This window comes from Streptomyces sp. SLBN-31, assembly GCF_006715395.1.
Lineage (GTDB): Bacteria > Actinomycetota > Actinomycetes > Streptomycetales > Streptomycetaceae > Streptomyces.
Genome location: NZ_VFNC01000001.1, coordinates 4,135,020 through 4,192,690 on the forward strand (window position 1 = coordinate 4,135,020; position 57,671 = coordinate 4,192,690).

Genomic DNA, 57,671 nt, shown 5'->3' on the forward strand with positions numbered 1-57,671 from the left:
CGTCGTCGGCGGGCACGGGATGGGGGATCCCGAAGAAGACCGCCATCAGCAGGCGGGCCACGGCCTGCGGGGACAGTCCGCCCGCGCTCCCGTCGTCGGCCTGCGTCTGCGCGACGGCACGGGCCAGCAGCAGGCAGATCCGCTCCACCAGCCCGTCATCGTCGCGGTCCAGGGAGGGGACCTCCACGGCGAGCCGCAACGCGGACCGGGCCCGCGCGTCCTGGCGCAGGTGCCGGGTGAGGTCCAGGACGGTCTCGCGCAGCGTGTCGACGGCCGGCGGTCCCGGCCGGCCGGCCCGCGCCGCACGCAGGCTCAGCTCGGCCCCGGCCTCCTCGACCAGCGCCGCCGCCAGCTCCTCCTTGGAGGAGAAGTGACCGTACAGCGCGCCCTTGGTCATGCCGGTGCGCTTGACCACATCGAGCAGCGTCGTGCCCATGTAGCCGTACGCGGCGAACTCCTCGGCCGCCGCGTCGAGCACCTGCGCCCGTGTGCGCACTGCACGCTTTTGAACCATGCCGAGCCTCCACCCGAATAAAAACCTTTAGAAAGGTATGTTCTGTGGCGCCGCACCGCCGACCGCATTGACCTGACCTTATCCAGGTGTCACCGGAGCGCGGCGATATCCCGCCACGGCCGCGCTCCGCCCCGGCCCGGCCACTCCAGGGCCGGGGCCGGGGCGGAGCGCGAAGGCCGCCACCTGCGTCCCTTCCGGGCGGCGGTGCGCTGCGCGGGCACGGCGGCGGACTCCCGCAGGGCCCGCGCACCGCGCGGCTCCTGTGGAAGGCAACGCACCGTCACCTCCCGGGGCGCCCGGGTTTCTACGGGATCAGACCCAGATGCCGCAGGTCCGCCACGTACTTCTCGACCAGCGGCCGGGACAGGTGCGGGATGTCCCGCTCGGTGCCGAGGCCGGCGGTGCGCACCGCCGCGCGGAACCGCTCGGCGGGCAGTGCCGACGTCGTGCGGGGGGTGAGCGGCTCCCGCCAGGCGGCCATCAGCGGCAGCAGGGAGTACGGGCGCTGCGCCTGCGGCAGCCCGTGCAGCGCGGCCTCGAACTGCTCGCGCCAGCGCTGGTGGCCGCCGACCCGGCGGACGGTAATTCCGCTGTCGATGAGCCAGTCGACCATGGTGTCCAGCGAGATGCCGTCGTCGTGCGGGTTGACCACGTTGAACGTCCGGAATTCGGCGTTCCGGTAGCCCAGGGTGGCCACGGCGGCGGCGACGAAGTCCCCCGGCAGCCCGTCGTAGTGGGCCCGCGGCCGGCGTCCGTCCTGCGCGCCGCCGTAGAACGACGCGGGTGCGATGCCCGTGGCGATCAGGCTCAGCAGCAGGCGGGTGAAGGTGTCCGGCACGTTGAGCTGCCCGGCGTAGCGGGCGTGCGCCAGGATCATGCCGCAGCGGAACACGGTCACCGGCAGTCCGCACAGGTCGTGGGCCTCGCGCAGCAGCACCTCGCCGGCCCACTTGCTGGTGGCGTAGCCGCCCGCCTGCCGGTCGTCGATCGCGCGCTGCGGGTTGCCGGTCCTGATGTCGGTGTCCTCGTCCGCGGTGGCGGTGCCGTGGGCGGCCAGGGCCACGGTGGACACGTACACGACCGGCTTGAGCCGGGTGGTCAGGGCGGCGCGGACGACCTCGGCGGTGCCGGCCACGTTGGGTTCGAACAGCTCCCGGTACGGCAGCACGTGGTTGACCAGCGCGGCCGGGTGCACGATGAGGTCCACCGTGGCGGTCAGCTCCTGCCAGTCCCGCTCGCCCAGGCCCAGGCACGGCGCACCGATGTCGCCGGCCAGCACGCGCAGCGCGCCGTCGGCCGTCAGTTCGGCGAAGCGGCTCTTGAGCGCGGTGTCCCCGCTGTCCAGGGCCTCCTCCAGACGCCGCCGGGCGGCGCCGTCGTCGGCGGCACGCACCAGGCAGACCAGCGTGCCGCCCACCGGGGCCAGGCGCTCGAGCCATTCCAGGCACAGCAGGCGGCCGAGGTAGCCGTTGGCCCCGGTGAGCAGCACCGTGCGCGGCTCGCCTTCCGGCCGGGGCAGCGCCGTGCTCGCGGTGAGGGTCTCGGCGTCGATGAACTTGTCCAGAGTGAGGTCCTCGGCCCGCACCGAGGTGGCGTGCTCGCCGTGGACGGCGGCGAAGGTGGCCCGCCGCGTCCGGCCGGCGCCGCGCAGCCGCTCCACGCGGGCGGCGATCTCGCCCAGCGTGTTGGCCGGTCCCAGGACGGTTCCGACCGAGACCTCGACGCCGAAGACCTCCCGCAGCAGGTTCGCGAACGACAGCGCCGACAGCGAGTCGCCGCCCAGGTCGGTGAAGCGCTGCCCGGGGTCCGGCTCGACGTCGAGCCCCGGCAGCAGCGCCTGCGCGGCGCGGGCGACCGTCTGGGCCACCGGGCGGTCGTGGTCCTGCCACACCGCGCGCAGCTCCGCGGCCTGACCCGCGGCGAGTTCGGCGTAGCGCTGTTCGAGGCGTTCGCCGTAGCGCTCCTTCAGCCGCGGGCGCAGCTGTTTGGTCGAGTCGGTCAGCAGACCGTTGTCCTGGCTGAACGGCACGGTCTCGACGATCAGGTCGCGCGGCACCTCGTACGGCGCCAAACCGGCCTGCGCGGCGACGCTGTGCAGCGACCGGACGAGTGCCGCCTTCAGCGCCGCCTCGTCGCCGGCCTGCGCGATCGCCTCGGGGGTGGGCACCACCACGGCGAGCAGGTAGGCGCGGGAGCTGTTGCCGTACACGAAGACCTGCCGCACCAGCGGGCTGGCGACGAGCGCCGCCTCCACCTTGGACAGGGCGACGAACTCGCCCTGGGAGAGCTTGAGGACGTTCTTGCGCCGGTCGACGTAGACCAGTTCGCCGGGGGCGGTCTCGGCCATGATGTCGCCGGTGCGGTAGTAGCCGTCCTGGTCGAACACCTCGGCGGTGTCCTCGGGGCGCCGGTAGTAGCCGGGGGTGATCAGGGCGGTCTTCACCAGCAGTTCGCCGCGCGGATGGGGCAAGTCGGCCGTGGAGTAGCCCAGTTCCGGTACGTCCACGAGCTTGTAGTCGAGCACCGGGGGGCTCTGCACGCGGTGGTCCAGCATGACCAGGCCGGTCTCGGTGGTGCCGTAGCTGTTCACCAGCGGGACGTCGAGGGCGTCGCGGAGGAAGGCGGCCAGCTCCGGGGCGAGCGGGGCGGACCCGCAAGGAGCGTGGATGACCCGCCCGCCCAGCACGTGGTCGCGCAGGTACGCGATCACCTCGGCGTGGTCGGCGTCGTGCAACTCGCCGTGTGCCGCGCGCTGGTTGAGCTGGGCGTGGTAGCTCTCGAAGAGCAGTTCGCACACCCGCGGCACCATGGCGATCTCGGTCGGCCGGATCAGCGCCAGGTCCTCCAGGAGGGTGGACAGGTCGCTGTGGGCCACGAAGTGCGCGGTGCCGCCGGTGGCCAGCGTCTTGATCACCAGCCTCCTGGCGACCAGGTGGCTCTGCGGCAGGAAGTTGGCGGTGATCAACGGGTACTGGTGGTCGGCCCCCGCGGGCGGGCGCCACATCAGGGACACCGTCGACTCCGGGAACATCACGCCCTTGGGCGTGCCGGTGCTGCCCGAGGTGTAGATCAGGGCCGACAGCGCGCCGTCCGCGCTGTCGTCCGGCGGCAGTTCGGGCACCGGCGGCAGCGAGCCCGCGCGGCCGACCACCTCGGACAGCAGCTCCAGCGACATCGGGGCGTCCGCCGCGGCCAGCAGCCGCTCGGCGTCCGCCAGCGCCTGCCGGTGCTCGGCGAGCTCGGGGTGGTGGTCGAAGACGAGGATGCGGCGTACGTGGCTCTGCCCGTCCAGCGCCTCGAGCACGGTCGCCAGCCGGTCGGTGCTGGTGGCGAAGACGCGGGGGGCGGCCTCCGCCACCAGGTGGCGGATGTGGTCGACCGAGGCGTTGGTGTGCAGGGGCACGGCGACCGCCCCGACCTGACCGCACGCCAGGTCGACCGTGGTGTAGTCGGTGCCGGCGAAGCCCAGGATCGCGACGAAGTCGCCTTCGCGCAGCGGGTGGTGCGGGTGGTGGTACCAGTCCGCGGCGACCGCGCTCAGCCGGGACCACAGCTCGCCGTAGGAGATGGTGTCGAACCGGGGCAGCAGGCGCGCGGTGACGCGGCCGTCCACGCTGACGTACTGCCTGGCGCGCTCGCCGAGCGCGGGCCGGTCGGCGTACGCCGCAAGGGTGCGCCTGACGATCTCGGACAGCCGCGGCCCGCGCCCGGCCCTCTCCTCGAAGACGCCGGCCACCGGCATGCTGTCGGCGAGTTCCGGCTCGGCCCGGAACAATTCGGCAATACGCTCCTTCCGGGTTTTCCCCGCGGAAGCGCGCACAGTGGTGCCTGGTGAATCATTACCCATGACCACGCCTTTCTTGACCGCGAATTCTTTCCGGCGCATGAGCCCGGCTGAAAGCCGAAGAAGACCGTCACGGGCCGGGCCGGCGCATGGGAGCAGAAGGCTCCGGTGGCCAAGGCGCGGTCAGCTTAGCGCGCACAGAGAAAAAGGCGCCAGGTTGTCGCGGGGTGGTGGCGGGGTGGTGGGGGGAGAGGTGGGTAATCGCCCGGCGACGCCGTTCTGAATTGCTCCCGTGCGGGTGGGCGCGATTGTCGAGGAAATCGCCACGCCCCGCGCCTCGTGTCCGCGTCCCGTGTTCCGCGTCCCGGGCCGGGCTCGATCCGGGTCCGTGTCCACGCCTCGGGTCCGCGGCCGCGTCCCGGGTCCGGGTCCACGCCCCGCGCCTCGTGTCCGCGTCCCGTGTTCCGCGTCCCGGGCCGGGCTCGATCCGGGTCCGGGTCCACGCCTCGGGTCCGCGGCCGCGTCCGCGTCCCGGGTCCGTGTCCACGCCTCGGGTCCGCGGCCGCGTCCCGGGTCCGCGTCCACGCCTCGGGTCCGCGGCCACATCCCGGGTCCGCATCCGCGTCCCGTGTCCGGAGCCGGGTTCGATCCGGGCCCGCGTCGTGTCCCGCGTCCGTGTCTGCGCACCGCGCCCCGAGTCCTGGTCCGCGCCCCGCGTCCCGCATCCGAGTCCTGGTCCGCGCCCCGCGTCGGGGGCTGGGTTCGATCCGGGCCCGCGTCGCGTCCCGCGTCCGTGTCTGCGCACCGCGCCCCGAGTCCGGGTTCGCGCCCCGCGTCCCGCATCCGCATCCGATTCCCAGTCCGCGCCCCGCGTCAGGGGCCGGGTTCGGTTCGGATCCGGGTCCGTGTTCGGGATCCGCGTCCGCGACCGTGCGCGCGCCTCACCGCACGCGGGGGCCCCGGGCTGCGCCGCCCCCGGCGGCCGTTGCACGGCTCCCCTCGACGCGGTGCGGCCCCGTGGTCTCTGCCCGCCGGCACGGCCCGCTCCCTGTCTGCACGCTGGTACGGCTGGCCCCCGGTCCGTCCGCCGGCACGGCCCGCCCCCGTCGCTCGGCGGTGTGCAACCGGGGATTTCCCCGGTTGCACACCGCGCAGGGGGTGGCGCGGAGCGCTGTAAAAGATACCTTGGCGAAGGTATTCTTGTGGTGGGTCCGTCGGAGTGCGCACAGACTCTGCGGCCCCTGACCGGCAGCGGCAGGTGTGGCTGAGGAGTGGTCGAACGTGGCAGACAGCGAAGCAGTGCTCCAGCAACGGGACGCGCGCGTTCACCCGCCGGATCCCGTGGACGCCGAGGCGCCCTACGCCGGACCGGACGCCGGCACAGAAACGGAATGGATACCGATCGCGGACCTGGATCTGTCCTGTTCGCCGCGCTCCGCGGGGGAGAGCGGCGAGCACATACGGGTCCTGGCGGAATCGCAGGCCGAGCTGCCGCCCATCGTCGTGCAGCGCGGCACCAACCGGGTCATCGACGGCGTGCACCGGGTCCGCGCAGCCCGGTTACGGGGGCAACAGACCATCCGGGCGCGCTGGTTCGACGGCGACGACGCGAGCGCCTTCGTCCTGGCGGTCCGGCTGAACGTACGGCACGGACTGCCGCTGTCGCTGGCCGACCGGAAGGCGGCGGGCACCCGCATCCTGTGCGAGCAGGAAGGCTGGTCCAACCGCGCCATAGCGTCGGCCGTCGGGCTCTCGCCCAAGACGATCGCCGCCCTGCGCGAGGCGATCGGCCGGCCCGGCGGGCAGACCAGGCTCGGCAGGGACGGCCGCGTGCGGCCCGTCAGCACCGCCGCCGGGCGCGAGCGCGCCAGGCAGATGCTCCTGCGCGAACCCGCCTCCTCCCTGCGGGCGGTGAGCGCGGTCGCCGGCGTGTCCCCGGGCACCGTCCGCGACGTACGCGACCAGCTCCACCGCGAGACCAGGGCCGTGATCCCCGATCAGCGCCGCCGCGAGACCAGGGCGGCCGTGCCCCCCGATCAGCGCCGTCTGCCGCCCGCGCGCCACACGGAGACCGGGCGCGCACAGGCCGCGTCCTCGGGGCAGGGCAAGCTCGACCGGTCCACCGCGCTGCTGCGCTCCCTGCGCACCGATCCCTCCCTGCGCTTCAACCAGTCCGGCCGGCTGCTGCTGAGCATCCTCGCGGTGGCCGCCATCGACCCGCAGGCGCAGGAGGGACTCGTCCTGGACCTGCCCGACCACTGTCTCGACTTCGTCGCCGAACTCGCGCAGGCCAGCGTGCAGGCGTGGCAGGACCTTGCCGCGCGCGTGTCGCAGCGCCGGGCGCAGCCGCCCGGGCAGAAGTAGCCCGCGTCAAACACATAAAAGCGAGAAAAATGCGGGGCTTGACGGGCCGGTGAATTCCTTGGTTTGGTCGTTGAGGCAACACCGGAAACACCGCAGAAAAACTTCCGCAGAAAGCGCGCCGAATGCGCACCGGACAACTGATCTGGTCATCTGGGTTTGGGACGGGGTGTTGATAAAAATGACCGATGCATACGGCTGGACCGGAAAGGATCGCCGGGTTCAGCGAATTGTCCACTCGGCTTCCGGGACGACGTTCCTGGTTCCGCTCGACCACTCGCTGGCCGACGGCCCGGTGGCATCCGCCGCCGGATTCACGAAACTCGTCGAGGAAATGGCCGCCAACGAGGTCGACGGGATCATCGTCCACAAGGGGCGCGTGAGGTTCCTGCCGGCCGAGGCGCTCGGCCGGATGGCGCTGATCGTCCACCTCAACGGCAGCACCCAGCACGCGCCGGACAAGGACGCCAAGATCCTGGTGGGCGCCGTGGAAGAGGCGGTCGCCCTGGGCGCCGACGGCGTCAGCGTGCACATCAACCTCGGGTCGGACACCGAGGCCGCCCAGCTCACCGACCTCGGCGCGGTCGCCGGCCAGTGCGCACGCTACGGGCTGCCGCTGCTGGCGATGGTCTATCCGCGCGGCCCCCGCATCACCGACCCCAGGGACCCGGTCCTGCTGGCCCACGCCGCGAACGTCGCCGCCGACCTCGGCGCCGACATCGTCAAGCTGCCCTACACCGGCTCGCCCCTGACGATGCGCGAGGTCGTCGCGGCCAGTCCGATCCCGGTCGTCACCGCCGGCGGCGGCGTCCTGGAGGACACCGGCACGTTCCTCGACCTCATCGACAGCACGATGGAGTCCGGCGTGCTCGGCGTCGCCGTCGGACGCAACGTCTTCCAGGCGGCGGACCCGGGCGGACTGGCCCGCTCGGTGGCCCGCCGCGTCCACGCCGGACCCCGCTCGCTCGAGGACCTGGCCGTCCTGCGCCAGGAACTGTCCGAGGCGACCGTCTGACCCGCACCCCCCGGCCGTCCCCCTCCGGGCCGGCCACCCCCCACCGCACATCGTGACGACCCGTCACCGACAGCCAGGCGCGACCCCGACAGCCAAGCCACCCACAATCAAAGGTGCGAACATGAAATCCGCTTGGATCGACCTCCGCGGCACCGCTTCCGAACTGGCCACCGCCATCGTCGAGGAAAGCACCCACATCGGCATCGAGACCGTGGTGCTGGACGACCCCGAACTGGCCGGCAAGGTCCCGCCGAACGTGCAGAAGGCCGCCGTGGTCACCGGGGAGACCCCCACCACCCTGATCGACCAGCTCGTCGAGGTGGTCGACATCCTCATCGCCGACCACAGCATCGCCGAGAAGTTCGAGGGACTGCGTCCCGGCCTGCGCTCCGGTGTCCTGGTCAAGGTGCTGGACGAGCAGACCCTCGACCTCGCCTGCCGGATCGCCAACGAGGCCGACCTGACCCTGGTGGAGTTCCGCCAGGACCCCAGCAAGATCCCGCTGGAGATCCTGCTCGCCGCGGCCGACAAGGCCAAGGGTTCCATCGTCACCGTCGTCGAGGACGTCGAGGACGCGGCCACCACCCTCGGTGTGCTGGAGCGCGGCTCGGACGCGGTGCTCCTGGCCCCCAAGCGGGTCGGCGAGGCCACCGAGCTGATGCAGGTCACCCGGGGCGAGGCCGCCTCCCTGGAGATGGAGGAGCTGGAGATCGTCCAGCTCACCCACCTCGGCCTGGGCGACCGCGTCTGCGTCGACACCTGCTCCCACCTGCGGCCCAACGAGGGCATCCTGGTCGGCTCCTACTCCACCGGCCTGGTCCTCGTCAGCAGCGAGACCCACCCGCTGCCGTACATGCCCACCCGCCCGTTCCGGGTGAACGCCGCCGCCCTGTCCTCCTACACCCTCACGCCCGGCAACCGCACCCAGTACCTGTCCGAGCTGCACTGCGGGTCGGAGATCCTGGCCGTCAGCACCGACGGCAGCGTGCGCACCGTGGTCGTGGGCCGGATCAAGATGGAGTCCCGCCCCATGCTGCGCATCGAGGCCCGCACCCGCAGCGGCCAGCTCGTGGACATGGTCGGCCAGGACGACTGGCACGTGCGGGCGCTCGGCCCCGGCGGCAGCGTGCACAACTTCACCGAGCTGCGGCCCGGCGACGTCATCCTCGGCCACACCATGACCGACCAGCGCCACGTCGGCTACGCGATCCGGGAGTTCCTCCACGAGCAGTGAAAGCCCGCGCCGCTCACGTGACCGCCCGCGGGATGCGGCGGTCACCGCGGCGCCGGGGCCACGTCCTTTACGTCCCACGGATTTGACGGAAGAGAGTGCGTGAGATGGCGCTCATAGTGCAGAAATACGGCGGAACGTCGGTCGCCACACCTGACAAGGTCATCGAAGCTGCACGGCAGATCCGGGCGGCGCGCGAGGACGGCAACCAGGTCGTCGTGGTCGTGTCCGCCATGGGCGGGGCCACCGACGAACTGCTGCGCCTGGCCTCCGCGGTGACCGCCCGCCCCGATCCACGCGAACTGGACGCCCTGCTGTGCACGGGCGAGGCCGCCTCCGCCGGACTGCTCTCGCTGGCGCTGAACCACCAGGGTGTCGCGAGCCGTTCGTTCAGCGGTCCCGAGGCGGGCATCCGCACCGACCACCGCCACGGCCGGGCCACGATCGTGGAGGTGGACCCGCGCCGGCTGCGCGAGGAGCTGGCCCGCGGAGCCGTACCCGTCGTCGCGGGCTTCCAGGGCGAGTCGATCGCCACCGGGGCCCGCACCACCCTGGGCCGCGGCGGCTCCGACACCACCGGAGTCGCCCTGGCCGCCGCACTCGGCGCGGACCACTGCGAGATCGTCACCGACGTCGCCGGCGTCTACACCGCCGACCCCCGCACGGTCGCCGGCGCCCGCCGCCACACCTCCCTGCTGTACGAGGAGATGGCCGAACTGGCCGTCAGCGGCGCCAAGGTGCTCGCCTCCGACTCGGTCGACTACGCGCGCACCCACGGCGTCGATTTGAAGGTGCGCTCCAACAGTGCCGCGATCGGCCCGCAGACCTGGGTCGGCGACGGCCGGCGCGCCGCCGGGGCGGCGGCGGGGGAGTTCTGGACGCCCGCGGGCCGCCTGCGCGGAATCGCCGGGGTCGCCGGGCGCTCCGGCCTGGTGCGCTGCGTGCTGCGGCGCATCACCTCCGACCACGTCCTGCGCCTGCTCGGCGAACTGGTCGAGCGCGAGACCGAGGTCGAGCTGCGCCGCTACGGCAACCTCGGCACCGAGGACGCCGGCGACATCGCGCTCACGCTGCCCGAGGACAGCGTGGAGGAGATGCGGGAACTGCTCGCCGACACCGACCGCGGCATCCGCCTCGACGAGGCGCACTGGACGTCGAACCTGGCCCGGCTGTCCGTCGTCGGCCTGGGCATCGGCCGCCAGCCCCACGCACCGCTGCGGCTGCTGGAAGCCCTGCGCTCGGTCGGCGCCGCCCGCACCGACCTCCACGTCACCTCCAACCGGCTCAGCGTGCTGACCGGCCGCAGCGACCTGGCCGCGGCCACCCAGATCGTCCACGACACCTTCCTGTCCGAGCCGGTGACGCCCCTGGTCCACCCGGCGGACGCCGACCACACCCGCCCTGCCTGGCCGCTGGCCGCCGAGCCGGGCCGGCTCGACGTCGCGATGCCCGCCCTGGCCGCCGCCGAGTGACCTTGGCCCCCCACACCACGAGGGAGAACACCGATGTCCGTCATCCCACTCGACCCCGGCCGTCCGGGCGGGCCGACCCCGCGCGGCCTGGCCGGCGGGCCGGGGCCGGAGGGCCTTCGATGACCGCCACGCCGACCTTCGACCCCACCTCCGACGAGCAACTGGCCGACCCCTACCCCCTCTACGCGCAGCTGCGCGCGCAGTGCCCGGTGCTCCACGACTCCGGCCGGGACATCTGGATCCTCACCCGCCACGAGGACGTGGCCCGCGTCGTCCACGACCCCGAGACCTTCTCCTCCGAGAGCGCGGTACGGATCACCGCGGGACCCGAGTCCGACGAGGTCAAGCAGGTCCTGGCCGAAGGCTGGGCGCTGACGCCGAACCTGACCGAGAGCGACGGCGAGGAGCACACCCGGCTGCGCGTGGCCGTCAACCGCGTCTTCACACCGCGGCGCGTGGCGGCCCTGGAGCCCTTCATCCGGGACACCGCCGAGGAGCTGATCGACCGGTTCGCCGCCGACGGCCGGACCGACATCATCGAGGGCTACGCCTGGCCCCTGCCACTGATCGTCATGGCCCGGATCCTGGGCATGCCTCCGAAGGACGTGCCGCTGCTGCGGCAGTGGAGCTCCAACTGGCTGAAGCTGTCCGTCGGCACCGGCGAGCCGGCCGAACGCGCCGAGTGGGCCCGCGACGTCGTCACCATGCAGCACTACGTGATGGGCCTGCTGCAGGACACCGACCGGGCCGGCCAGGACTCGCTGGTCTCCTCGCTGGCGCAGTACGGCGCCGAGCACGGGCTCGACGACGTGGAACTGATGCGCATCGTGATGAACCTGATCATCGCCGGGCACGTCACGGTCACCCGCGCCATCGGCAACGGCCTGGTCACCCTGCTGGAGAACCCCGGCCAGCTCGCCGCCCTGCGCGCGGGCCAGGCCTCCGCCGAGGCGATGGTCGAGGAGATCCTGCGCTTCGAGTCCCCCGTGCAGGGCCTGTTCCGCACCGTGACGCGCGCGACGGAACTGGGCGGCAGGCACCTCGTGCCCGGCGACCGCGTGATGGTCCACTGGGGCTCCGCCAACCGGGACGGCTGCGTCTTCGACAACCCGGACGAGTTCTCACTCACCGGCAGGCCCCGCCGGCACCAGATGGCCTTCGGCCGCGGCGTCCACGCCTGCCTCGGCGCCTCCCTGGCCCGGCTGCAGCTGCGCGTCGCCATCCCGCTGCTCTTCGACCGCCTCCCCGGGCTGCGCCTGGGCCCCGCCGGCTCCCGCACCCGCGAACGCCTCGTCATCGCCCGCGGATTCGAGGAACTGCACCTGCACTGGAACGTCCCGCCGCTGCGAGAGGCCGCATCATGACCGCACCAGCGCTCGGCCCGCGTCGCGCCGCCGGCCGGCCCGGGACCCTGTAGGCGGCCGCCATGACCTACGACGTGATCGTGGTCGGCGGCGGATCCGCCGGCTGCGTCCTGGCCAACCGGCTCAGTGCCGACCCGCGGCGCTCGGTCCTGCTGCTGGAGGCGGGCCCCGACTTCGCCACCACCGACGACACACCCGCCGGCATCAAGGACGCCACCTACGCCCCGTACACCTACGACTGGGGTTACCGCTCCGTCCCGGACGCCTTCGGCAACGAGGTGCCCGTGCCGCGGGGCCGCGTCATCGGCGGCAGCTCGGCCGTCAACGTCTGCGTCGCCATGCGGGCCCGCCCCGCCGACCACGACGCGTGGGCCACCCAGGCCGGCCCGGCCTGGGGCTATGCGCGGATGCTCCCCCTCTACCAGCGGATGGAGCACTACCCCTACGGCGAGGAGAAGTACCACGGCCTGCACGGCCCCTACCGCATGACGCTGCCCGCCCCCCAGGACCTCGGCCCCCACGCCGTCGCCGCCCAGCAGGCCGGTGCACGCCTGGGGCACCCGGAGGTCGCCGACTTCAACGCGCCCGGTGTACCGGGATTCGCCCGCACCCCCCTCAGCGCGGCCGACGGCATCCGGCTGAGCACCGCCATCGGCTACCTCAACCCCGTGCGCGAGAGGCCCAACCTGCAGGTGCGCGGCGACACGCTGGTCGACCGGGTGCTGTTCCACGGCACCCGGGCCCAGGGGGTACGGCTGGACACCGGGGAGGAGATCCCCGCCCGGCACGTCGTGCTCAGCGCCGGCGCCTACAACTCGCCCGCCATCGCCCTGCGTTCGGGCATCGGCGACCGCGGCGAGCTGACGGCGCTCGGCATCGACGTGGTGGCCGACCTGCCCGGGGTGGGACGCAACCTCACCGAGCACCCCGCCTACTGGAACGTCCACGCGGCCAAGCCGCCCCAGACCCAGGCCCGCTCGGTGTTCGGCAGCGTCCTCAGCGTCGCCACCGGGCCGCACGAGCCCGACTTCGACGTCCAGATCCTGCCCTCGGCGGCCGTACCGGCCGGCAGCCTGCCCGAGCAGTTCGTGCCCCGCGCCGCAAACCACCCCACCGGCTGGGACATGGTCTTCTTCGTCTCCTGCGTCCAGCCCCGCTCCCGCGGAAGCGTACGGCTGGCCTCACGCGACCCCCGGGACGCGCCGACGATCGACCTCGGCCTGTACACCGCCGCCGACGACGCCGAACGGGTCGCCGACGGGGTCCGTCTGGCCCGCCGCCTGGCCCGCACCCGCCCGCTGGCCGACCTGCTGGCCGACGAGCGGATCCCGGGCCCGGACATCAGCGACCGGGAACTGGCCGACGCCGTGCGCCGCGCCCCGGCGCACTACAACCACGGCAGCGCCACGATGCGCATGGGCCGGCCCGGTGACCCGGGCGCCGTGGTCGACGCCGACGGCGCCGTGCGCGGCGTGGAGCAACTCACCGTCGCGGACGCCTCGGTGTTCCCGGCGATGCCCCGCGTCGCCACGAACGTCCCCGCCATCGTGGTCGCCGAGCGGATCGCCTCGGTGCTGTGCGAACGACTCGCCCCGCGCCCCTGAGCACCACCACCAGACCGAGCCGGACCTGCCCGGCGCCCTATCAGGAGGAACCCGTGTCCACGACCGTCGAAGCCGTAACTGTCCTGCGCACCCGCTGGTCGTCCGAGAACGACGCCGACCGCTTCACCGTGGACGACCCGGCCACCGGCCGGCCCCTGACGGTCATCCAGGGGGCCGACGCCGACCGGGTGGACGAGGCGGTCAGGACCGCCCACGAAGCCCACTACGCCTGGAAGGCCCGCACCCCGCGCGAACGAGGCCGCTGGCTGTACAAGGTCGCCCAGGTCATCCGCGAGCACGCCGACGAGATCGCGGCCCTGGAGTCCAGCGACAACGGCAAGCCGTTCACCCAGGCCCGCCAGTTCGACCTGGAGGGCGCGGCCACCATCTTCGAGATGTTCGCCGGCCTGTGCGAGGCGATGCCCGGCCAGGTCCGCGACTCCGGCAGCATGCTCGACGTCACGGTGCGCGAGCCGTTCGGCGTGGTGGGCGCGATCGTGCCGTTCAACTGGCCCCCGCTGCACACCGCGGGCAAGCTCGCCCCCGCCCTGGCGGCGGGCAACGCCGTGGTCATGAAGCCGCCGGAGCAGGCACCCCTGTCGGTGCTGCGCATCGCTGAGCTGGTGCAGTCCGTACTGCCGGACGATGTCGTGCACATCGTGCCCGGCGGCGGCGAGGTCGGCGCCCACCTGGCCGGCCACAAGCTGGTCGGCAAGATCTCCTTCACCGGCGCCCCCACCACGGGCCGGTCCGTGATCAAGACGGCCGCCGACAACCTGACGCCGACGCTGCTGGAACTCGGCGGCAAGAACGCCCTGATGATCTTCGACGACGCGGATGTGGACTCGGCGCTGCGCTGGGCCGTCGAGGGCGGCTACTTCAACCAGGGCGAAGCCTGCACCGCCTCCTCCCGCATCCTGGTCCACGCCGACCTGCACGACGAGGTGGCCCGCCGCCTCGCATCCGCCGTCCGCCGGCTCAAGGTCGGCGCCGGCTCCGACGCCGGCACCCACGTCGGCCCCCTGGTCAGCCCCGCACAGCGCCGGCGGGTACTGGACTACCTGGACATCGGCGTCGCCGAGGGCGCCACCATCGCCGCGCAGGCACCCCTGCCCACCGACCCCGAACTGGCCGACGGCTACTACGTGCCGCCGACCCTGTTCACCGGCGTCAGCCCCGACATGCGCATCGCCCATGAGGAGATCTTCGGGCCCGTCGTGTGCCTGATCCCCTTCGCGGACGAGGCCGAGGCCGTCCGCATCGCCAACGGCACCGAGTTCGGCCTGGTCGCCGGCGTGTTCACCCGCGACTCCGAGCGCGCCCTGCGGGTCAGCCGCGAACTGCGGGCCGGCATCGTGTTCGTCAACCACTACAACCGCGCCTTCACCGGCACCCCGTTCGGCGGCGTGGGCGCCAGCGGCTACGGCCGCGAGCACGCCCTGGAGACCTTGCAGGAGTACAGCTTCAGCCGCAGCCTGCGCCTGCCCTCCGGCCGCGAGGAGATCCCCCGCTGGGCGCCCTCCCTCGACGTCGTCGACGAAGCCTGACCGGGATCCGGACATCCGCGAAGGTGGTGGCCTGTGAGTACGACGATGCGCGCGGCGCTCTGCGTGGCGGCGGGCGGTCCCGAGGTCCTGCAGATCCGCGACCTGCCCATCCCCGAGGTCCGCAAGGGCTGGAGCCTGGTCCGCGTGGAGGGTGCGGGCCTGAACCGCTCCGAACTCAGGACCCGCCAGGGACACTCCCCGGGCGTCCGCTTCCCCCGCGTGCTCGGCATCGAGTGCGTGGGTACCGTGGCCGACTCCACCGACCCCCGGCTGCCGGCCGGGACGACGGTCGCCGCGGTCATGGGTGAAATGGGCCGGGAGTTCGACGGCGGCTACGCGCAGTACGCGCTGCTGCCCAACGCCCTGCTGATACCGGTGACCACCACCTTGCCGTGGGAGGTACTGGCCGCGCTGCCCGAGACCTACCTGACCGCGCACGGCGCCCTGGACGCCCTGGGCATCCTGCCCGGCGGGGGACGGCTGCTGATCCGCGGCGGAACCTCCTCGGTGGGGCTGGCCGCGGCCCAGATCGCCGCCGCCCACGGCATCGAGACCGCGGCCACCACCCGCAACCGGGGCAAGGCCGACGCACTGAAGGCCGCCGGCGTCGACCACGTCCTCCTTGACGACGGCCGGCCGCCGGCCGATGCCCTGCACACGCTATGGCCCGAGGGACCGGACCACGTCCTGGACCTGGTGGGCACCCACAGCGTGCCCGACTCGCTGCGGCTGGTGCGCCGCGGCGGGACGGTGTGCGTGGCGGGCTCGCTCAGCGGCTGGCTGCTCCCCGACTTCGAACCGATCGCCATGATCCCGACCGGGACCAGGCTCACCGCCTTCCACAGCGACACCCTCAAGGGCAGCAGCGGCCAGGCCCTGTTGCAGCGGATCGTCGACGAGGTCGAGACGGGCGTCTACCGGCCGAACCTCGACCGCGTCTTCGCCCTGGACGACATCGTGACCGCCCACCGCCGCATGGAGGCCGACCAGGCCACCGGCAAGACGGTCGTGCTGCCCTGGGCCGACGCCACCGGCGGGCGAACCGGCCCATGACGCACCACCGCGCGAGCAGACACCACATCCCCAGCGGACCAGGAGCGCAGCAATGATGACCGAGTTCGTCGAGACCGCCGTCGTCGGAGGGGGCCAGCAAGGGTGCTCGGTCGCGGGCTCACTCGCCCGGCTCGGCTACCGGGCGGTGGTCTTCGAGCGGGGAGAGATCGGCCAGGCCTGGGCGAAGGAGCGCTGGGAGAGCCTGCGCGTCAACACGCCCAACCGGACCGTCACCTTCCCCGGCATGCCCTACGACGGCGACGACCCCGAGGGCTACATGCCCGCCCGCGAGGTCGCCGCGCGGCTGCGGCGCTACGTGACCGAGGCGGGCATCGACGTACGCGAACACACGCCCGTACAGAGCATCGAGGCACCCCTCGAGGCCCCCGCCCACCCCGACGCACGCTTCCGCCTCCACCTGGACAACGGCCACAGCGTCGAGGCCCGCAACGTCGTCGCCGCCCTCGGCGGCTACTGCGCGCCGCGCCTGCCCGAACTGACCGCCCGGATCGACCCGTCCATCACCCAGCTGCACACCCGCTACTACCGCACCCCCCAGTCCCTGCCGCCCGGCGCGGTGCTCGTCGTCGGCTCGGGCAACAGCGGCCAGCAGATCGCCGAGGACCTCAGCGACGCCGGCCGGCAGGTGTACCTGGCGGTCGGCCGGCACAAGACCTCGCCGCGCCGCTACCGCGGCGCCCAGGTCCTGGACTGGCTGCAACTGCTGCCGCTGGAGGGCAACTTGGAGTCCGCCTCCGGCGGCCGCGGCAACTCTCCGGTCCTGCCCGGCGTGTCGGTGCTCACCGGCAAGGCCGGCGGCCGTGACCTCAACCTCGGTGTGCTGGCCCGCAAGGGCGTCACCCTCGTCGGCACCGTCCGCGGTGCGCAGGGCGAGGTCCTGCTGCTGGAGGACAACGTCCGCGCCATCGCGCGGGCCGCCGCCCGCGCCGAGTCCGAACTCCTGGCGGCCATCGACACCGCGATAGAACAGCACGGTCTGGTCGTGCCCGAGGCCACGCCCCAAGCCCCCTTCGACGACTCGCTGTTCGCGGACTACGGTGACAAGCTGGACCTGGCCGACCGGAACATCACGTCGATCGTCTGGGCCACGGGATTCGTCCCCGACTACCGCATCCTGCCCCCCGCCGCCCTGGACGACAGCGGCATGCCGGTGCACCGTGCGGGGGCCGGCACCCTGCCGGGGCTGTACTACGCGGGCCTGCCCGAGGGCGGTTCGGTGATGCCGCTGCTCATCGCCTCCACTCGGATCCAGGCCGAGCGGGTCGCCCGCGCCGTCCAGCTCGACAACACCCTGCGCCACCGCTCCCCGGCGGCACTCGGCCGGCTCTGGGGCTGAACTCGAGCCGCCTTCGGCACCCCGCACGACGCGGGCAGCGGCGTCCGGCGGGAAAACCCGCCGGGCGCCGCTGTGCTGCCGGCGGGCTCGAACGCCCTCCGGGCCGTGCGGCGCCGCGGTGGGTTGCTGCGTGCCGGCGGCCGGCCCGTGCTGTGCCGCTTGCTGCCGGCCCCGGCGCTGCCCGGGCCGTGCTGTGCCGCTGTGTGACCGGCATGCCGGAGCCGTCCGGCCCAGCTGCGCTCCTGTGCCGCTGCGCCCTGCCGCTGTGTGCCGTGTTGCTCTCGCCCGGCCCCGAGGCCTCGTCGGTGGCCGCGCCGGACGGGGCGTGACGACCCGAACGAAAGGGGCCCCGGTCAACAGACCGGGGCCCCTTCGCCGTTCAGCGGGGGGCGGCGCCGGCCGGGACGTGATCCCGGCCGGACGGCGGGGGAGCGGGCCATGGACGCGGGGCCGAGGACACGAACACGCCGCCGGCGCCGCCCCAGGTTCCTGGCGGGCGGCGCCGGCGGCGTGGGTGACGTCAGGCCGGTCGCGGTACGACCTCCAGGCGCTGGGGCCCGTTGATGATGAAGGACTCCACGCGTGGGGGCTCCTGGCCGGGGTGCGCCAGGGCGAGCTCGGGCAGCCGGCGGAAGAGCGTGCTCAGGGCGACGTCCGCTTCGAGGCGGGCGAGGTGCGCGCCGAGGCAGAAATGAGGTCCGTGGCCGAACGCGAGGTGTTCCTTGCTGGACCGCGTGGGGTCGAAGCGTTCGGGGCACTGCGGGTGCAGTTCCGGGTCGCGTCCGGCGGCCGCGAAGGCGACGGTGATCGCGTCACCCTTGCGGATGACGACGCCTTCGCCCAGGTCGATGTCCTCCAGGGCGCAGCGCATCGGTATGTGCATGATCGGTCCCTCGATGCGCAGCGTCTCCTCGATGACGTCCTTCCACTCGATGGTCCCCTCGTGGATGCGGGTGAGGGTCCCGGGGTGGCCGAGCACGGCGTGGACGGCGCTGGTGATGAGGTTGACGGTGGTCTCGTAACCGGCGCCGATCATGAGGAACAGCGTGCCGAGCAGGACGTCCTCCGACAGTGGCTCCTGGCCCGGGTCGGAGGGCAGCAGCAGGTCGCTGGTCAGGTCGGCCGCCGGGTGCTGGCGCTTGTAGCGCAGCAGTTCGCCGAGCCGCTCGTACAGGGTGTCGTTGGCGGCACGAGCCTCCTGCGGGCCGAGGGAGGAGTTCAGGACCGCGTCGATCCCGGTGCCGATCTTGGTGCGCAGGTGGCCGGGGACGCCGAACAGGTCGCAGATGACGGTGATGGTCAGGGGCAGGGCCAGGGCCTGGCGGATGTCGGCGACCGCCCCCGGGGGCAGAGCGGCCAGCGCGTCGATCAGCCGGTCGGCGGTCGCCTGCACCTGCGGACGCATGCGTTCGACCTGCCGCGGGGAGAACGTCCCGGCGACGCGGCGCCGGGAGGTGCGGTGCTCCTCGCCGTAGAAGTTGAAGAAGCTCTGCTGCAGGGCGAGGGCGGCCAGCGGCCAGCCGTCGGGCATGCGGGCCAGGTCGGGCCAGTGCTGTCGTATGTCGCGCGAGACGCGCGGGTCGTTGGTGAGCGCCTGGATGACGCTGTGCCGGGTGACCGCCCAGGCGCGCACGGGGCCGGGAAGCTCCACCAGCACGGCGGGTGCCTCGCGCAGCGCGGTGGCTTCTGCGTGCATCGCCCGGCCGGTGGGATCCAGGACCGGGCAACGGGTGACGGACAGGGCTGTTGTCATGGGGGACTTCCTGACTTCGGATCGGAGGGGCGGGTTACGTCGGCTTTCGCTCAGCTGCCGGCGGTGGCGACGTCGGCGGGCGCGGCCACCGGCCGTGCGGCAGCGGCAGGTTGGGCGGGTGGGCCGACGGGGCGCTCACGCAGGAACAGCGACGCGGCCAGGCCGATGACGCCGGTCGCGGCCATGTACAGGGCGATGGGCGTCCAGCTGTGGTACCTGCCGAGCAGGGAGGTGGCGATGAGGGGGCTGACGGCGCCGCCGAGCAGACCGCCCACGTTGTAGCTGATGGACATCCCGGAGTAGCGCAGCGCCGTGGGGAACAGCTGCGGGTAGAACGCGCCCTGCACGCCGTAGTTCGCGGCGAACCCGGCGAACAGGATCAGGAAGCCGAGCGCCATCAGCGGCAGGGACCTGGTCCCAAGCAGCGGGAACCAGACGAAGGGGGCCACCGTCATGACGGCGATGCCGCCGACGAAGACCGCCTTGCGGCCGCGGCGGTCCCCGAGCCGGCCGAAGAACGGCATGGCGACGATCAAAAAGAGGCACGACCCGGCGAGCAGCGTCAGCATCTGCGAGCGGCTCACGTGGAGGGTCGCGGCGTATTTGAGGGAGAACACCGACCCGAGGTAGAAGACCAGGAACATCGGCAGCGCCGACAGCGACGCGCACAGGGTGAGCAGACCGTGCCGCCCCACGATCTCCAGCGCCGGTACGGTCCTGACGGCGCCCTCGGACTTCACCTGCTCGAACTCGGGGGTCTCCGCCAGCCGCAGCCGCACGCGCAGCGCGAAGGCCACGAGCACCGCGCTGAACAAAAACGGCAGCCGCCATCCCCACGCCAGCACCTGACGCTCCGGCAGCAGGGTGACCAGCAGCAGCACGCCGTTGGCCAGCAGCAGCCCCCAGGCGTTGCCGGTGCCGACGATCGCGGTGAGCAGGCCCCGCCTGCTGGGCCGGGCGTTCTCCAGCGCCATCAGGAAACCGCCGCTGGACTCCCCGCCGAGCGAGCACCCTTGCACGAACCGCAGGACGGTCAGCAGGACCGGGGCGGCGACTCCGATCGTGCGGTAGGTGGGCAGCAGGCCGATCAGGACCGTCGCGCCGCCCATCACGGTGAGCGTGGCGACCAGCGTCGTCCTGCGGCCCAGCCGGTCCCCGAGGTGCCCGAACACGAGGGCACCCAGCGGCCGGCCCACGAAGGCGACCGCGAACGTCGACAGCGACAGCAGGGTCGCGGTGGTGGGGGCGAAGGAGGGGAAGAACAGGGTGCCGAAGTACAGGGACGAGAACGACCCGTAGATGAGGAACTCGTAGAACTCGATGCTGTTGCCGATGAGGCTGCTCAGTACGGCTCTTCTGCGCTGCCCTTCGGATGTGCGCAGGGAGGTCATCGTGGCTCCTTCGTGGATGCCGCGGCCTTCAGGCCGGGGAGGAATCGAAGTTCCTGCGGAGCAGGGCAGGGAAAGGCGAATCGCCTCTGCGGCGGTTCGGTGTGTGCGGTCGGCCGACGCCCGGTCCTCACAGGGGAGCTGATAGAACGTGAGGTATGGCGCGGCAGGTCAAGCGGGCGTTCAGGTATCGCTTTTACCCCACGGACGAGCAGGCGGCGGAGCTGTCGCGCACGTTCGGCTGCGTCCGCCTGGTGTTCAACAGGGCGTTGGAGGAGCGCACCCGGGCCTGGTACGGCGAGCAGCGCCGCATCTCCTACGTGCAGTCCTCCGCCGCGCTCACCCAGTGGAAGAAGACCGAGGAGCTGGCCTTCCTGACCGAGGTGTCCTCCGTTCCGCTGCAGCAGGCGCTGCGTCATCTGCAGACGGCGTTCGCCAACTTCTTCGCCAAGCGCGCGAAGTATCCGCGGTACAAGAGCCGGAAGAAGTCCCGCGCGTCGGCCGAATACACCCGCTCCGCCTTCACCTGGCGCGAGGGGAAGCTCACGCTGGCCAAGATGGCGCAGCCGCTGGACGTCCGCTGGTCGCGGCCGTTGCCCGAGGGTGCGGAGCCGACCACGGTGACCGTCTCCCGCGATGCGGCGGGCCGTTGGTTTGTGTCCCTGCTGTGCGAGGACTCCGTCGCAGCGGCCCCCGCCACGAACACGGTGGTCGGCCTGGACGCCGGGATCACCTCGCTGGTGACCTTGTCCACCGGCGAAAAGGTGGCCAACCCCCGACACGACCGCCGCGACCGTGCCCGCCTGGCGAAGTCCCAGCGGGAGCTGTCCCGCAAGGCCAAGGGCTCCGCGAACCGGGAGAAAGCCCGTCGTCGCGTCGCCAGGGTCCACGCGCGGATCGCCGACCGGCGCCGCGACTTCCTGCACAAGGTGTCGACTCGACTCGTCCGTGAGAACCAAACGGTCGTGATCGAGGACCTCACCGTCCGCAACCTGCTGAAGAACGGCACGCTCGCGCGCGCCATTTCCGATGCGGCATGGACGGACCTGCGCATGATGCTGGAGTACAAGTGCGCCTGGTACGGGCGCGAACTCGTGGTGATCGACCGCTTCTTCCCCTCCAGCAAGCTGTGTGGGAACTGTGGCACGGTCTTCGAGAAGCTGCCGCTCAACGTCCGCGCGTGGACGTGCGAGTGCGGCGCCGTGCACGACCGCGACGTGAACGCGGCACGCAACATTCTGGCCGCCGGGCTGGCGGCGTCTGCCTGTGGAGACGGTGTAAGACCTCAACGGGAGTCCTCCCGGACGGGGCGGTCGTCGGAGAAGCAGGAACCCCAGCGGGCGACCGCTGGAATCCCCCGCCTTTAGGCAGGGGAGGAAGTCAAGGCGTCTCCGAGGCTCAGTGGTCGACGGTGCCGGTGAAGGGGGTGGGCCGGGGCCGGACGAGCGGGCAGCGCCGGTGAAACGCGCGGCCCGTCCGCCCATGGCAGGACGTGCGCCCGAACGCGCGGCGCACGCCACCGCCGCGGCCGCCCCCGGTCGAAGGCGGGCCAGCTAGCTGGAAAAGTCCTCCTCCCACCACTCCTGCGCCGAGCGCGTGAGCCGCTGCTCCTCGCGCCGGCGCAGCTCGGCCCGCTGGGTCTTGCCGGAGATGGTCTTGGGCAGCTCGGCGAACTCGATCCGGCGTATCCGCTTGTAGGGGGCGAGGTGTTCGCGGGCGTGCGCGAGGATCTGCTGCGCGGTCTGCGCCTCCGGCCGGTAGTCGGCGGCCAGGGCGATGTAGGCCTTGGGGACGGCCAGGCGCAGCGGCTCGGGGGAGGGCACCACAGCGGCGTCGGCGACGGCCGCGTGCCGCAGCAGCACGCTCTCCAGTTCGAAGGGGGAGATGCGGTAGTCGGACGCCTTGAAGACGTCGTCGCCGCGTCCCAGGTAGCGGAAGAGGCCCTCGGCGTCGCGGGTGGCGAAGTCGCCGGTGTGGTAGAGGCCGCCGTGCAGGGCGCGGGCGGTCGCCTCGGGATCGCCGAGGTAGCCGCTCATCAGACCCAGCGGCCGGCCGGCCAGCGGCAGGCAGATCTCGCCCTCCGCCGCCCCGTCCAGGAGGGGGGTGTTGGTCCGCGCGTCCAGCAGGGCCACGTCGTAGCCCGGCAGCGCCCAGCCCAGCGCGCCCTCCACGGCCGGCATCCCCGGCGGGGTGCCGATCTGGGCGGTGGTCTCGGTCTGCCCGTAGCCGTCCCGTACGGTGACGCCCCAGGCGTCGCGGATGCGGTGCACGACCCCCGCGTTGAGCGGTTCCCCGGCGGCCACCGCCTCGCGCAGCCGGATGGGCCAGCGGGTCAGGTCCTCCTGGATGAGGCTGCGCCACACGGTGGGCGGCGCGCAGAAGGAGGTCGCCGCGCAGCGGGACATCATCTGAAGCAGCGGACGGGCCGCGAACCGGGGCTGGTTGACGACCAGGACCGTGGCCTGCGCGTTCCAGGGGGCGAACAGGCAGCTCCAGGCGTGTTTCGCCCAGCCGGGCGAGGAGATGTTCAGGTGCACATCCCCGGGGCGCAGCCCGAGCCAGTACATGGTCGACAGGTGACCGACCGGATAGCTCAGCCCGGTGTGGCCGACCATCTTGGGGCGGGCCGTGGTGCCGGAGGTGAAGTAGATGAGCGAGGGCTCCTCGGGCCGGGTCCGTACCGCCTCCCGCAGCGGTGCGGCGGCGTAGGCCCGCTGGTAGTCCTGCCAGCCCGCCACCGGGTCCCCGACGGCGACGCGTGTCCAACTGCCGTGCAGGCCGTCGAGTTTGGGGGTGAGGTCGGCCTGGGCGATGACGTGCCGCACCGCGCCGCGCTCCAGCCGTTCGGCCAGGTCCTCGGGGGTCAGCTGGACGGCCGCGGGGATGACTGCGGCGCCCAGCCGGAACGCGGCCAGCACGCACTCCCACAGCTCCACCCGGTTGCCGAGCATGAGCAGGACACGGTCCCCGCGCCGCACGCCGATCGATTGCAGCCATCCGGCGACCCGCCGGGAGCGTTCGGCCAGTTCGGCGAAGCTGACGGCCGTGTCGGCGAGGATGGCGCCGTGCCGGTCGAGGTCGAGCACGCGCAGCGCGGTGGCGTCGTTGCCGTCGGAGATGACGTCGAACCAGTCCGCGACCCAGCTGAACGTCTCGCCGAGGGCGGGCCGGGGGAAGGCGCGGGCGCGCGGCAGGTCCCCGTAGGAGGACAGCAGGTGGTCGCGGGCGCGCCGGAACGCTTCGGTCGCTTCACGCATGAGGGCTACCTCCCGTTGAAGGTGGCGCGGCCGGGCCCGTCGGCGGCGAAGGTCCGCATGCCGCTCAGCCGGTCCTCGGTGGCGAACAGGGCGGCGAACACCGACCGTTCGATGGCCAGACCGGAGGCCAGGTCGGTCGCAAGGCCCTGGTCGACGGCCGTCTTGGCGGCGTGCAGGGCCAGGGCGGGGCCCTTTTCGAAGCGCCGCGCCCAGCGCAGCGCGGCGGGCAGCACCTGGCCGGTCGGCACGACCTGGTCCACCAGGCCCAGTTCCAGGGCCTCCTCCGCTTTGACCTGGCGGCCGGTGAAGATGAGTTCCTTGGCCTTGGCCGGGCCGATCAGCCGGGGCAGCCGCTGGGTGCCGCCGGCTCCGGGGATGACGCCGAGCAGGACCTCGGGCAGTCCCAGGCGGGCCTCGGTTCCGCAGATGCGGGCGTCGGCGGTCAGCGCCAGCTCGCAACCGCCGCCGAGGGCGGGCCCGTTGATCGCGGCCACCACCGGTTTGGGGATGGCGGCCACCGCGTCGAAGGCGCCCTGGAGGACCGGGGCGTGGGCCACCATCTCGGCGTGCGTCATCGCGGCCATCTCCTTGATGTCGCCGCCGGCCGAGAAGGCCGTGGGCCCGCCGTACAGGACCACCGCGCGGATCCGCTCGTCGCCTGTGGCCTGCTCGGCCGCGGCGCGCAGCGCCAACTGGGCCGCACGGTCCAGGACGTTCAGCGGCGGCCGGTCAAGGCGCAGGATGCCCACCGCTCCGTCGAGGTCCAGGTACGCGGAGAGGCGTTCCATCGTGGGGGTGCTGGTCAAGACCACAGCAGGCCTCCGTTGACTTCGAGGACGTGGCCGTTGACGTAGCTGGATTCGGGACCGGCCAGGAACAGGGCCGCGTCGGCGGCCTCGTCGGCGCCGCCGGGCCGGCCGAGGGCCAGCCGGGTCTTGTAGCGCGCCCAGATCTTGTCGTTCTCGGTGAGCTGCTGGCCCATGCCCTCGTCGAGGATGCCGGGGGCCAGGGAGTTGACCAGGATGCCGCGGGGGCCGAGCTCGATGGCGCTGACGCGGGTGAACATCTCCACCGCGGCCTTGGTGGCGCAGTATCCGGCCGCGCCGATGGCGACCCGGGTGGCCATGCTGGAGGAGACGTTGATGATCCGGGGGGCCTGGCTGCGTTCCAGGTAGGGAATGGCCGCCTGGGTGCACAGGAACACCCCGGTGAGGTTGGTGGCCACCATGTCCTGCCAGTCGGTGACCGGCAGCCGGTCCACCCGCCCGTCCCGGCTCACGCCGGCGTTGGCGACCAGGATGTCCACGCCGCCGAACCGGTCGGCGGTCTCGGCCATCAGTGCGGCGACCGAGTCGGGGCTGGTGACGTCGACCGGGACGTAGGCGCCGCGGCCGGGGGAGAGGTCGAGGACCTCCTTGATGTCGTAGGGGTTGCGGGCCGCGCAGACCACCTGCGCGCCCTCGAGCAGGTAGCGTTCCGCGATCGCGCGGCCCAGTCCCCGGGAGCCCCCGGTGATCACGGCCGTCTTTCCGGCGAGCCTCATCATGATCCTCCTTGCCTGACGTGGGGGACCGGGAGCACGGCGGAGCAGCCGGCCGTCCCGATCACATCGAAGGGCGATCCGCAGCCGCGGCAGTCGTAGGGCACCTTGCAGACCGCGCCGCCGAAGCGGCCTGCCCGTACGACGTCGTCGCCGGCGCAGTAGGGGCAGCGGGGCGTGGTGCCCGCCACGCGGTAGCCGGCGGTGCGCAGGGCGTCGTGCCCGGCGGCGGTCACCGCGGCGGGCTGCCATGTGCCGCGCTCCCACACGATCTCGATTGCGTGCCCGGGCGCGGCGCCGGTGAGGGCGGAGCGCACCCGCCGGGCGATTTCGCCGCGGGCGGGGCAGCTGAGCCGGGTGGGGGCGAGGTGGACCACGATCCGGCCGTCGGTGCGGGACACCGAGCGCACCACTCCGAGGTCGCCCAGGGTCACGTCGATCTCCGGATCGAGCACGTCGGCGACGACGCCGGTGAGCGGGTCGGGGGACGGAATCGCGGCGGTGGCAGGGGTGTTCACAGGAACACCTCCGGGGCGTAGTGCTCGCGCACGAGGCGGCCGCGCGCCAGGCAGTCGGCCAGCACGCTGCCGCCGCTTCCCGCGGCCCGCGGCACCGGCTGGTGCGGCAGGCGGGAGCCGGGGACGCCGCTGTCACCGACGAGTGCCGTCAGACGCGCGTGCAGCGCCTGAGTCACGGCGTCGTGCGGGCCGGCGCCGAACAGGTCGCCGGCGCAGTGCGTCACCTCGGCGTAGGCCTGGGTGAACTCCTCACTCGTCTCGGGCCAGGCGGCCAGCGCCCGCGCCCAGCGCCGCCAGTGCTCCAGGTGGACCAGCTGTTCGTCGCGGATGGCGGCGAACGCGGGCTCGCCGGCGGCCCGTTCCTCGGCGAGCACACTGACGGCCGCGGAGATCACCAGAGCGCACACCACGGTGGACGGCCAGTCGGTGAGCCGTCCGATGACACGGGAGACCCGCCACTGCTCCTGCGGCCGTTCGAAGAGGTGGGCGTCGGCGGCGGACGCGTCGAATCCGTGCAGTGACAGGATGGTCTCGGCGTGCGCCAGTGCCTCCTGCCCGATGGAGCCGACCGCCAGGGACTCCTCCAGGTCGATGTAGTCGACGATGCGTTCGCCCAGCCGGTTGCCCAGCACGAACAGGTCCTCGGCGAGTGCCAGCCACAGTCCGCTCCGGGCGCGGCCGGCGCTCTCGCGCCTCTCGTTGTCGTGCGGGGCCGCGGAGTTGTGCTGCGGGGTGTCGGGGGCGGCGGAGCGGTCGCGGCGGCGGGTGGTGGGGAAGCCGGGCTGGCGGTGCGGCATCCGGGTCTTGGCGGCGAGCAGGCCGCGGTCCTCGGCGCTGGAGACGATCAGGTCGGTGCGCCGTACCACCCAGAGCCGGAAGAGGTCGTCGCGGCGCCCGTAGGTCTCCTTGGCCAGGTGCCAGGCGGCGTCCCGGCGCGGCGCGACGAGGGAGCCGACGTGATTGAGCGGCGAGCCGCTGCCGGTCTGTGCGAACACCTCGTAGACGTCGGTGTCGGCGGGAACGTGCGGCATCACGCCACCCCCCGCAGGGCGCGCCGGTAGCGCGCGTTGCGGTCCAGGGCACCGCGCACCCAGTCCAGCCGGCGCTGTGAGGCGGGGCCGCCGTTTGCGATGACCTTCTTCACCTCGGCCCAGTCGGGCATCGCGAACTCCCATGCACCTGAAGGCAGTTGGCGGGCCAGTGCGGGATCCACGTGCACGCCGAGCTTCTCGAAGACCGGGATGATCTTGCCGAGCCAGGCCTGGCGCAGCTCGTCGTTGCCGTCGGGCTTCAGCCCGATCTGGTGCATGCGATTGGCGTGCAGCGTCTCGGTGTCCGGCGGGCCGAGGTAGGCCAGCACCCGCGGCAGCCACGTCTCGAAGCCCTCCTGCACGCGGCGGCGCTGGTCGGCGTCTCCGTGCGTCAGCACCTCGTGGGTCAGATCCAGGGCGTGCTGGTAGTGGAAGGACTCCTCGCGCTCGATCTTGCGCAGCGCCCGGCTGTAGGGCAGGTAGACGCCCTTCATCAGCGACCGGAACTGGAAGATCGCCGCCGAGTTCATCAGCAGCAGCCCCGGGCCGAACTCCTCCCAGGACGCGAAGGAGTAGTGGAAGATGTTGTGCACCTTCGAGCGGCCCTCCAGGTAGTCCACCAGGATCCGCTCGCGTGGCATGCCCAGGTCCTCGGCGACCCGCGCGGCCACGTGCCCGTGGCCCACCTCGTCCTGGACCTTGGCCATCAGCATCTGCCGCCGGGTGCAGCTGGGCGCGCGGTCCAGCCACTCGGCGAACGGCAGCACGCCCACCAGCTCGTTGAGCGCCTGGACGGTGGCGAACCGCCGGGCGCCCTCGCGTACCTCGTCGGGCATCGGGTCCCACAGTTCGTAGCGGCGGGGTTCCGCCGCTGTCGCTGTCGGCATGTCTGGTTCCTTTCGCAGCGCTTGCACGGTTTGCAGCGGTGTCGCGGGAGGGGGCTCAGTACCAGCGGACGACCACGGCCCCCGCGGTCATGCCGCCGCCCACTCCCGCCAGCACCAGGCGCTCGCCCCGGCGGAAGGGCCGCAGTTCGTTCTCCGCGCGCAGGGTGAGGGGGATGGAGGCGGTGGCGGTGTTGCCGAAGTGCGGTGCGGTCAGCGGGACCCGGCCGGGGTCCACGCCCAGTTCGCGCGTACAGGCCTCGACCAGGCGGGTGTTGGCCTGGTGCAGGATGAAGCGGTCCACGTCCTCCAGCCGCACCCCGGCGGAGTCGAGTGCCTCGCCGATGACCTTGGGCAGCACGCCGAGGGCGTAGTCGCGCACCTCGCGCCCGCGCATGCGGAACAGGTGCTCGCCGGCCTCCCGGCTGCGGGCGTCCAGCGGCGTACGGGTGCCGCCGGCGGGCACCTCGACCAGTTCGCGGTGCTCGCCGTGGGCGACCAGGCGCCAGCCCAGTACGCCGTACCCGTCGGGCACCGGGCCGAGCAGCACCGCGCCGGCCCCGTCGCCGAAGAGGCTGACGGTGCGCCGGTCGGAGCGGTTCATCAGCGAGGAGTACATGTCGGTGCCGACCACCAGGGCGTGATCGCCGCCCTGGCCGGCCAGCCGCGCCGACAGCATCGAGTCGGCGACCGCGAGTGCGTAGAGGAAGCCCGAGCACACCGCGTTGACGTCGAACGCCGGGACGTCGGACAGGCCGAGCTTGTTCTGCAGGATGGCCCCGGTGGAGGGTTGCGGCTGGTCCGGCGTGGAGGTGGCCACGACCATCACACCGAGCCGGGCCACCGCCTCCGGCCGGCTGCCCAGCGCCTCACGCGCGGCGTGCAGCGCCAGGTCGGAGGTGACCGTCCCGGGCTCGCGGTACCTGCGCTCCAGGATGCCGGTGCGCTCGACGATCCAGCTCTCTTGCGCGCCCGTCCACTGGGCGACCTGCGCGTTGTCGATGACCCGCGGCGGCACGTGACCGCCCAGGCCGAGGAATCCGAAGCCCATCACACGCCCTTCGCCGAAGCCCGGTCTCGCGGTGTGCCGTCCGGTACCTGCACGACGGCGCAGGCCCACGTCCAGGCCGCCCCGCCGCTGATCACCAGGGCGACGTCGCCGGGCTCGAGCGGCACCCGGTCGCGCATGTCGGCGAGGTTGGCGAAGAAGTCGCCGCACCCCAGGTGGCCGGTGGCGGAGCCGAACCGCAGGGCCTCGGCCTTGAGCAGCTCGTCGAGCACGGGGCCGTAGATGGAGTCCAGCAGGCTCGCCCCCAGCCGCGGCAGCGCGATGTACTTGATCCGCGGGTCGTCGGGCTCCAGCCCCGCGTCGTGCAGGCTGTCGGTGATCACCTTGCGGATGTTGCGGCCGGCGATGGTCTCGAACTTCTCCTTGCCGTACGCCGCCATGTAGGACTTCTTGGGGGTGCGCAGGTCGATGAAGCCGTCGTGCCACATGGGAGCCGGGCTGAAGTCGTTGCCGTGCCGCATCATCAGCTCGAACTGGGCGTCGGTCGCGGTGGCCAGGGACAGCAGGGCGTAGTCGTCGGATCCTGCGTCGCCCCGGTGCACCAGGGCCGCGGTCCCGGCGTCACCGAAGCCGAGGCCGTAGTCGGAGGTCCAGCGGTCCATGCCCGGAGGGCAGAACCGGTCGCCCGTCGTGACGAGCACGGCACCCAGACCGGCGTCGGCGTCCAGATGCATCCCGGCCAGTTGCAGGGCCAACGAGCCCGCATTGCAGCCCTGTTGGACGCCGTAGGGCGTGGCGGTGCCGGCACCGACCGCGTGGGCCACGTAGTGCGGCGGCGACCACATGTCATGGCCCTGGTGGTAGATCCAGGTGTGCAGGACCAGGCCGATGTCGGACGGGCTCCAGCCCGCCCGGCTCAGTGCGGCACGGCCGGCCTCCGCGGCCATCTCGGGGGCGGACAGGGTGGCCGAGAACGGCAGGTGGCTGACGCCGAGCCGCTCCGCGTCCGATTCGGTCAGCTTCCCGGCCGCCACGGCGTCCTCGACGTTCTCGCGGTCCGGTGGAAACCACGAGGTCACGGTCTTGATCCGCAGATCGTTTCCGAATTTCATGCAGGCTCCTTCGAAAGCTCGGGATCCGTGTCGCGTGCGGGTCGCCGGCCGACGAGCGGAGGCCGGGTTGAGTGCTCGGCGCTTCGTCCGGCCGGGAAGAGAAGGGGACGCCGTTCCAGGCGCGGTGCGCTCCGCAGGTCCTCGGCCACCGGGGTGGGTCATCGGCGCACCGGGCCACCAGTGGCTTCCGGCCCACAATCGCATACCTTCGCAGAGGTATGTAACTGCTGCAGGCCGCGCTGCACCGCCTCGCGCCGTGGGCGCCGGTAAGGCGCCTGCCGCTGTGCAAGTGGGGAGGGTCCGCACTTGCACAGGCCGTCCAACTGGGCGCATTGCATGCGAAGTTGACCGGCTCCGACCCCCGCTCCCAATTTACATACCTTCACGAAGGGATTATTCTCGGGCGCAGAACCCACCACGGGCGGCCACCGCCCCGCTCACCCCGAAGGAAGAAGCCACCCCATGGCCACCACAGACTCCCGATCGCCACGGTGGGCCGGGTACACCCTCGCCCTGCTGGCGTTCACCCAGTTCATCGTCACCATCGACTACAACATCGTCTACGTGGCACTGCCGGACATCGGCAGCCAGCTCGGCTTCTCCGCGCAGTCACTGCAATGGGTCGTCAGCGCCTACGCGGTCGCACTCGGCGGACTGCTGCTCTTCGGAGGCCGCGCCGCCGACCGGATCGGCCCGCGCCGCATGCTGGTCACCGGACTCGTCATCTACGCCCTGTCCTCCCTCACCGGCGGCCTCGCCCAGAACGCCGGACTCCTGGTGGCCGCCCGCGCGCTCCAGGGCGTGGGCGGTGCGCTGCTGACACCGGCGACGCTGATGCTCATCTTCACCACGTTCGCCCCGGGCCCGGAGCGCAACCGGGCCACATCCGTGTGGGGCGCCGTCGGCAGCGCGGGCCTGGCGGCGGGCTCCCTGTTCGGCGGAGTACTGACCAGCGCCTTCGGCTGGAGCTGGGTCTTCTACGTCAACGTCCCCCTCGCGCTCATCGCGGCGTTCGCCGCCACCCGGATCCTGCCGCCCGACCGCCCGCTCGGCACCGGCCGCAGCTTCGACGCCGTCGGCGCCGCAGTCGCCACCGCCGGCTCGACACTGCTGGTGTTCGGCCTGGTCAGCGGCCCGGACAAGGGCTGGGGCTCGCTGGAAGGCCTCGGCGCCCTGACGGCCGGCGCGCTGCTGCTGGCGGTCTTCGTCCTGATCGAGAAGCGCTCGGCGGACCCTCTGGTGCCCCTGAAGCTGTTCCGCCTGCGGGGCCTGAACATCCCCATGCTGGCGCTGATCGTCTTCCAGGCGTCCCTGGGCGGCACCTACTACCTGCTCACCACCTACCTGCAGTCCGTGCTGAACTACAGCCCGTTCGCCGCCGGCATCGCCTTCCTGCCGCCCACCGTGATCTGCATGGCGGTGGCGATGAAGCTCAACGCCCGGGTCCTGGGCCTGCTGGGCGTCCGCACCACGCTCTTCCTCGGCACCACCGCCACCGCCGTCGGACTGGCCGCCATCATCGCCGGCATGTCCACCCACGGCTCCTACTGGGCCCTGGTGCCGGGCATCGCCATCTGGGGCGCCGGCGGCGGCTTCGCCTTCCCGACGCTCTTCGTCGCGGTGGCATCCTCGGGCGCCGAACCCGCCCAGCAGGGCGTCGCCTCGGCACTCGCCTCCACCTGCCGGCAGATCGGCGGCGCCCTCGGCCTCGCCGCCCTGGTCGCCGTCGCCAATGCCCACGCCGGCCACCACCCCGACCCGCACGCCCTGGTCGGCGGCCTGCGCATGGCAGGCTGGGTCGCCGCCGTCGGCACCCTCGGCGGCGCGCTCATCGGACTCGGCCTGAAGAAGCAGCCCCGGCCGACCCCCACACCCGCCACCACCCCGGCAACGGCACCGGACGTCACCGACGCCGCCACACAGGCGGGCTGACGCCGCTCCACCCCCGGCGGCGATCCGGGCGCCCGCACCCCCCGATGCGGGCGCCCGGCACCGGGGCGCCACAGCGAGCGCACGACACGCACCACCGGTGGGCGCCTGTGCGCGCCTCAACGGCGGACGCACGGTCACCGACGGACGAGACGCCGACAGCGACCGCTCAACCGTCCCCCGTCGACTCCGCGGCACGACCCACCCTCCCTCCTCACCGGGGCGACGACCGCGCACGGCGGCCTCCGGCACCGCGATCCGCGAGACCAAGGACGACAGGAGCTTTCCGATGCTTGTCCAGACCGGCCCGTCCACCGAGGCCGAGGCACCGCCCGCCAAAGAGGTCCGCCGGCTGGAGCGAGTGGTCATCCGGTTCGCGGGCGACTCCGGCGACGGCATGCAACTGACGGGCGACCGCTTCACGTCGGAGACCGCCTCGTTCGGCAACGACCTGTCCACACTGCCGAACTTCCCCGCGGAGATCCGGGCGCCCGCAGGAACCCTGCCGGGCGTGTCCTCCTTCCAACTGCACTTCGCCGATCACGACATCCTCACGCCCGGCGATGCCCCCGACGTCCTGGTCGCCATGAACCCGGCCGCCTTGAAGGCGAACCTGCCGGATCTACCGCGCGGCGCCGAACTCATCGTCAACACGGACGAGTTCACCGAGCGCGCACTGGCCAAGGCCGGCTACCCGACAAACCCGCTCGCGGATGGCTCCCTGGACGGCTACCACGTCCACCCGGTAGCGCTGGGAACCCTGACGGTGGAGGCACTGAAGACCCACGGGCTGTCCCGCAAGGACGCCGACCGGTCGAAGAACATGTTCGCGCTGGGCCTGCTGTCCTGGATGTACCACCGGCCCACACACGGCACGGAAGCTTTCCTGCGGCGCAAGTTCGCCAAGAAGCCGGCCATCGCCGAGGCGAACATCGCCGCCTTCCGGGCGGGCTGGAACTTCGGCGAGACGACCGAGGACTTCGCGGTCTCCTACCAGGTCGCCCCGGCCACGCAGGCGTTCACGCCGGGTACCTACCGCTCCATCTCCGGGAACCTGGCCCTGTCCTACGGCTTGGTCGCCGCCTCCCACCAGGCGGACCTGCCGCTGTTCCTCGGCTCGTACCCGATCACCCCGGCGTCGGACATCCTGCACGAGCTGAGCCGGCACAAGAACTTCGGCGTACGCACCTTCCAGGCCGAGGACGAGATCGCCGGCATCGGCGCCGCCCTGGGCGCGGCCTTCGGCGGTTCGCTGGGCGTGACGACGACCTCGGGCCCAGGCATCGCGCTGAAGTCGGAGACCATCGGCCTGGCGGTCTCCCTGGAACTGCCGCTGCTGATCATCGACATCCAGCGGGGCGGCCCCTCCACGGGCCTGCCGACCAAGACCGAGCAGGCGGACCTGCTGCAGGCGATGTTCGGCCGCAACGGCGAGGCCCCGGTCCCGGTGATCGCCCCGGCCACTCCCTCGGACTGCTTCGACACGGCACTGGAAGCGGCCCGGATCGCACTGACCTACCGCACCCCCGTCCTGCTGCTGTCTGACGGCTACCTGGCCAACGGCTCCGAACCCTGGCGCATCCCCGAACTCGATGAACTACCCGACCTGACCGTGCAGTTCGCGCAGGGACCGAACCACACCCTTAACGACGGCAGCGAGGTGTTCTGGCCCTACAAGCGCGACCCCCACACGCTCGCGCGCCCCTGGGCCATCCCCGGCACCCCGGGGCTGGAGCACCGCATCGGCGGCATCGAGAAGCAGGACGGCACGGGCAACATCTCCTACGACCCCGCCAACCACGACTTCATGGTCCGCACCCGCCAGGCCAAGATCGACGGCATCGCCGTCCCCGATCTCGACGTGGACGACCCGCACGGGGCCCGCACCCTGGTGCTGGGCTGGGGCTCGACCTACGGACCCATCACCGCGGCTGTCCGCCGGCTGCGGGCGGCCGGCGAGTCCATCGCCCAGGCGCACCTGCGCCACCTCAACCCCTTTCCGCGCAACCTCGGCGAGATCCTGTCCCGATACGACCGCGTCGTCGTCCCCGAGATGAACCTCGGCCAGCTGGCCACGCTGATCCGCGCGCGATACCTGGTCGACGCCCGCTCCCACACCCAGGTCAACGGCATGCCGTTCAAGGCGGAACAGCTTGCAGACGTACTGGAGGAAGTCATCCATGCCGACTGAACTCAAGCTCACCGCCAAGGACTTCAAGTCCGATCAGGAGGTCCGCTGGTGCCCCGGCTGCGGTGACTACGCCGTCCTCGCCGCCGTGCAGGGCTTCATGCCCCAGCTCGGCCTGGCGAGGGAGAACATCGTCTTCGTCTCCGGCATCGGCTGTTCCTCCCGCTTCCCGTACTACATGAACACCTACGGGATGCACTCCATCCACGGCCGCGCCCCCGCCATCGCCACCGGCCTTGCCACCTCGCGCCGGGACCTGTCCGTATGGGTGGTCACCGGTGACGGCGACGCGCTGTCCATCGGCGGCAACCACCTGATCCACGCGCTGCGCCGCAACGTCAACCTCAAGATCCTGCTGTTCAACAACCGGATCTACGGCCTGACCAAGGGCCAGTACAGCCCGACCTCCGAAATCGGCAAGATCACCAAATCGACGCCGATGGGCTCCCTCGACACCCCCTTCAACCCGGTCTCCCTCGCCCTGGGCGCCGAGGCCTCCTTCGTCGCCCGCACCATCGACTCCGACCGCAAACACCTCACCGAAGTCCTGCGCCAGGCCGCCGCCCACCCCGGCACCGCCCTGGTGGAGATCTACCAGAACTGCAACATCTTCAACGACGGCGCCTTCGACGCCCTCAAGGACAAAGAACAGGCCCAGCAAGCCGTCATCCGCCTCGAACACGGCGAGCCGATCCGCTTCGGCACACCTCTCGCGGACGGCAAGGGCGCCAAGGGCGTCGTGCGGGACCCCGCCACCGGCGACCTGAGAATTGTCGACGTCACCCCGCAGACCGAGGCGCAAATCCTCACCCACGACGCCCACGCGGCCTCCCCGGCCACGGCCTTCGCGCTCTCCCGCCTCGCCGACCCGGCCACCTTGCACCACACCCCCATCGGCGTCCTGCGCTCGGTCGACCGCCCGGTCTACGACACAGAGATGGCCGAGCAGCTCGACACCGCCGTCGAACTCCAGGGCAAGGGGGACCTCGCCGCCCTCCTCACCGGCGGCAACCCCTGGACTGTGCGGGCATCTCCGGACAACCGCCCGTTATGACAAAACGTCAAATGCGCATCCAGCAGCGCCGATTGAATGCCGTGGGCGCGCAGAGCTGGTCGCCTCCGCCGCCCAGCGCCGCCGACCGCATCGAGAACGCCTGCATGAGCACCGCTGCGCTGATGGAGTGATCGCGCCCCTATCGGCCGTGACGTCTGACCCTTCCGGGGGCTTCCTGCTTCATCGCGCTGCGCGGGCACGTGGGCCCGTCTTACCGGCGCTCCACAGGCGTTTAGCGTCTCCGCCCGTCCGGCGGCGACGCTACGGCGTCCCTCAAAGAGGACGTTGCGCCTGGTAGGGGTTGGTGATGGTGTGGCGGCGGTGGGCGGTTGCCAGGACGTCGGGAGGGAAGGCGGGGCCGACGGTGTAGTGGCGGGCTTTGGTGTTGCCGACGGGGGTGAGCAGGCCGGTGCGGGTGAGGGTTTGGATGTCGCGGACGGCTTGCTGGTTGCTGAGGGCCTCGGCCTTTTCGTAGCGGGAGCGGCGTACCCGGCCGGTCATGGCGACTTCGTGCAGGGCGGTGAGCTGCCGTTCGGCGAGGTGAAGGCGTTCGGCGTGCTCGGCGAGGGCGAGCCAGACGTCGGTGGAGCGCTTGAGACGGTGCTGCACGCGCTGGGACTGCTCGTGGTAGGCGCGCAGATTGAAGCGGACCCAGGGCAGGGTGTCGCGGTCGGGGGAGTAGACGGGTCCTCCCACGTCGCGCAGCACCTGGTAGTACTCCCAGGTGTGGCCGGGCATGCCGAGCCATTCCTCGATGGAGGAGAACTCCGGGGCCAGCACCCCTTGGCGGGCGATGAGGAGGGTCTGCAGGCTGCGGGACATGCGCCCGTTGCCGTCGGTCCACGGATGGATCTTGACGAGGTTGAGGTGGGCCATGGCAGCGCGGACGAGGGGATCGGCCGTGAGATCGCCGTGGTTGAGCCAGTCGACGAGTTCGCCCATCAAAGCGGGGACGTCGTCCTCGTGGGGGCCTTCGTATTCGGTGGCGTGTGGGTCGCCGGCCGCCGTGATGAAGATCGGCTTTCTGCGCCACCGGCCGGCCGGCCGGTGGGGGTGGTGACGGCCCTGAAGCATCCAGTGCAGGGCGTTGAGCAGGCCTTTGGAGTAGGTGAAGTCTTCCACGTCCCACAGGGACTGGATGTAGGTCATCGTCTGCTGGTAGGCGAGGGTTTCGGCTTTGTCCTCCTCGCTGGCGTCGACGCTCTCGCGTTCACCATCGAGGAGGTCGGCGACGTCGAGGGGATCGACGCGGTAGCCCTCGATGGTGTTGGAGGCCGCGATGGCCGATGCCGTCAGCGACCGCCTGAGGTCGGCCGTCCACTTCATGGGGCTCTGTTGAATGACGTGCTGCAGGTCGCGGCGCATGGAGGCGATCTCTTCGAGCACGCGCGCATCGAATGGGGTGAGGGACGGCGTCGCATACAGCATGACTGAATGATACCCAGTGCCTATCATTCGTCAAACATTGGAGGCGCCGGAGACCACCGGCGCACAGGGATGCCCTCTGCCCACGGGTGGGCCGGCGCGCTCCGAGGTGAAAGCCCGGACGGCTCGAAGGCCGGCGCGGAAGGTGGAGTCGGCGAAGGTGACGCCGGAGGCGTCCACGATCACCCGGGGGTGTTTCGCGGCAGCGGTCTCCAGCGCCTGGGTGAGCCGGCCGATGGAGTCCAGGTCGTAAGCGCCGTGGGCGACGACGACCCAAACTCCGCCGCGTTCGTACTGAACCACCCCGATCTGCGCTGGGATGCCCCGTTGAACTGCTGAAACGGAGCCTTGCCGTGCTCGGGGGTTGCCAGGGAGCAAGTATGCCCAGCGGGCTGTCACGCATGGGTTACGCCCTCCTTGAGGGGTTACCCAGCGGGGAGGTTGGGATCACAGCCTCAGCGGCCGGACCAGCCAGGGAGCCACGTCGGAGGCCCGGCCGCTGCGCATGTTGTGCTCATCTGCCCGCTGGAGCAGTGCGGCGGGCAGCGCCGCCACGCCGTCCAGCCCGTGTCCGGGGGAGCAGGCCGGCTCAAGCAGGGGTTCTGGCGTGGCGGTGGTTCGCCCGTTCGGCGCAGACTGGCGGGGCGTGGGCGGGGCAGTCGGTATTCACCTCCGGGCCGCGATCCCTCCGGTGCGTTTCGGGGTGAGTGAGGTGCGGGTGTCGCGGCCATCCCCGAGTCGGCCGCGACATACCGCGCATCCTCCGGTAGCCCGGCGCTCTCCCGCCCTGTTCCGCGGTCCTGCCGTGCCGGGCCGGCCCGATGGGCGCGTGTCAGGTGCTGAGGCCGCGGTGGAGGGTTGCGCGGCAGTCGATGACGTGGTCGAGGCCGACGATCTGCAGGGTGCCCCGGACGGAGGCGGTAGCGGCGGCCAGGCGCAGCCAGCCGCCCGCGTGGGCCAGCGCGGTGTGGGCGGCGATGAGAATGTTGATGCCGGGGGAGTCCATGAAGGTCACCCGGCTCAGGTCGACGACGGTACGGGTCGGGGCGGTCCCTGCCGCCGCGAGGGCCTGCTGGAGGACGTGCCCGGTCGTTTCACCGGCCACGCAGAGGACCAGGATGCCGTTCAGCGACCGACAACTCGTCGGTGAGTTGAGGGGTTCGCTCACGTTTCCTCGTCCATGCCGGTGATACTGACGTGAAAGCTCGGGCCAGAGCTGCTGTGTTCCGCAGAATGGGTGGTGTAGACCACCGGGGTGTAGTGCGTCACGCCCGCGTGCGCGGGTACGCGGCGGGTGTGAAACGGGGTGCGAAGGCGGCGGTGATGGACTCAGGAGCGGGCGGCGGTGACACCACGTTGCCCTGGCCCGGCCTGCAGACCTCGCTCGCGCTGGAGGGAGAGGGCGGGTGCATTGCCCGGGCCCGTCATCTGGCCGCGGACTTTCTCCTGACGGCCCGCTCCGGACACGGCGTTGCCGTGTCCGATCGGGCCGTGGATCTGACGCAGCTGGTGGTGAGCGAGCTGGTCACCAACGCCTGCAAGTACGCGCCGGGCCCGATCCTGCTGCACCTGCGCATCACCGGTGAGGCGGTGGAGGTGGTGGTGTGGGATTCGAATCCGGGGCTGCCGGCGGCCCGCGCGGCTGATGCCGACCGGATCGGCCAGCACGGCCTGGAGATCGTCACCGCCCTCGCCGAGAAGGTCGAGGTTGCGCGGGAGCCGGTCGGCAAGCGCGTCACTGCCCGCATCACCCTCACCGACACCGACCGATGAGGCGGGCCCGCGGCAGGCGGCGGGCTGCCTGAGGTGCTGCAGTCTCCTTCCGTACGGGGATCGCTGGGGCGGTGCGCGTCGGCGGCATGAACGGCGGGGCCGGCCCTCCGTTGCAGCGGTGGGCCGGCTTTGTTGCCGCGGAGTCCGGACCTTGGGGGACGTCCGCTGTGGCTGATCCCGCTTCGGCGGGATCGTGTGCCAGTGTGGCCCGCTGGTGTGCGAATAGGGGCGTGGACTTTGTTGCGGACCCTATTCCGCAACAATGCACTTTGGCTGTGACCTGCGCAAACACCGTGTTGCACGGTTGGCTGGGGACGGCGGCGATGGTCCGGCCGACCGGAGTGTCGGGGCGCATGACGGAGCCTTGTTGCAGCAGCGCAGCCGATGACGGCCCGTGCGGGCCAGTTGTTGCGAACTGCCCCGTTGTGTTGCTGATGGTGAGTTAACTGTGGTGCTGCGACTGCTGTTTGGCGAAGCCTTGTAGCAGCTGCCGAGGCCGCGGTAGGGAGTTGCAGCTTCCCACCGCCGATAGGGCCTCGGGCTGTAGAGCCGAGTTCCGGACCTAGGGGGAGTCGTCATGAGCACACAGCACCACGCCGCACACACGTGCGGTGCCGTACCGGCGAGCTGGCGGATGGGCGCGTTCGTCCTCATCCAGAGGTGGATGCTGCAAGTGGCAGTGCTCACGGTGACGGTGGCCGTAGCGGTAGGTGGGCTCGCCTGAACCAGCGCCGCGTGAGGCTGTCTGCCACGCGGCTGGCCGCATCGGCGCTCATGGCTGGGGGTTGCCTGCGGATGGGTCGGCAAGGGGTAGTTCCGCCCAGATGACTTTCCCGTCTCCGGTGTAGCGTGTGCCCCAGCGCTGGGCGAATTGAGCGACGAGAAACAGGCCTCGCCCGCCTTCCTCACCGACATTGGCCCGCTGTAGATGGGGAGAGGTACTGCTGTGGTCGGAGACCGCGCAGATCAGCCGGTTCTGTGTCCGGATCAGGCGCAGCGCGACAGGGCCTATGGCGTGGCGGATGGCGTTGGTGACCAGCTCGCTGACGATCAGCTCTACGGAGAAGGTCAGCTCCAGTAGCCGCCACTGGGTGAGGCGGTCGCTGGCCAGTTCCCGGGCTCGCCCTACGGCGGCTGGCTCGAATGCCAGGTCCCAGGTGGCGACGTTCTCAGCGGGAAGTGCGCGGGGGCGGGTGACGAGGAAGGCCACATCATCGTGTGCGCGGTCGGGCAGCAAGAGGCGTTCCATGGTGTCACAGACTTCCTCCAGGGGGCGGTCGGGGTGGGCGAGCGCGAAGCCCAACCGTTCCAGGCCGGTGTCCTCATCGCCGTCGGAGGCCGTAAGCAGGCCATCGGTGTAAAGCGCCAGGACGCAGCCCTCGGGGATCTCCACCTCGACCGATTCGAACGGCAGTCCGCCTACGCCCAGCGGGGGCCCCGCCGGTATGTCGAGGAATTCCACCGCCTTGTCCAAGTGGGCAAGAGCAGGGGGCGGATGGCCGGCGCGGGCGAAGATGGCACGGCGCGTTACTGGGTCGTAAATGGCGTACAGGCAGGAAGCGCCGAGCACGCCCTCGATTCCGTAAGGGTGCGCAGCTTCGGCCTCCAACGCCAGGCGGCTGACCAGGTCGTCGAGATGGGTCAGCAGCTCGTCGGGCGGCAGATCCAGGTCGGCTAGCGTGTGGACGGCGGTGCGCAGCCGTCCCATCGTCGCCGCGGCGTGGATGCCGTGGCCGATGACGTCTCCGACGACCAGCCCTACCCGTGCGCAGGCCAGGGGCAGCACATCGAACCAGTCACCGCCTACTCCTGCCTCAGTGTCGGCGGGCAGATAGCGGTAGGCGGCCTCCACGGCTTCCTGGGTGGGCAGCTCGTGGGGCAGTAGGCTGCGCTGCAGGGTGAGCGCGCTCTGGTGCTCGCGGGTATATCGACGCGCGTTATCGATGCACACGGCGGCGCGGGCAGCGAGCTCCTCGACGAGCAGCAGGTCCTCGGCGGCGAAGGGGTCCGGGGTGCGCCAGCGCATGAGGGTGGCCACTCCCATGGTGACTCCGCGGGCACGCAAAGGCACCGCGAGGTGGGAGTGAATGCCCAGCTTGCGCAGGCGGTCGCTGCGCACCGGGTCCTCACGCAGCCACGGTTGTGACAGGTCCAGGACGGCGTTCAGGACGGGTTGTCCGCTCGTTAGACACTGCCAATGTGGGGATCCTTGCGAGTAGCCGACCCGCTGCCCCGGCGTGACGACGGCCTCGGGCAGGTCTTCCCTAACCGAGCGATGAGCTACCCGGCAAAGGTCACCGGTCCCGCGGGCGGACCGTGCGTCGGGTTCCCGTCCGGCCAGTACGTCGCCGAGCAGGTCGACAGCGGTGAAATCAGCGACGCGGGGTACCAAGACCTCGGTCAGTTCCTGAACTGTGCGGTGCAGGTCCAGGGTGCTACCGATCAGGACGCTGGCCTCGTTCAGCAGAGCCAGCCGCTGCTGTGCCTGGTGCAGATCGGTGACATCCACCGACTCCTCGCACACTCCCAGCGCTCTGCCGTCCGCATCCTGCAGCCGGTAGTAGGACAGGGACCACACATGTTCCCGATCGGGATCAGAAGCGGGGCACCCCCGGTAATGCACCCCTGTAACCGTCTGTCCGGAATCAAGCACTTTGCCCATGAGCTGCGTGATCGTGGCGGGATACTGCGCTGAGAGTACCTCGCTCCCCGGATACAGCTCGTCCTCGCTGCGCCCGACGTACTGGTCGAACGTCCCGGGAAGCTCCTGCCGGGCTGCGGCGTTCGCCCACGCCATGCGCAAGTCCGGACCGTAGATGGTCATCCCAACCGGGGAGTGCGTCGAAATGCCGTGCAGCATCGCCTGCTGCAACTGCCGGCCCCGCACGTGCTCAGGGTCCCCGAGGAACACCACCGTGGTGGGGCCTATCACGGTGGCAGGCAGCTGACGGCACGCTGCCACCAACCGCAACAGGCGGCCGGACCGGTGACGGAATACGACGTCAAGCCAGCGTTCTGGTCCTGATTGAGTGAGCCGTTCGCCCGCTCTCTGCCCGTCCACGTGCACCGAAAGGCTGTCGACAGGCTGCCCAAGGACCTCCTGTGCACGATAGCCGAGCAAATGTTCGGCCTCGGGACTCCAGCCGGCCACGAGCCCTTCGGCATCCAGCATGACTGTGGCGCCCCCCGTCACCCAAGAAAAACCGCCGAAGCCAGCGGGTGCAGATTCACTCGATGGCGCGCTCATCGCATCCGTCCTCGCCCCGCGTCTGCCGTCCGGCAGACCGCCCTTACCTCAAGGATCAGCCCAGCGCGGGTGTGACACAAACGTCACCGCACCGTCACGACGATCAGTCACCGGCATTTGCATCCTGGTCGGCGACTCCGGTCACCGACTGGTTCCACAAATACGTCGTCCCCTCGGTCTTCCAGGACGACCCCTACGGCCACGGCGACACCGGCGGGAAGTACTACGACTACCAGGGCGGCGCCGGCTGGGGCTACGCCGACGACGAGGGCATCACCAAGGCCTCCAACCGCACCTGGTCGCAGTGGCGCGGCTACGGCCAGGTGGTGGAGACCTCCGGCGACTCCGACGGTCCGCGCTCGAAGAAGTCCACCCTCTACATGCGCGGCCTGAACGGCGAGAAGGAGCTCGACGGCAACCGCCCGCGTAGAGAAGGTCACCGACTCCACCGGTACCGCGATCGACGACTCCCGCCAGTACGCCGGCTTCGTCCGCGAGACCATCGTCTACGGTCCCCAACGGATAGGACGGTTGTGGCGAGCACGTTTCCGGCCACCGAACGCACGCAGTCGGGAGGGCAGGGGCCATACCGAACCAACCGGTGGCTTCGCTCCATGCTTGCGCGGACCGTCCGCCCTGACGGACGCCGTGGGAACGCCCATCTGGTCACCGGGCCGCAGGAGTCCGAGGGAGGGGTATCCGGCGCCCGGGACCGAGCGTAAGTGCACGGTGGTGGCTTCGTGTCCGCAGCCGGAGGCGGTAGCCGGCGCGCGACGGCCGGGCGGTAGTGGGCGGCGGCTGCTCACCGGTCACAGGCCAGCGCTGCGGCCGCCGCCAGCTGGCCGGTGCCGAGGCCAGGGATTCCTCCAGCGTCAGCGTCTCCCGTCGCCTTCGTGATCCCCTACATCGCAAGTTGCGCATATACGCTTACAACGTAAACTTACAAATATAGAAGCGATGTCCCCGGCCACGGAGTACGCCATGAACGAGACGTCCACCCAAGAAGCTCCCCGCGTGGTCGTGCTGGTTCCGGCCTACCGGGAGGTGGACTCGCTTCCCCAGGTGCTGCAGGCGCTGCAACAGCAGACGCACCGCGCCGAGCGCATCATCGTGACGCTCGATCCGCACAAGGAACCCGGGCGGACAACGGAGCTTGAGCGGATCGCCCTCACGGCCGGGGCCGAGGTCTGGCACTCGGTGGACAACCGGCACAAGAAGGCCGGCAACCTCAACGGGGCACTCGACCGGCTGCTGCCGCTGCTCTGTGACGAGGATGCGGTCCTCATCCAGGACGCCGACACCTACCTCGATCCCCACTTCATCGAAGTGACCTGCCGGAAGATGGCCCAGGGCTACGGTGCCGTCGGCGGGAACTTCCGGGGCCGGGCCGGCGGCTGGCTGTGCGGGGCCTTCCAGCGCAACGAGTTCGCCCGGTACGCCCGGGACACCGCCCGCAAACGGGGCAAGGTGCTGTGTCTGACGGGTACCGCGTGCCTGTTCCGGGTCGGAGCCCTGAAGGACGTGCTCAGGGCTCGCAGGACAGGTCGGGTGCCCTCTGCCGGCGGGGTGTACGACACCAAGGCGCTCACTGAGGACAACGAACTCACCCTGGCACTCAAGCACCTCCGCTACCGCATCGTGGCACCCTCCCGCGCGACCATGACCACCGAAGTCATGGAGACGTGGAGATCCCTGGCCAGGCAGCGGCTGCGCTGGAAGCGGGGCGCGCTGGAAAATCTGATCGACTACGGCCTCACTCGCCACACCGCAGAAGGCTGGGCTCGCCAGATCGTCGCCTTCCTCGGGGCGTCAGTGTCCACCGTCTATGTGGGCTCGCTCATCTGGTTCCTCGCCCTGGGCGCCGGGATACGGATCGCCCCGTTCTGGATCGCCTTCAGCGGGTTCTACGCCATCGAGCGTGCGATCACCGTCAAATCCAGGGGCTGGCGGGCCTCAATAGCCTCGGTGCTGGTCATTCCCGAGTGGTTCTACGACCTGTTTCTCCAAGGGGTCCACATCCGTGCGCTCGTGGACACTGCGCTGCGCCGGGACCGCAGTTGGTAACTACAGAAAGGGAAAAGCAATGGCGAACTACATAGGCGCCGGCACCACAGCCGCCGGGGTGGGAGGGGCAGGCCTTCTGCCCGCCACCGGAGGCCCCAGCAGCGTCTGGTTCTGGATCGTCGCATTCATTCTCGTCTCGGCGGGATGCGCCGCGCTGCGGCTAGTCCCCCGCAAGACCGACGATGGCTGACACAACGCCGAGGCGGGGCCACGGCCCCAGCCCCACCGGAGACCCCAGAGCCTCCCTGAGACTACTGATCCGCCTGCTCGGCGTCGGCCTCATCCTCACGGGCCTAACCCTCGGGGGCCTAGCACTCCTGCGGGACAAGCAAGCGGACGGCACATACCACCACACGCAGCAGTCGCTGCGGCACCAACTCGGGCAGCCGCCCTCCGCCACGCCGGCGGACCGGCCGCATCAGCCCACCCCACGCGCCGGAGAGGCGTTCGCGGTGCTGCGCGTGCCCCGCTTCGGCCCGGACTTCGCCCCGGTGGTCGTCGAGGGCGTTTCTCCCGGGGACCTGCGCAAGGGCCCCGGACACTTCCCGGGAACCGCCGGCCCGGGGCAGAAGGGGAATTTCGCCGTCGCGGGCCACCGGACCGGATGGGGCCAGCCTTTCCACCGTCTTCCTGACCTGCGTAAAGGGGACGCGCTGAGGGTCGAGCGGGACGGGAGGACGTACACCTACCGGGTCACCCGGACCAAGGTCGTCGAGCCGTCCGACGTCGGCGTCGTCGCTCCTGTGCCGAGTCGGCCGCACGCCCGGCCCGACAAGGCACGCATCACCCTGATCACCTGCACGGACCGTGGCTGGGACGGAACCTACGTCCACCGGTTCGTCGTCTGGGGCGAACTCGACACACCCTGACCCCAGGAACGGCGCCCGCCGCTGAGCGAGGAGGCAGGTGATGACACACGGTCCGCAAACGGGCGACACCGAGGGCGGCCCTCAGGGCCGTCTGAGCCGCGAACGGGTGCTCACCGCGGCTTTGGACCTGGTCGACCGGGAAGGGCTGGCGGCCCTGACCATGCGCCGCCTGGGCGCCGAACTCGGCGTGGAAGCAATGTCGCTGTACCACTACGCGCCCGGCAAGAACGCGCTGCTGGACGGTGTGGTAGAGGCCCTCTACGTGGAATTGGAGGACCATCTCGCGGCCGGGCGGCCTCCGGCCACCTCCGCTCCAGCGTGGCGGGCCGAACTGCACCGGATTGCGCTCGCCACCTACCAGGTGTGCCTCGACCATCCCGAGGGGACGCTGCTCATCTTCAGCCGCATGACAAGAGTGCCACTGGCCCGAAGGCCTCCGCCCATCCTCAGGGATCACGAGCGTGTGCTCGCCCTGCTTCGGGACGCCGGATATGGCCCGGCGCACTCCGCCCGAATCTGGCGCGCCTTCACGGCCTGGGTTTTCGGATACGTGTCGGTGGAACTGCGGGCCACGGTGGACAACCCCAACGAACCAGACCCAGCATTCCGGCTCGGTCTTTACCGCATCCCCTTCCAGGAGCTGTCCACGCTCCGCACGACTGCCCCTGCCCTGGCCGAACCGGGCGGCCCCGACGCTCTGGCCACCGGACTGGACGCGCTGCTGGACCGCTTCCTGTAGTGCCTCATGTGCCCAAGGGCTGTCCCGTAAATGATCTTTGAGTGTGTGACGGGCCCCATCGGTGGTCCCTCCGGCGGGCGCGGATGAGTGGGGGCGGGGTATGTCGATGCCTGCTCCGGCCGAACGAGTTGCTGTTTACCCTGACGGGCGTGCCCCGGTGCCGTGCGCGTGAGACGTGGTGCACGCTGCTGGCATGCCTGACGACGAGGCGCAGCACACCCCTCCAGACTCCCTGTTGCAGGTGATCGACAACCTGGCGCGGTTCCATCGGGAGCATGAGAAGTACTACTCCCAGGCACCATTGCGGCAGGCGGGAGAGCTCCAGGCTCGATCTCGGGCTCTGAAGTCGCTGGCCGACCGGTGGAGCGACGTCGAAGCCGGTGAGCAGACGTCGGCGATTGCGTTCGCGGGCACGGAGGACCTGAATGCTCCAGGGCTCGTAGCGGAGTCGGGGATCCTCTTCATGGAAGGGGAGGGGGAGCCTGCCGAACTCCGGAGGCTGAGGAATGAAGTCCACCTGCTTGCCGAGGACACCGCGCAGGGCGGCGCTTGGCTGGCCCAGGCGATGGAACAGGCGTGGGAGATCGCGGGAAGCCTGGCCGCCTATCCGGCGCTTGCCGACCTGCTGGGGGAGCGGCACCGGATCATCGCCAATGACTGGCAGTCGGCGGGCCTGCAGGTTCTGGTCGCGCGGCTGTTGCGCCGCGCCCTTGACCTGCTGGCCCGGGTCGACTTCTCTCCGGCGGCGCTTCGGGCCGACCTGCGAGGCGAGCGGAAGGCCCCTGCCTACCTCTATTCGGCTTCTGAGCTGTTCGACCGTGCGGCCGATCTGATGACGGAGTCGGCGACGCTTGTGCATGAGAACGAGAGGCGCTGGCGCATGTTCCGTGCCCGGGTTCGCGAATTGCAGTCCGAGTAGGGCGACGAACGCGGGAATGGCCCCACCACGCGGGATGATCTTCATGTGACAGGTGTGATCACGTCTTCGGTGCCGTCCTGGATAGTCCCATTCCCATTCAGCGGGCTGAGCCCGCGCAGCTTCGGCAAGCTGGTGACCGCACTGCGGCGGGAGGCGGTGGACAAGCCTCGGCGCGGCCGGCCCTGGAGCCCCGGCCTGGAGGACCGGGCGCTGCTGGTGACGGCCTACTGGCGTACGAACCTGACGCTGCGGCAGCTCGCCCCGCTCTTCGGGATTTCGAAGTCCGCGGCCGGTCGAATCAACGAGCGGGCCGCTGAAACAGACCGGTGCTGCTTAAGGACGCCGCGGCCGCGCAGATGGGGGTTTGGCCGAGATACGCGCCAAAGGGGCAACGGGATGATCTTGAAGCTGGCGTGGGGCGGACTCGTTAGGCCAAGTGAGTGGTGGCCGTGACGGGAGGGGCGGGGCGAGGCGACGCGGGTGTTTTCTCGGATGAGGAGCTGGAGGGGTTGCGTTCCTTCCCAGCGATCGGCAAGGACGAGCTGATCCGCTACGGACGGCCCCAAGCCCCTCAGCGTCCGCGTGTGGACCTGCGGGGCGTGCGGAGCGGTCCTCGACCGGGACATCAACGCGGCGGTCAACGTCGCCAAGGCCGCCGGACTGGCGGTATCAGCCTGTGGAGCGCAGATAAGACCGGGACTCGTCCCGGCACCGCGCAGCGAAGCAGGAACCCACTCGGCACCGCAGCCTTCAACGGCGCGGTAGGCGGGAATCTCCCCCCTTCAGAGGGGAGAGGATGTCAATTCACCCTCACCTCGGCCGACGAGGCGTTCCTGCGGAAGTTCCGCCGATCCCAGAACGTGCTCGGCGCCGCCGTGCAGCTGTCCGCTCTGCCCTGGCTGGGCTTCGTCCCCGACGACGTGTCCGCCGCGTTGCCTGCGGCAGGCGTCGACCTTGGCGACGTTCACGCCGAACGTGTACGGATTACTCGATACCGGCCGCCAGTTCAGCGGCCAGGCGGCGTTGGTGGCCTGCGATCCGGCTGATCCGGTTGGCGGTCAATACCCCGACCATGTTCCCCTGGCGGTAGTAAACGACCTCAAGGCGCCGAGCGATGGAGTCGCTCTCAACAACCTCCGCCTCGTCACCCAGGGCCGGAATGCCTACGGAGCGGAACCTCACGCCGTATTGGTCGGACCAGAACGACGGCACGGGCAGATAGGGACTCAGCTCGCCTTCCTTTGCCAGGAGTGTTGCTGCTGCAGCCTCCGCCTGCTCGATGGCGTTGCTCCAGTGCCCAAGGGAGACGGCGCTGTCGCCAGCCCAGGGATGAGGCCATCTGGCCACGTCCCCGGCCGCCACTACGGCAGGCGCGGGGCTGCCGTCGGACAGCAAGGCGCGGCAGTAGGTGTCGCAGACGACCCCGCGGTCGAGTAGCAGGCCTGAGTCAGCGAGCCAGTCTGTGTTGGGGACTGCGCCGAGCGCGACGACAGCGACAGTTGCGTCGAGGTCGGTTCCGTCGGAGAGTGTCGCCCCGGTGAGCTGGTCCAGACCGGCGAATGAGCTGACCGAGGTGCCGGTCTTGAGGTCGACCCCGGCGGCTCTGTGGATCTCGGCCAGGAACCGGCCGGCCTCTTCCCCCATCGCACGCCGCAGGGGCTGGGACTCGGCCTCGACCAAAGTGACGTGGGCCCCTAGTTCCCGTGCGGTCGCGGCCACCTCGCTGCCGATGAAGCCGCCGACGACGACCAGCAGCCTTGCCTCGGTGCCGAGTTCGGAGCGCAAAGCGAGCGCATCGTCCCGGCCGCGCAAAGTGTGCACGCCGCGTGGAGAGCGGTCTGGCCACGGGCGCGCCGCGGCGCCGGTGGCGATCACTAGGCCGGCAAAGGGCAATCGTGTGGAGTCAGCGAGTTCGATGGTCCGGGCGTCCAGGTCCAGGCGCACTGCCGGTACTCCCAGGCGCAGCGTGATACCGAGGTCCGGGTCGAGTGGGAAGCTGAGCGCCTCGGGGGCGGAAGTTCCTGCGAGGAGCGCCTTGGAGAGCGGCGGGCGGTCGTATGGGGCGTAGGGCTCGTCGCCGACCAAGGTGAGCTGCCCTCGGTACCCCTGGGCGCGCAGTGCCTCGCTGGCCCGCAGGCCGGCCAGCGAGGCGCCCACCACGATGATGCCGAGAGAAGGCTGACGGCTCGTCGTCATCATCAGCGGTCGGCCATGCGGATCGCCCGCACCGGGCATGCCGCAATTGCTCTGGCGACTGCTTCGTGCTGGGTGTCGTCCGGAGCCGCGTCGTAGACCACGTAGTCGTTCTCATCGAATGAGAACACCTCGGGCGCGGCGAAGACGCACTGTCCGTGACTGTCGCACAGGTCCATGTCGATCTCGATTTTCACAGCAGCCTTCCTTTCGGGGCGGACAGGGTCGAATGAGGGCTCAAAGCGCCGGGTTGAAGCGGGAGTACTCCGGCGCGCTCCAGCGCAGCGGGCTGGCTCCGGAAACCTCGACGACCTCGGTGATGTCGAACTCCACCAGGCGCTGCGCGCCGGGAACCTGCGCTGCGTGCTCCGGATTCCAGTCGGTCGAGGCAGTGCCGGTGAGGTGGAGGAAGGACCCGGAATCCCAGTCCGGGATCAACAGCCCGGCCTTGGGGTTGACCAGCAGGTTGCCTAGTGTCATGAACATGGCATTTCCGACGTATTCCGGCCACCGCAGCTTGGTGGGGGAGAGGACCTCAACGAAACCGGGGTTGCCGCCCCTGTGCGAGGCGTCGGCGTTGCCGCGCTCGTCGGCGGTTGCCACGAAGAAGGTGTCGGCCGTGGTGATCCGCAGTTGCTGGGCTGCGGTGAGGGCAGGTTGCCTGCTCGCCGAGGTCTCCCCTGTGGGTCCGGCCCCCGTCGCGGGGACCGTGAGCTTGCGCTTCTGCAGGTACTTGGGGCAGTTCGCCAAGACTTGGTCGAGGTTGACCCGCAGGCCGCCGCCCTCGGGGCTCGCGGTGCCGTTCATCCGCATCCGGCGGCGTGTGGCCGGCTCGATCGCGATCATTCCCACATGGGCCTGGTCTGAGAGCAGTTCGGCCAGCGGATCGTGTGGTCCGGGCAGAGCCTCAACGGCGAGAGTGTGCTCGTCTGCCGCGCGCATGAACCCAGCGGGTCCAGTGAGCAAGGACGACCAGACCTGACCGTGGCGGTCGGTGCCACCGATCACCACCATGGGCTGGGCGGCGAGGAACTCGGCCGCAATGAGCGGGATCGTGTCTTTGATGGCCTGGCCGGACGAGGAGGCTGCGGACTCAAGGCCGGCCCGACGTTGTACCTCGACCTCACCAGGGTGGTAGATCGTCACTCTCGCCCTTCCCTTACCCATGTGTTGGTGGGGCAGGGCGCCGGACGGGCACCCCGACAGTGATCGGCTCGGAGAGCCGACTTAGAAGAAGCCGCAGGTGGGGGCAGTTCCGCTGGGGGCGGGGGCGACGTCGGCACCGGTCGGGGTGAAAATCTCCAGCCGGATGCCGTCCGGGTCGAAGAAGAAGATCCCGCCGGAGGCGGCACCCTCGCGGCGCTGGATGTACTTCATGCAGTTGGGGTAAGCCCGCTCGACGCTCATGACCACTCCGCAGGCGTCATGGCGGAGGTGCCGTTGATGCGAGCCCGGTTGCGACGGCCGAGGTCGACGGCCAGCAGGCCGGCCGGCCGGCCTGCCAGGTTCCGCAAGGGATCGCTGGTCACAGGGAGCGCGTCGATCCGTACGGTCGTCTCGTCAGCGGCACGCACGAAGCCGGGTGCGCCGACTACGAGCGACGCCCATACGCGGCCTGCGGTGTCTGTGGCGCCCACGATGATCCAGCGCTGCCTGGCAAGGAATCTCACCAACGGTGCAGGCAGGCTGGTGCGGAACGTACGGGGCCATGGCCGCAGCCTGCTCGACCGTGCCCGCCCGTGCCTGTACCGCCAGTTCACCCTCGTCGTAGTGCTGTGGCATCAGAAGAAACCACAGCTGGGTGCGCCGTCCTCAAGGGTGGGGAGGTGCTCGAGTCCGGAGGCGGTGCAGATCTCGATGCGGATGCCGTCTGGATCGGTGAAGAAGATGCCGCCAGATGCCAGGCCGGGCATGTGGGCCAGAATCCTGTCGTAGATCAGGGGCGTGCCGAGTTCCTGCAGACGGGCTACAGCAGCTTGGACGTCGTCCAGCGTGGGCACGTTGAACGACAGATGGTGCAGTCCGGACCGATCGGCGGCGAAGCCGTCACGACTCTGCTGCCACAGCGTGAGTACGAGTTGATCGCCACGGCCGAGGAAGGCGTAGCGGCGGTCGCCCTCGGTGCTCTCGCCGAGCAGGTCGAAGCCGAAGACCCGCTGGTAGAAATGGATCGAACGGGTCACGTCGGTGACGTTGAGCCCGACATGGCCGGTGGCGGCTGCGGTCACCGGACCCGGCGAGGGCTGGGTCGTGGTCATGGTTCTCCTTGGCAGAGGGATCCTGGACGGGATCGGGTCGGGCGACCCCGAGGTGGGGTGAGCCGGCACGCACCGGCCCTGCCCCGTCATTCGTCTCAGCGACCGAGGGCCGGACGGCCGAGCGGAAGGCCGCGCCCGAAAGTGGCGGGTGGGTGATGGACCGCGGCGGTGCGGCGGCCACCGTGTCGTGGATTACTTTCATGCCGCATGGTTGGCGGAAAGTTGGCGCCCGCCACGCACGCCCAGCGGCATGCGCCGCCGGGCTATGCGGCCACGATGCCCTCCGCGCGGGTCGCCGATCCGGCTGCTGATCCCCGGATGCGCGGAGTGCTGCTGGACGGATACATGTCCACGACCGGGGCAACGTCGCTTGGTGACCTCCCGGCGGAGGTAGCTCGCCGCCGCGCAGTCCGGCGCTCGTCGAGCGGTTGCAATCCGGCCAAGTGCCCGGTGGCGGAAGCGTGTCCGACGCAGAGATCCGCAGGCTGGTGGCGGCGGCGCTGCGATGACCCGCCGCGAGGCGGGAAACGATCTACGACAGCGCGGGAACCAACCTCCGCTCAGAAGTGGATCGGCCAAGGCCACGGTGTTTCGCCGGTGCCCCAGGAAGCCGGCCTAAGCCGTCCGGGGGAGCAACTGGCTTCGCACCAGTGGCCGTTACTCCGGGAGTACGGTGTCGTTGGACAACCGCGTCCCCGTGTAGCCGGGGCCGGGCATGCCATGGCTGACCCCTCGGGCCCCGTGCTGATCCCGAACCGGTCAGCCCGCCCACGGGGCGTACATCAAGCGCTTGCCAGTCGACCGGCCAGGGCAGATCGACGGCGGAAAGGAGGGGGCTGGTCTCGGGGGTGCCGACGAGGGTTCGCCGGACGGCGATGTCCACCTTGACGCCGTCAACACGGCTAGGGCCGAGGTAGACCTGAAAGTACTGGGAGCCGCCGCGGTCGGGGTCCGCTGCGGCCGTATATTTGCCGGAGGCGAAACGGAGGAAGTCGCCGAGATCGTGGGCCGCGGCTTCCAGGATCCGAGGGCGCGCCTCGTTCGGGGTCAATCCGGGCTGCGCGGTCTGCAGATCGATGTCGCCGCTGAGGCGGGCCGCACCGCGGTAGCGGACCAGGAGAGCCTGGCCGCCCTTGATGAGCCATCCGTCGGGGTCCAGGGTGAAGACCCGGGCTGCGAGCCGGTTGAAGTAGAAGATCCAGTGCCGCATCAGGCAACGTTTGCCCCGTCCACGAGGGCGCGTAGGCGCCGGTCATCGGCGTGATGGTTTCGCCAGATGATGTAGCGGCGGATCATGCTGCCCTGTTCCTTGTGGCTGTGTGGGCGGTGGCGCTGGACTCGGCCGGCAGCGCCATGGGGATGCGGTGGGCGCGGGCCAGCGCGGCCAGGGTGCCCAGGCGTAGGAGTGACTCCAGCACCAAGGCGGCGGCGCCCAGTTGCAGGCCGCCTGCCGGGTGCTGGGACGCTCCCCGTACGCCGCCGTAGTCCACTGCGGCCACCAGAAAGGTAACTGCGGCGAACGGCCCTGCCCGGTGGCAGCCGATGTTCGAGGGCCTGATGGCGCGTGTGGCGGGTGGTTTCTCCCGGGTGGAGCCGCGAGGCAGGGCACGGGCGTTCGTTCTGGGCCTGCTCGCGGAGCTGCCGTGCGCTCACAGTCCGCGTGAAGGCGAATGACGGATCGGTGCGGCGGAACCGGTCTGACGGTCAACTCCTCGGTAGGTGTGGATACTTGAGGCACATCAGCCACATCCGCCCCCTACATCCCCCCACGAGGAGACCTTGATGAAGGTGTTAAAGCGGAGCCGCGCCCGAGCGGCCCTGCTGGCGCCTGCCGCCGCCCTGATGCTCTTGGCGTCCGCAGGTACGGCCAGCGCGAACTCCAGCCCCGGCTGGGGTGACGACAAGCCCGACGTACTCTCTGACTGCAACCAGGGCAACGCCGACCTGTGCCAGTACCATGAGATCAACGCCTGGACCTCGTACGGCGACTGGCACGAGTCGAGCAACGTGTTCTCGAACTGCTCGGGCACCGACAACGCCACGTTCCAGATCGCCAGCGCCTACGCGACGAACACCTCGTACTCGTACCAGCAGTCCACGAGCGTCGAGGTCAGCGCGGGATTCAGCGACACGATCGAGCTGGGCATGAAGGCCAGCACGGAGACCTCCGAGACCTGGACCCTCGGGGACACCCGCACCAACACGCAGACCGTCACCAGCACCGTCCGCCCCGGATACAAGGGCGGTTACTCGTTCCGTCCGCTCGTCCGGCACTCGCAGGGCTGGATCGAGGTGCACTACGGCAAGCGCGTCGACGGCCACTACTACTGGTACTACCCCGGCCAGGGTTCCGACGGCTTCCGGATCGACACCCCGGTCGCCTGGTCGGACGGCTCCCTCAAGGGCGAGCTGAAGTGGGAGACGTGGAAGTGCTGACCCGGCCGAGCTGCCCACAGTAGCCCTGAACCTTGCGGCACCACGCCACGCACGGCGTGAGAGGAGGGCCGGGCGACCCGGCCCTCCTGCTCGGTTCCGGCTACTGACCTTGCCGGCGTCATTGTCGTCGTGACTCCTCCCCCTCGTAAACGAGGGGCTTCTCGCTATGCCGGTTTGGCGTCGCGACGGACCAGCCCGGCCCGGAGAACGTTGATGGCCCCCACCGTGTCCGCGTGCGCCGAGTGGCCGCACGAGAGGCAGTGGAACCTTTCCCGAGTGGGCCGGTTCTCCTTGGCGGTGTGCCCGCATTCGGGACACTGCCGTGAGGTATTGCGGGGGGCCACCGCCATCACTTGCCGTCCGGCTCCTTCCGCCTTGGCGGCCAGGATCGCGAGGAACCCCCCCCATCCGGCATCGGCGATTGAGCGGTTGAGCCCGGCCTTCGCAGCGGCCCCTCGGGCAGGAAGCTGCCCGGCTGTTCGGGGTCCGGCTTCGGCGTGGGGGCCTTGCTCATGTTGCGGATCTTGACGTCTTCGTGCGCGATGAAGTCGTGCTCACGCACGAGAGTGAGCGCGGTCTTGTGTGCGTGGTCCAGGCGCTGCCGGCGAACCTTGCGGTGCAGGCGAGCCACTGAGCGTTTTCAGCATGGCCACTGATCGGGTGACGGGATCGGTGCCCGCAACGCACGAGGCTCCCGTGCTGTTGGGGGAGGTATTCGAAGTCTCAACCCACAGGCACAGGAGCCGCGTTGGTTCCGTATTCTGCCGCACTCGACCTGCCTCACACCCTGGTCGAGTGGGTCACGATGCTCATCGTCACCCGCGAGGGTGACCGCCGCTGCAAGCTCCCGCCGCACCAGCGTGCGCTGGTCGGGCTGGTGTACCTGCGCCGGCACGACACCCTCACGCAGATCGCGGCCGGGTTCGGCATATCTGTCGGCACCGCCCATGCTTACACGGCTGCCGTCATCAATCTGCTCGCCGACCGCGCACCCGGCCTGCTGCGTGCCCTGCGCGAAGCCAACCCCGACTACGTCCTGCTGGACGGGACGCTCGCCGAGCGCGACAGGATCGGCGACGGCCGCGCCGACTACTCCTCCCACAAGCACCGCCGCCACGGGGTGAACGTGCAGCTGGTGACCGATTCAGCCGGGCGGCTGCTGTGGATCTCCCGCACTGCCCGGCCGTGCCCACGACCTGACGGCGGCGCGTGACCACCGGATCATGCGGATCTGCGAGCGCCAGGCGTCCCAGTCCTCGCCGATCGGGCTTACATGGGAGCCGGCTCGTGGGTGACGACACCCCTCAGACGCTCACCAGGCCGCGAGCTCACACCGACCCAGCAAACCGTCAACCGTGCACTGTCCGCGGCACGGGCACCGGTCGAGCGCGGTGTCGCACGACTGAAGTCCTGGCGCATCTTCCGCAGATCCCGGTGCAGCCCGAATCGCATGACGTCAATCGCCGCAGCCGTCCTCACGCTGGAGCGGCAAACGCTGAAAGACCTCATTGATTCCTTTTCGGAACAGCCACCGATCGGGTGAATCCGCGACGGCGGCCCGATGCGCCCCGGGCGGCGGCTGCTCTGCCTGGCGGCCTCGTCAACGCACTCGGCGGCCTCGCCCGCCGGAGGGGCAGCCGACTTCGCGTAGGACCGAAGCCCCATTGCTCCCACGGTCACACAGCCGAACATCCCACGCCTGCCGTCGTCCCGGTCATCTACGGAGGCTCGACGGTTGATGGCTCGTAGCTCTGCCTCGGGCGACGGGATCAGCTTCCGGGGCGGCGCGTGTCATGCCGCCCCGGGGCCGGGTATGTGTGTCGGCGCAAGGTCACTTATCGAGCGGTCGGAGTGGTCAGGGCCGGTAGAACGTCTCGCAATCGAGTGGGGACGCGGTGGCGTCGTCAAGGCAGACGACGACATACGCGGCCCCGCCGGGCACGTCTGCGGGGACTGCCGGGAAGTCGTCGAGCGAATACGTCACGTCGCACTTGGTACTGGTGCTCTTGGCGCCGAGGCGGATACCCGAGGCGTCGTACGCGCCGACCCACGCCCTGCGGCAGCCGACGGCCCGGAGCGCTCCGTCGACCCCTACCGAACGGTTGTACCAGGTCAGAGTGCCGCTGATGTAGCTGGCGCCATACGAGACGCCTGTGATGGGCGTGGTCGGGTACGCCGCAGTCTGCGCGCCCGCGGCCGGCGCTCCCAGTACGGTGGCTGCGGTCAGAACGGCGGAGCCGACAGCGGCGGCGAGTTGCGGCTTCAAGTGGTCCTCCAGACGGGACGAGTCGGTTGTCGCCTCACATCCTGGGCAGGTCGACCATCCGTTGCCCATCCTTTAAGCCACCGCTTAAAGGGGCTGCCAGGGCGGTGGGTGCGGCAGTACCTCACACACCTCGGTTCGCTTGTTCGGTGGTGTGTGACAGGAAGGCGACGTTCGTTCGCGGCGTCCTCGCGCCGTCACGGTTGCGTCAGGGCGCCCGTCCACAGCAGGGCCAGCCCGAGCGGGGTGATGAGGTGGAGTACGGAGCTGCCGCGGCGGCTGGTGGTGATGAGGCCCGAGTCGCGCAGCACGGTCGCGTGCTGGCTGGCCGCGGCGGCCGTGACGTTGAGGCGGCGGGCCAGTTCGCTCGTTGTGCAGCCTTCCGCCGTCACTCGCAGGGCGGCGGCTCGGGTGCGGCCGAGCAGGGACTCCAGGTTCCGGACGGTCGCGCTGTCCGACTCCGCCGCTCCGGTGCCGGTCAGTGGCCGGCGGAGGGCCGGTACGGTCAGGCGGGGTGGCTGAGCGGTGTCGAGCGGGTCCCACAGGAAACTCACCGGGTGCTTCGAGAAGACCGTGGGCGTGATGATGAGTCCCCGCCCCTGGAGGTGCACATCGACTCGGCGCGGGTAGGGGGCTTCGAGCACCGGCGGACGCCAGCGGACCAGTGGTGCACAGATCGAGCGCAGCAGGAGATCGACGCCTCCCTCCAGCATCAGGTTCGCGCTACGGGTGGACAGCGCGACCAGTTCGGACCGTCCTCTGTCCCAGTAGGGCTCGACGGTCAGTCGGTGGCAGGCGCGCAGGGCCTTCGCCAGCTCCCGCAGCGCGTCACGGTCGCCCTCCGCCACCCGTCTGGCCCACGGCAGTTGTCCGGGACGGAAGTCGAGACACTCGATCTCGCGGCGCAGCTGGGACACCGGGGCGTGCAGCAGATTGTCCACGGCGTGGTCCAGAGAGGGCACATCGCCCGTCAGGGCCAGCAGATCAAGCCCGGGACCGCGCGTCGGGACCAGGGATGTCAAGGGGAGTGTGTCGGCCCCCGTCCTGCCCGCGACCGCCGAGCGCCAGGTGCGGAGGTGCGTAGGCACCCGGTTGCCTCTCAGTAGCTCCAGGCTGTAGTAGACCTCGGCCGCGACGCCGATGGTCGCGGCCACCCGGGTCCTGGCGAGGTCTTCCGCCGTGAAGTGAACACGTAACACCTGCCGGTCTCCTGCCGCCGAAGGGAGTGCGTGAACGCCCCTCAGCCTGCCCCACCTCGTACCGCCCAATCGGGCGTCGAGCGCAGGACCCGTCCGTCGGCCATGCGTTCGAGCCGGTGAACGCCAGCGGCCCTATCGGCTGATGGATCGCCGCATCACCCGATCAGGGGCCACGCTGAAAAGGCTCACTGTTTCCACGGCCTTGCGCCGCCGTCTGCTTGCGCGCTTGCACCGGCTGAGGGCGTGCTGTGCGGCTTCGACCCTCTGGGCGGCCTTCGCCCCGTGGCGGGGGTTGGCAACGAACCCGCTGCCTGAGTCGGCGAGGACGTTCGCGATGCCCGCGGTTCCTGGCGGTACCGCCCCGACCGCAGCACGATCCGCATGCAGCGCAGTCTCGTCAGCCGTTCGATGTGCCGCTGTGAGCGTGCGGGGGCTGTGCGTGGTGCAGGCGGATGCGGCCCTTGCCGGCGGCTTTGGCCGCGTACATGGCCAGGTCGGCCTGGTGCAGCAGCTGCTCCGGTGTGATGCCCGGTACGGCCACGGCCATGCCGATGGAGGCCGACACCTCAGCCTTCACGGTGCCGATCGGGTACGGCTGCGTCAGCACGGTCAGGATCCGCTGGGCGACTTCCTGAGCACTCGAGGGATGTGCTCCCGCCTCCCACTCGAGGAGGGCCGCGAACTCGTCGCCGCCGAGGCGGGCCACCGTGTCCCCCGCCCGTACGGATGACTGGAGCCGACGCGCGGCATGCCTCAGGACCGTGTCCCCTGCCGCGTGCCCCGCCGAGTCATTGACCGCTTTGAAGCCGTCCAGGTCCATGAAGAGCACCACGGGCGGGGCCTCATCCGTGATCCGCTTCCGCAGCGCATGGGCGACCCTGTCGGCGAACAGAGCCCGGTTGGGCAGGCCGGTCAATGCGTCGTGGTAGGCCAGGCGCTCCAGCTGCACCTGCTGCGCAACCCGCTCGCTGACATCGCGACTGATGAAGATCAGTCCATCGGGGTGGTGGTTGATCGTCGATTCGACGTGGCGCCAGCTTCCGTCGGCGGCCTGCACCCGGCATGACACCCGGCGACCCGGCCCGCGGATGTCCGATTCGGCGTCCTGCCGCAGTGTCTGGACGGCTTGCATCAGCTTCTCGCGGTCGTCCGGATGGGTGTAGAGGGGCAGGCGAGCGCCCTCAAGGTCCTCGGGCCGGTGGCCGTAGACCCAGCGTGCGGCCGGGCTCACGTAGAGCACACGCTCGTCCAGGGAGACGATCGTGATCACGTCGGAGGTGCGGTCGACCAGCGTTCGGTAGTGATCCTCGCGCTCCGCGGT

The 57,671-nt window shown here is 70.8% G+C and carries 45 protein-coding genes and 8 pseudogenes (2 of these 53 cut by a window edge); 25 read left to right on the forward strand and 28 right to left on the reverse strand.

Annotated features, from left to right (window positions below; genetic code table 11):
* Both FBY22_RS19255 and car read right to left on the reverse strand, forming a co-directional pair.
* Window positions 1–514, reverse strand: partial view of a TetR/AcrR family transcriptional regulator gene (locus FBY22_RS19255; protein ID WP_142147103.1) — the 5' portion only. The gene continues 62 nt to the left of window position 1, outside the view; the window shows 514 of its 576 coding nt (coding positions 1–514); it begins with the start codon at window positions 512–514; the stop codon falls past the left edge of the window.
* A gap of 304 nt (window positions 515–818) precedes the next feature.
* A complete protein-coding gene (car, locus tag FBY22_RS19260) occupies window positions 819–4,334 on the reverse strand; it encodes a carboxylic acid reductase (protein ID WP_399211492.1) in 3,516 nt (1,171 codons plus the stop codon).
* Between the two features lie 1,245 nt (window positions 4,335–5,579).
* Between car and FBY22_RS19265 the strand changes: the two genes are divergently transcribed.
* The 9 genes from FBY22_RS19265 (at window position 5,580) to FBY22_RS19305 (ending at window position 17,302) form a co-directional block, all read left to right on the forward strand.
* Window positions 5,580–6,662, forward strand: coding sequence for a ParB N-terminal domain-containing protein (locus FBY22_RS19265; protein ID WP_160159907.1), 1,083 nt, complete (start codon window positions 5,580–5,582; stop codon window positions 6,660–6,662).
* 178 nt (window positions 6,663–6,840) lie between these two features.
* Window positions 6,841–7,674 carry a 2-amino-3,7-dideoxy-D-threo-hept-6-ulosonate synthase gene (locus tag FBY22_RS19270; RefSeq protein WP_142147109.1) on the forward strand — a complete coding sequence of 278 codons (834 nt, stop codon included), beginning with the start codon at window positions 6,841–6,843 and terminating at the stop codon, window positions 7,672–7,674.
* Between the two features lie 121 nt (window positions 7,675–7,795).
* Window positions 7,796–8,908 carry a 3-dehydroquinate synthase II family protein gene (locus FBY22_RS19275; protein ID WP_142147111.1) on the forward strand — a complete coding sequence of 371 codons (1,113 nt, stop codon included), beginning with the start codon at window positions 7,796–7,798 and terminating at the stop codon, window positions 8,906–8,908.
* Between the two features lie 104 nt (window positions 8,909–9,012).
* Window positions 9,013–10,377, forward strand: coding sequence for an aspartate kinase (locus tag FBY22_RS19280; protein ID WP_142147113.1), 1,365 nt, complete (start codon window positions 9,013–9,015; stop codon window positions 10,375–10,377).
* 119 nt (window positions 10,378–10,496) lie between these two features.
* On the forward strand, window positions 10,497–11,741 hold the full coding sequence (locus FBY22_RS19285) for a cytochrome P450 (RefSeq protein ID WP_142147115.1): 1,245 nt from the start codon (window positions 10,497–10,499) through the stop codon (window positions 11,739–11,741).
* A gap of 62 nt (window positions 11,742–11,803) precedes the next feature.
* Window positions 11,804–13,345, forward strand: a complete 1,542-nt coding sequence (locus FBY22_RS19290) for a GMC family oxidoreductase (protein ID WP_142147116.1) — start codon at window positions 11,804–11,806, stop codon at window positions 13,343–13,345.
* A gap of 53 nt (window positions 13,346–13,398) precedes the next feature.
* A complete protein-coding gene (locus tag FBY22_RS19295; RefSeq protein ID WP_142147118.1) occupies window positions 13,399–14,892 on the forward strand; it encodes an aldehyde dehydrogenase in 1,494 nt (497 codons plus the stop codon).
* Window positions 14,893–14,925: 33 nt separating this feature from the next.
* Window positions 14,926–15,945, forward strand: a complete 1,020-nt coding sequence (locus FBY22_RS19300) for a zinc-binding dehydrogenase (protein WP_260844940.1) — start codon at window positions 14,926–14,928, stop codon at window positions 15,943–15,945.
* Between the two features lie 52 nt (window positions 15,946–15,997).
* On the forward strand, window positions 15,998–17,302 hold the full coding sequence (locus tag FBY22_RS19305; RefSeq protein ID WP_142147120.1) for an NAD(P)/FAD-dependent oxidoreductase: 1,305 nt from the start codon (window positions 15,998–16,000) through the stop codon (window positions 17,300–17,302).
* 520 nt (window positions 17,303–17,822) lie between these two features.
* Here the strand turns inward: FBY22_RS19305 and FBY22_RS19310 are convergent.
* Window positions 17,823–19,055, reverse strand: coding sequence for a cytochrome P450 (locus FBY22_RS19310; RefSeq protein ID WP_142147121.1), 1,233 nt, complete (start codon window positions 19,053–19,055; stop codon window positions 17,823–17,825).
* Between the two features lie 50 nt (window positions 19,056–19,105).
* Window positions 19,106–20,446 (reverse strand): MFS transporter, encoded by a 1,341-nt coding sequence (locus FBY22_RS19315; RefSeq protein ID WP_142147123.1) that lies wholly within the window; start codon window positions 20,444–20,446, stop codon window positions 19,106–19,108.
* 155 nt (window positions 20,447–20,601) lie between these two features.
* On the opposite strand from FBY22_RS19315, the gene FBY22_RS19320 reads away from it, so the two are divergent.
* Entirely contained in the window at window positions 20,602–21,810 is a 1,209-nt protein-coding gene (locus tag FBY22_RS19320; protein ID WP_142147125.1) for an RNA-guided endonuclease TnpB family protein, read from the forward strand.
* A 186-nt stretch (window positions 21,811–21,996) separates the two neighbouring features.
* Here the strand turns inward: FBY22_RS19320 and FBY22_RS19325 are convergent, their stop codons facing one another.
* Genes FBY22_RS19325 through FBY22_RS19360 form a run of 8 tightly spaced genes read right to left on the reverse strand, consistent with a single transcriptional unit; the run spans window position 21,997 to window position 29,794 of the window.
* On the reverse strand, window positions 21,997–23,700 hold the full coding sequence (locus FBY22_RS19325; protein ID WP_142147127.1) for an AMP-binding protein: 1,704 nt from the start codon (window positions 23,698–23,700) through the stop codon (window positions 21,997–21,999).
* Between the two features lie 5 nt (window positions 23,701–23,705).
* A complete protein-coding gene (locus tag FBY22_RS19330) occupies window positions 23,706–24,488 on the reverse strand; it encodes an enoyl-CoA hydratase/isomerase family protein (RefSeq protein ID WP_142147817.1) in 783 nt (260 codons plus the stop codon).
* A gap of 14 nt (window positions 24,489–24,502) precedes the next feature.
* Window positions 24,503–25,246, reverse strand: coding sequence for an SDR family NAD(P)-dependent oxidoreductase (locus FBY22_RS19335; RefSeq protein ID WP_260844941.1), 744 nt, complete (start codon window positions 25,244–25,246; stop codon window positions 24,503–24,505).
* On the reverse strand, window positions 25,243–25,758 hold the full coding sequence (locus FBY22_RS19340) for an iron-sulfur cluster assembly protein (RefSeq protein WP_160159908.1): 516 nt from the start codon (window positions 25,756–25,758) through the stop codon (window positions 25,243–25,245). The genes FBY22_RS19335 and FBY22_RS19340 overlap by 4 nt, the downstream gene beginning before the upstream one ends.
* Window positions 25,755–26,789: a Phenylacetic acid catabolic protein gene (locus FBY22_RS19345; RefSeq protein WP_160159909.1), complete on the reverse strand. Its 1,035-nt coding sequence runs from the start codon at window positions 26,787–26,789 to the stop codon at window positions 25,755–25,757. The genes FBY22_RS19340 and FBY22_RS19345 overlap by 4 nt, the downstream gene beginning before the upstream one ends.
* Complete coding sequence (locus FBY22_RS19350; RefSeq protein WP_142147133.1) at window positions 26,789–27,676, reverse strand: Phenylacetic acid catabolic protein; 888 nt, start codon at window positions 27,674–27,676, stop codon at window positions 26,789–26,791. The genes FBY22_RS19345 and FBY22_RS19350 overlap by 1 nt, the downstream gene beginning before the upstream one ends.
* A gap of 55 nt (window positions 27,677–27,731) precedes the next feature.
* Window positions 27,732–28,724, reverse strand: coding sequence for a 3-oxoacyl-ACP synthase III family protein (locus FBY22_RS19355; protein WP_142147135.1), 993 nt, complete (start codon window positions 28,722–28,724; stop codon window positions 27,732–27,734).
* A complete protein-coding gene (locus FBY22_RS19360; protein WP_142147137.1) occupies window positions 28,724–29,794 on the reverse strand; it encodes a ketoacyl-ACP synthase III family protein in 1,071 nt (356 codons plus the stop codon). Before FBY22_RS19360 ends, FBY22_RS19355 begins: the two co-directional genes overlap by 1 nt.
* Window positions 29,795–30,256: 462 nt before the next feature.
* On the opposite strand from FBY22_RS19360, the gene FBY22_RS19365 reads away from it, so the two are divergent.
* From FBY22_RS19365 to FBY22_RS19375, 3 genes and pseudogenes are all read left to right on the forward strand, one after another.
* The gene (locus FBY22_RS19365; protein ID WP_142147139.1) at window positions 30,257–31,726 is read left to right on the forward strand and encodes an MFS transporter; all 1,470 of its coding nucleotides are present in this window, start codon (window positions 30,257–30,259) and stop codon (window positions 31,724–31,726) included.
* Between the two features lie 334 nt (window positions 31,727–32,060).
* Window positions 32,061–33,914 (forward strand): annotated as a pseudogene (locus FBY22_RS19370) (2-oxoacid:acceptor oxidoreductase subunit alpha); the annotation flags it as partial.
* Window positions 33,904–34,965, forward strand: coding sequence for a 2-oxoacid:ferredoxin oxidoreductase subunit beta (locus FBY22_RS19375; protein ID WP_142147143.1), 1,062 nt, complete (start codon window positions 33,904–33,906; stop codon window positions 34,963–34,965). The pseudogene FBY22_RS19370 and the gene FBY22_RS19375, both read left to right, overlap by 11 nt.
* A gap of 273 nt (window positions 34,966–35,238) precedes the next feature.
* On the opposite strand, the gene FBY22_RS19385 is transcribed toward FBY22_RS19375, so the two are convergent.
* The 3 genes from FBY22_RS19385 to FBY22_RS19395 form a co-directional block, all read right to left on the reverse strand.
* Window positions 35,239–36,393 (reverse strand): Fic family protein, encoded by a 1,155-nt coding sequence (locus FBY22_RS19385; protein WP_142147145.1) that lies wholly within the window; start codon window positions 36,391–36,393, stop codon window positions 35,239–35,241.
* A gap of 30 nt (window positions 36,394–36,423) precedes the next feature.
* Entirely contained in the window at window positions 36,424–36,693 is a 270-nt protein-coding gene (locus FBY22_RS44430) for an STAS domain-containing protein (protein ID WP_186363019.1), read from the reverse strand.
* A 529-nt stretch (window positions 36,694–37,222) separates the two neighbouring features.
* Window positions 37,223–37,558: an STAS domain-containing protein gene (locus FBY22_RS19395; RefSeq protein ID WP_174267175.1), complete on the reverse strand. Its 336-nt coding sequence runs from the start codon at window positions 37,556–37,558 to the stop codon at window positions 37,223–37,225.
* Between the two features lie 155 nt (window positions 37,559–37,713).
* Here FBY22_RS19395 and FBY22_RS19400 point away from each other — a divergent pair, with 155 nt between their 5' ends.
* Both FBY22_RS19400 and FBY22_RS43925 read left to right on the forward strand, forming a co-directional pair.
* A complete protein-coding gene (locus FBY22_RS19400; protein WP_142147147.1) occupies window positions 37,714–38,163 on the forward strand; it encodes an ATP-binding protein in 450 nt (149 codons plus the stop codon).
* A gap of 577 nt (window positions 38,164–38,740) precedes the next feature.
* Complete coding sequence (locus tag FBY22_RS43925) at window positions 38,741–38,887, forward strand: hypothetical protein (protein ID WP_160159910.1); 147 nt, start codon at window positions 38,741–38,743, stop codon at window positions 38,885–38,887.
* A gap of 48 nt (window positions 38,888–38,935) precedes the next feature.
* Here the strand turns inward: FBY22_RS43925 and FBY22_RS19405 are convergent, their stop codons facing one another.
* Window positions 38,936–41,335 (reverse strand): SpoIIE family protein phosphatase, encoded by a 2,400-nt coding sequence (locus FBY22_RS19405; protein WP_142147149.1) that lies wholly within the window; start codon window positions 41,333–41,335, stop codon window positions 38,936–38,938.
* A gap of 200 nt (window positions 41,336–41,535) precedes the next feature.
* Here FBY22_RS19405 and FBY22_RS45970 point away from each other — a divergent pair.
* The 8 genes and pseudogenes from FBY22_RS45970 to FBY22_RS45975 all read left to right on the forward strand — a co-directional run.
* Window positions 41,536–41,920: pseudogene (locus FBY22_RS45970) on the forward strand (hypothetical protein); the annotation flags it as partial.
* 471 nt (window positions 41,921–42,391) lie between these two features.
* Window positions 42,392–43,474, forward strand: a complete 1,083-nt coding sequence (locus FBY22_RS19415; RefSeq protein WP_222127785.1) for a glycosyltransferase family 2 protein — start codon at window positions 42,392–42,394, stop codon at window positions 43,472–43,474.
* Between the two features lie 182 nt (window positions 43,475–43,656).
* Window positions 43,657–44,343 carry a class E sortase gene (locus FBY22_RS19420; RefSeq protein WP_142147153.1) on the forward strand — a complete coding sequence of 229 codons (687 nt, stop codon included), beginning with the start codon at window positions 43,657–43,659 and terminating at the stop codon, window positions 44,341–44,343.
* 40 nt (window positions 44,344–44,383) lie between these two features.
* Window positions 44,384–45,082 carry a TetR/AcrR family transcriptional regulator gene (locus FBY22_RS19425; protein ID WP_142147155.1) on the forward strand — a complete coding sequence of 233 codons (699 nt, stop codon included), beginning with the start codon at window positions 44,384–44,386 and terminating at the stop codon, window positions 45,080–45,082.
* Window positions 45,083–45,275: 193 nt separating this feature from the next.
* A complete protein-coding gene (locus tag FBY22_RS19430) occupies window positions 45,276–46,001 on the forward strand; it encodes a hypothetical protein (RefSeq protein WP_142147157.1) in 726 nt (241 codons plus the stop codon).
* 45 nt (window positions 46,002–46,046) lie between these two features.
* Window positions 46,047–46,301 (forward strand): annotated as a pseudogene (locus FBY22_RS19435) (transposase family protein); the annotation flags it as partial.
* A 279-nt stretch (window positions 46,302–46,580) separates the two neighbouring features.
* Window positions 46,581–46,766, forward strand: a pseudogene (locus tag FBY22_RS19440) (zinc ribbon domain-containing protein); the annotation flags it as partial.
* A gap of 95 nt (window positions 46,767–46,861) precedes the next feature.
* Complete coding sequence (locus FBY22_RS45975; RefSeq protein WP_399211494.1) at window positions 46,862–47,047, forward strand: hypothetical protein; 186 nt, start codon at window positions 46,862–46,864, stop codon at window positions 47,045–47,047.
* Here the strand turns inward: FBY22_RS45975 and FBY22_RS19450 are convergent.
* The 8 genes and pseudogenes from FBY22_RS19450 to FBY22_RS44210 all read right to left on the reverse strand — a co-directional run bounded on the left by FBY22_RS19450 (window position 46,986) and on the right by FBY22_RS44210 (window position 51,951).
* On the reverse strand, window positions 46,986–48,236 hold the full coding sequence (locus FBY22_RS19450) for an NAD(P)/FAD-dependent oxidoreductase (RefSeq protein ID WP_260844942.1): 1,251 nt from the start codon (window positions 48,234–48,236) through the stop codon (window positions 46,986–46,988). The two genes, FBY22_RS45975 and FBY22_RS19450, sit on opposite strands and share 62 nt — an antisense overlap.
* A complete protein-coding gene (locus FBY22_RS19455) occupies window positions 48,200–48,391 on the reverse strand; it encodes a ferredoxin (protein ID WP_142147159.1) in 192 nt (63 codons plus the stop codon). The genes FBY22_RS19450 and FBY22_RS19455 overlap by 37 nt, the downstream gene beginning before the upstream one ends.
* Window positions 48,392–48,431: 40 nt before the next feature.
* Window positions 48,432–49,340 carry a pyridoxamine 5'-phosphate oxidase family protein gene (locus FBY22_RS19460; RefSeq protein WP_142147161.1) on the reverse strand — a complete coding sequence of 303 codons (909 nt, stop codon included), beginning with the start codon at window positions 49,338–49,340 and terminating at the stop codon, window positions 48,432–48,434.
* A gap of 81 nt (window positions 49,341–49,421) precedes the next feature.
* A pseudogene (locus FBY22_RS19465) lies at window positions 49,422–49,550 on the reverse strand (VOC family protein); the annotation flags it as partial.
* Between the two features lie 425 nt (window positions 49,551–49,975).
* Window positions 49,976–50,452, reverse strand: a complete 477-nt coding sequence (locus tag FBY22_RS19470) for a VOC family protein (protein ID WP_142147163.1) — start codon at window positions 50,450–50,452, stop codon at window positions 49,976–49,978.
* Window positions 50,453–50,984: 532 nt separating this feature from the next.
* A complete protein-coding gene (locus tag FBY22_RS19475; RefSeq protein ID WP_142147165.1) occupies window positions 50,985–51,662 on the reverse strand; it encodes a nucleotidyl transferase AbiEii/AbiGii toxin family protein in 678 nt (225 codons plus the stop codon).
* Window positions 51,662–51,766: pseudogene (locus FBY22_RS45765) on the reverse strand (transposase); the annotation flags it as partial. The pseudogene FBY22_RS45765 and the gene FBY22_RS19475, both read right to left, overlap by 1 nt.
* The gene (locus FBY22_RS44210) at window positions 51,745–51,951 is read right to left on the reverse strand and encodes a hypothetical protein (RefSeq protein WP_142147167.1); all 207 of its coding nucleotides are present in this window, start codon (window positions 51,949–51,951) and stop codon (window positions 51,745–51,747) included. The gene FBY22_RS44210 and the pseudogene FBY22_RS45765, both read right to left, overlap by 22 nt.
* A gap of 283 nt (window positions 51,952–52,234) precedes the next feature.
* Between FBY22_RS44210 and FBY22_RS19490 the strand changes: the two genes are divergently transcribed.
* On the forward strand, window positions 52,235–52,888 hold the full coding sequence (locus FBY22_RS19490) for a hypothetical protein (RefSeq protein WP_142147169.1): 654 nt from the start codon (window positions 52,235–52,237) through the stop codon (window positions 52,886–52,888).
* Window positions 52,889–53,052: 164 nt separating this feature from the next.
* On the opposite strand, the pseudogene FBY22_RS19495 reads toward FBY22_RS19490, so the two are convergent.
* Window positions 53,053–53,519: pseudogene (locus tag FBY22_RS19495) on the reverse strand (RNA-guided endonuclease InsQ/TnpB family protein); the annotation flags it as partial.
* Between the two features lie 117 nt (window positions 53,520–53,636).
* On the opposite strand from FBY22_RS19495, the pseudogene FBY22_RS19500 reads away from it, so the two are divergent.
* Window positions 53,637–54,431 (forward strand): annotated as a pseudogene (locus FBY22_RS19500) (transposase family protein).
* A gap of 312 nt (window positions 54,432–54,743) precedes the next feature.
* Here FBY22_RS19500 and FBY22_RS19505 read toward each other — a convergent pair.
* The 3 genes from FBY22_RS19505 to FBY22_RS19520 form a co-directional block, all read right to left on the reverse strand.
* Window positions 54,744–55,154 (reverse strand): hypothetical protein, encoded by a 411-nt coding sequence (locus FBY22_RS19505; RefSeq protein ID WP_142147171.1) that lies wholly within the window; start codon window positions 55,152–55,154, stop codon window positions 54,744–54,746.
* Window positions 55,155–55,348: 194 nt separating this feature from the next.
* Complete coding sequence (locus tag FBY22_RS19510) at window positions 55,349–56,350, reverse strand: helix-turn-helix transcriptional regulator (RefSeq protein ID WP_174267176.1); 1,002 nt, start codon at window positions 56,348–56,350, stop codon at window positions 55,349–55,351.
* Window positions 56,351–56,747: 397 nt separating this feature from the next.
* Window positions 56,748–57,671, reverse strand: partial view of a sensor domain-containing diguanylate cyclase gene (locus tag FBY22_RS19520; RefSeq protein WP_142147173.1) — the final stretch only. It continues 1,014 nt past the right edge of the window; the window shows 924 of its 1,938 coding nt (coding positions 1,015–1,938); the start codon falls outside the window, past its right edge — the gene reads right to left on this strand; it ends in the stop codon at window positions 56,748–56,750.

Coding starts and splice junctions, on each gene's coding strand:
- FBY22_RS19270 (WP_142147109.1), top strand. CDS start 6,841: ATGACCGATGCATACGGCTGGACCGGAAAGGATCGCCGGGTTCAGCGA.
- FBY22_RS19275 (WP_142147111.1), top strand. CDS start 7,796: ATGAAATCCGCTTGGATCGACCTCCGCGGCACCGCTTCCGAACTGGCC.
- FBY22_RS19280 (WP_142147113.1), top strand. CDS start 9,013: ATGGCGCTCATAGTGCAGAAATACGGCGGAACGTCGGTCGCCACACCT.
- FBY22_RS19285 (WP_142147115.1), top strand. CDS start 10,497: ATGACCGCCACGCCGACCTTCGACCCCACCTCCGACGAGCAACTGGCC.
- FBY22_RS19290 (WP_142147116.1), top strand. CDS start 11,804: ATGACCTACGACGTGATCGTGGTCGGCGGCGGATCCGCCGGCTGCGTC.
- FBY22_RS19305 (WP_142147120.1), top strand. CDS start 15,998: ATGATGACCGAGTTCGTCGAGACCGCCGTCGTCGGAGGGGGCCAGCAA.
- FBY22_RS19310 (WP_142147121.1), bottom strand. CDS start 19,055: ATGACAACAGCCCTGTCCGTCACCCGTTGCCCGGTCCTGGATCCCACC.
- FBY22_RS19315 (WP_142147123.1), bottom strand. CDS start 20,446: ATGACCTCCCTGCGCACATCCGAAGGGCAGCGCAGAAGAGCCGTACTG.
- FBY22_RS19320 (WP_142147125.1), top strand. CDS start 20,602: ATGGCGCGGCAGGTCAAGCGGGCGTTCAGGTATCGCTTTTACCCCACG.
- FBY22_RS19325 (WP_142147127.1), bottom strand. CDS start 23,700: ATGCGTGAAGCGACCGAAGCGTTCCGGCGCGCCCGCGACCACCTGCTG.
- FBY22_RS19330 (WP_142147817.1), bottom strand. CDS start 24,488: ATGGAACGCCTCTCCGCGTACCTGGACCTCGACGGAGCGGTGGGCATC.
- FBY22_RS19335 (WP_260844941.1), bottom strand. CDS start 25,246: ATGATGAGGCTCGCCGGAAAGACGGCCGTGATCACCGGGGGCTCCCGG.
- FBY22_RS19345 (WP_160159909.1), bottom strand. CDS start 26,789: ATGCCGCACGTTCCCGCCGACACCGACGTCTACGAGGTGTTCGCACAG.
- FBY22_RS19350 (WP_142147133.1), bottom strand. CDS start 27,676: ATGCCGACAGCGACAGCGGCGGAACCCCGCCGCTACGAACTGTGGGAC.
- FBY22_RS19355 (WP_142147135.1), bottom strand. CDS start 28,724: ATGGGCTTCGGATTCCTCGGCCTGGGCGGTCACGTGCCGCCGCGGGTC.
- FBY22_RS19360 (WP_142147137.1), bottom strand. CDS start 29,794: ATGAAATTCGGAAACGATCTGCGGATCAAGACCGTGACCTCGTGGTTT.
- FBY22_RS19365 (WP_142147139.1), top strand. CDS start 30,257: ATGGCCACCACAGACTCCCGATCGCCACGGTGGGCCGGGTACACCCTC.
- FBY22_RS19375 (WP_142147143.1), top strand. CDS start 33,904: ATGCCGACTGAACTCAAGCTCACCGCCAAGGACTTCAAGTCCGATCAG.
- FBY22_RS19385 (WP_142147145.1), bottom strand. CDS start 36,393: ATGCTGTATGCGACGCCGTCCCTCACCCCATTCGATGCGCGCGTGCTC.
- FBY22_RS19400 (WP_142147147.1), top strand. CDS start 37,714: ATGGACTCAGGAGCGGGCGGCGGTGACACCACGTTGCCCTGGCCCGGC.
- FBY22_RS43925 (WP_160159910.1), top strand. CDS start 38,741: ATGAGCACACAGCACCACGCCGCACACACGTGCGGTGCCGTACCGGCG.
- FBY22_RS19405 (WP_142147149.1), bottom strand. CDS start 41,335: ATGCTGGATGCCGAAGGGCTCGTGGCCGGCTGGAGTCCCGAGGCCGAA.
- FBY22_RS19415 (WP_222127785.1), top strand. CDS start 42,392: ATGAACGAGACGTCCACCCAAGAAGCTCCCCGCGTGGTCGTGCTGGTT.
- FBY22_RS19420 (WP_142147153.1), top strand. CDS start 43,657: ATGGCTGACACAACGCCGAGGCGGGGCCACGGCCCCAGCCCCACCGGA.
- FBY22_RS19425 (WP_142147155.1), top strand. CDS start 44,384: ATGACACACGGTCCGCAAACGGGCGACACCGAGGGCGGCCCTCAGGGC.
- FBY22_RS19430 (WP_142147157.1), top strand. CDS start 45,276: ATGCCTGACGACGAGGCGCAGCACACCCCTCCAGACTCCCTGTTGCAG.
- FBY22_RS19450 (WP_260844942.1), bottom strand. CDS start 48,236: ATGCCCGGTGCGGGCGATCCGCATGGCCGACCGCTGATGATGACGACG.
- FBY22_RS19470 (WP_142147163.1), bottom strand. CDS start 50,452: ATGACCACGACCCAGCCCTCGCCGGGTCCGGTGACCGCAGCCGCCACC.
- FBY22_RS19475 (WP_142147165.1), bottom strand. CDS start 51,662: ATGCGGCACTGGATCTTCTACTTCAACCGGCTCGCAGCCCGGGTCTTC.
- FBY22_RS19490 (WP_142147169.1), top strand. CDS start 52,235: ATGAAGGTGTTAAAGCGGAGCCGCGCCCGAGCGGCCCTGCTGGCGCCT.